This window comes from Pseudoroseicyclus sp. H15, from assembly GCF_054353345.1.
Genome location: NZ_JBTHJE010000006.1, coordinates 277,791 through 332,352 on the forward strand (window position 1 = coordinate 277,791; position 54,562 = coordinate 332,352).

Genomic DNA, 54,562 nt, shown 5'->3' on the forward strand with positions numbered 1-54,562 from the left:
GCGCGACTGGTGCCGCATCAGCGTGTCCGGCTATCGCGGCTGGGCACTGAAGACGGCGCTTTGGGGCGTGATGGAAGACGAAATCCTCGACTGACTTGCCCGCCCTGCCCCCGGTGCTAAGGGAGGCCCCATGACCAACGCCACACATCGCATGAACCTCTCCGCCGGCTTCGTCGCCGTCGGCACGGCGGGGCTGCTGGTGCTGCTCAAGCTCTGGGCTTTGTGGCAGACGGGGGCGCTCTCCATCGGCGCCTCGCTGGCCGACAGCGGGCTCGATCTGCTGATGTCGGGCGGCGGGCTGATCGCCATCGCCTATGCCGCCCGGCCCGCGGATGAAGACCACGCCTTCGGCCATTCTTCGGTGGAGGATATCGCGGGGCTGGGCCAGGCGACCTTCATCACCGTTTCGGGCCTGCTGCTGCTTGTCACCGCCATCCTGCGCCTCGCCTCGGGCGACCCGCCGAAGCTGGAGGCGGAGGGCTTCGGCCTGGTCATCATGCTCATCTCGCTGGCGCTGACCTTTGGCCTGGTGCTCTGGCAGCGGCGCGTCTCGCGGCGCACGGGCAACCGCGTGGTGGCGGCCGATGCGCTGCATTACACCGGCGACCTCATCCCCGGCCTCGGCGCGCTGGTGGCGCTCGGCGCCTCGGCGCTCTGGGGATGGACATGGGTCGACCCGCTGGTCGCCATCGGCGCGGCGCTCTTCCTGCTGCGCGGCGCCTTCGGCATCGGCCACACGGCGTTCGACGCGCTGATGGACAGGCGGGTAGACCCCGACATGATCGAGCGTCTGGGCCGCATCGCGCGAAACTTCCCCGGAGTGCTCGGCTATCACGACCTCAAGACGCGCCGCTCCGGCAGCCGTCTCTTCGTGAACATGCATATCGAGCTCGACGGCAGCCAGACGCTGGAGCAGGCCCATGATATCGGCGCCGCGCTTCGGCGCGCGATCGTGGCGGCCTATCCCGAGGCGGATGTGCTGATCCACAAGGATCCTGTCGGCGTCGCCCGGCACCCCGACGATTGGCGCAGGCCCTAGCCCTCTCTTGACTGTCGCGCCGCCCCGGCCTCCAGTGCCGGCATCGGTGCCGCGCGCCAAGACGCGGCCGGGGCAAGGAGGGCCGCATGACCATCAGCAACGAAACGCTCGAAGGGCGTATCCTGGCGCAGCGCAAGCTGCTTGTCCGCATCGTGGCGGCGCTCGACAGCCCGGAAATCGACGCATTCCTCGCCGAGCGCGACCATGTCGAGCTGCAATCGGAAGATCCGGGCGCCGATCCCGACCCGGCCTTTTCCATCGAACAATCCCTGGCGGACGAGCTAAAGCTCATCCGCCGTCTCGTCGCCGATGTGAAGGCGGCGGGCTAGCGCCGCCCCCCTACTCTGCTGTTACCAGCCCGCGGCCCTTCAGCAGCGGCTCGACGCCAGGCATCCGGCCCCGGAAGCGGGTGTAGAGCTCGGCGGGGTCTTCGCTGCCACCGCGCGAGAGGATGTTCTCCTCAAGGCTCTTGGCCAGCGCCGGGTCGAAGGCATCGCCCGCCTCCTCGAAGGCGGCGAAGGCGTCGGCGTCCATGACCTCAGACCACATGTAGCTGTAATAGCCCGCAGAATAGCCGTCGCCCGAGAAGACATGGGCGAAATGCGGCGTCGAGTGGCGCATCGAGATCGCATGCGGCATGCCGATGCTCTCCAGCACCTCGGCCTGCCGCTGCATCGGGTCCGCCGGAGCGTCGCCGTCGTGGAAGTCGAGATCGACGAGCGCCGAGGCAAGGTATTCGACCGTCGAGAAGCCCATGTCGTAGGTCGAGGCCGCCAGCACGCGGTCGCGCAGCTCGGCGGGCATCGGCTCACCCGTTTCGGCATGGGTGGCGAACTCGTCGAGCACCGCAGGCACCTCCAGCCAATGCTCGTAGAGCTGGCTCGGCAGCTCAACGAAGTCGCGGGCGACCGAGGTGCCGGAGATGCTCTCGTAGGTCACGTCGCTGAGCATCTGGTGCAGGGCGTGGCCGAACTCGTGGAACAGCGTGCCGGCATCGTCCCACGACAGAAGCGCGGGCTGACCCTTGGGCGGCTTGGCGAAGTTGCAGACGTTCATCACGATGGGGGCGACCTCACCGTCAAGCCGGTTCTGCTGGCGCATCGCCGTACACCAGGCGCCGGAGCGCTTGGAGCCGCGGGCGAAATAGTCGCCGACGAACAGCGCCACGTGCTTGCCGCCCCGGGTGACCTCCCAGAGCCGCACGTCGGGGTGATAGAGCGGGCCTTCCGCCGGGGTGAACTCCAGCCCGAAGAGGCGGTTGGCGGTGGCGAAGGCGGCCTCGATCATACGGTCGAGCTGGAAATAGGGCTTCAGCGCGCCCTCTTCGAGATCATGCTCCGCCACGCGGCGCTTCTCGGAATAAAAGTGCCAGTCCCACGGCTCCAGCGGACCCTCGTAGCCATCGGCATGGAGCATCTCCTCCAGCACCGCCGCATCGGCCAGCGCCGCCGCCCGCGCGGGCTCCCAGACCTGCATGAGCAGCTCGCGCACCGCCTCGGGCTTGCCGGCCATCTCGGGCTCCAGCTTCCAGGCCGCGAAGCTGGCGTGGCCGAGGAGCTTGGCACGCTCCTCCCGCAGCTTCAGCGTTTCCGCCGCGATGCCGCGGTTGTCGGTGTCGCCCCCATTCGCGCCGCGCGAGACGAAGGCGTTATAGGCGCGGCGGCGCAGCTCGCGGTTCTCGCAGAACTGCAGGAAGGGCGTGATGAGCGAGCGCGAGGTCGTCACGACCGGCCCCGTGCCCTTCTCCTCGCCCGCTGCCTCGGCCGCGCTCTGCACGAAGCCCGGCAGCTTGGCGAAATCCTCGGGCGGGATCTCCATCGACCAGCCGCCTTCATCCGCCAGCAGGTTCTGGGTGAACTCGGTGCCGAGCACGGAGAGGCGCGATTTGATCTCGGCCATGCGCGCCGCCTCGTCGCCGGTCAGCTCGGCGCCGGCGCGCACGAAATCCTGCCGTGTGAGGTAGAGCACACGCTCCTGCTCCGCCGTCAGGCCGAGGCTCTCCTTCCCGGCCCAGAGCCGGTCGATGCGCTCGAAGAGAGCCCGATCGGCGATCACCTCGGACGAGAAGGCCGACAGCTTGGGGGCGAAGTCGCGCTGCAGCGCCTGCCGGGCGGGGTTCGAATCCGCCCCCGCGATGCCGTAGAAGGCGCCGAGGATACGGCCCAGCTCTTCGTCGTTGCGCTCCAGCGCCTCGATGGTGTTGGCGAAGGTCGGCGCCTCGGCATTCTGCGCAATGGCGGCGATGCCGGCGCGGGCGCGGGCCAGCGCCTCGTCAACGGCGGGGGCCCAATCGTCATCGCTGATCTTGTCGAACGGCGGCAGGCCGAAGGGCGTGTCCCAGTCTTGCAGAAGCGGGTTGGTCATCGCGGCAGCTCCATGGGATTGTTCCCGCAAGACCTATGAGGCCGGTGCCGCAGCCGCAAGGGCGCTGGCCCGGGCGGCCTTGGCCCGGGCCAGCCCCCGCTCAGCGCGGCTTTTCGGCGCTCTGGTACATCGAGACGATGTTCCCGTCCGGGTCCGTCACCTCGGCAGACCAGCCGCCGGGGGCATGGCTGACCGGGGTCATCACGGCGGCGCCAGCCGAGACCAGTCCGTCAAGCATCGCGTCGATGCCGCCGTCTTCGAGATCGAAGACGATCATGGGCGAATTGCCGGGCTTCGCCTCGCCCTGCATGAAGAGCAGGTCGATCCCGCCGGCGGTGCTTGCCATGAGGAAATCGCCCGTCTCGTCATCGGGGACGCGGTTGACCTCCAGCCCGACGGCATCGCGCCAGAAGGCCTCTGTCCGGTCGATATCGCTGACCCAGTAGAAAATGGTGCCGATTTTGCAGGTGCCCAGCATTCTGGTCTCCGTTCAGGTTGTCCTGATCCCTTGTTGCCGCGCCTTCGGCATTTGTGAGCGCGAGACGAGAAAAACATGCCCGTCGGGATCGTGACTGGCGAAATGCGCCTGGGGCCGCCGGGCCAGCGCCGCGCCCATTTCGGCCCGCCGCGCCCCGCCCGCCCCGGCGATCTGCCGCGGCAGGGGATGGCCGCGCAGCTTTCGGCGCAGCGCGCTGATGCGCTGGCGCAGGGCCGTGTCACTGAGGCCGAGCAGCCAGCGGATCTCGGCCCGCGTGCAGCCCGCCTGCGCCAGCCGGGCGAGCCGGGCTAGCGCCGGCGGCAGCGGCGGCAGTGCGGCGGTGCCCTCCTCCGGCCCGGGGGCGGAGACATCCGCCCAGGCTGTCTCTCGGCGGGTGCGGCGCGCGGCCGTTCGGGCGGCCATGCTGGCCTGTCGGCGCAGGATGCCGGTGATGTAGGCGCCATCCTCCAGCCGCCCGGCACGCCAGGCGGCGAGCAGCGCCTCCTGCAGCACGTCCTCAGCCTCGTCGGGCCGGCAGCCGAGCCGCCGGGCGGTGGCGAGATGCCGGGCGCGGGTGGCCGCGTTCATCGCCGGTTCATGCCCTTCTCGACGCGCCGCAGCGCCAGCGACAGACCGATGGTCATGGTCAGGTAGAGCAACGCCACGACGTTATAGGTCTCGAAATAGCGAAAATTGCCCGCCGCCGTCACCTTGCCGAGCTGGGTGATGTCGGCGACGCCAAGCACGGAGACGAGCGACGAGTCCTTCACCATAGCCACGAAGTCATTGCCGAGCGGCGGCATCACCATGCGGAAGGCCTGAGGAAAGCTCACCAGCCGGAAGCGCTGCCAGCGGCTGAGGCCCAGAGAATCCGCCGCCTCGAGCTGGCCCTTCTCGACAGATTGCAGCCCGGCGCGAAACACCTCGGCCAGAAAGCTCGAATAGGCCAGGATCAGCGCGATCACCGCCCGCCAGAGGAGCGGAAAGTCGCGCCCCCGCATCGGCTCCAGCCCCGTCCAGCCGGTGGCCCAGTTCCAGAGCGAAACCAGCGCCGGGGCCAGCACGAAGGCGACATAGAGCAACAGCACGATGATCGGCACGCCGCGCATGACCTCGACATAAAGCCGCGAGGCCTGGCGCAGCACTCGGCTGCGACTGAGCTGCATGGTGGCAAGGGCAAGCCCGATCAGACAGGCGCCGGCGTAGGAGATGGTGGTGACGAGAAGCGTGATCCAGACACCGCGGCGCAGCGTGCGCAGAACCTGCGCATAATGCTCCTCCGTCAGCACCTGCCAGAAAAGGTAGACCCCGGTGGCGGCAAGGATCGCCAGCCACCAGGGAAACTCCCGCTCCTCTCGGGGCGGAGGTAGCAAGCCTTACTCGCCCATCTTGTAATCGAGGAACCACTTGGTGTTCAGCTCATCGAGCGTGCCGTCTTCGCGCATGGCAGCGATGGCGGCGTTGATCGGCTCGACGAGGTCGGAGCCCTGCGGAAAGATGAAGCCGAAATCTTCGGTGCCCATCGGCTCGCCCACAAGCTTCAGCCCGCCATCGGAGGCATCGACATAGCCCTGAGCGGCAGTGCTGTCGGAGAGGGCAAGGTCGACATCGCCATTGCGCAGCGCCTCGACGGTGGCGCCGAAGGTCTCGAACAGCTTGATGCGCGGATTGGCCTCGTCACCGTCGAGCACGTCGTAGACGCCAACGTAGAAGGGCGTCGTGCCGGGCTGGGCGGCCATCAGCAGGTCATCGTCGGCCGCGAAGGAGGCGGCATCGTCGAAGCGGTCCTCGTCACCGCGCACGATCATGCGCATCTGGCTGGTCATGTAGCTGTCAGAGAAGTCGACGACCTCGGCCCGATCTTCGCGGATGGTGATGCCGGTCATGCCAATGTCGAACTGGCCTTCCGAGACGGCGGGGATCATCGCGTCCCACGAGATGGTCTCGTAGGTGACGGTGGCGTTCAGCCGCTCGGCGATCTCGGCCATGGCGTCGTATTCCCAGCCGATGGGCGTGCCCTCGGCATCGAGGAATTGCAGCGGCGGATAGGCGTTTTCGGTGGCGACGACGATCTCCTGCCCGCCGAGATCCGGCAGATCTTGGGCGGTGGCTTGGGTGGAGAGGGCCGCGAGGGCGGTGGCGGCAGCAAGAATGAAACGCATGAACGGAGGCTCCCTGTTGAGGTCAGGCATTCGGGCGCGAGTATGGCGCCGGGGCCTGGGGAAGCAAGGGGCGGGCGTTGGGAGATCGAGGGAAATGGCGTTGCGGCGAGGAGACTTGCATCGCTGGCGACCGAGTTGCAGGCCGGCTCGTAGGGTGGCGCCCCTACCTCCCCGCTTTGGCGCTTTATGGCAGCCAGACCCTTCACAGCGGAGAGCTATGCGCTGCCTTCACCAGAGTGCCAGCCCGCGGGGACGGGCCGGCGCTCTCGCGGCGGCCTGACAGCCTTGATTCCGCGCTGGGTGAGAAGCGGCGGCGGCTGAGTATCGAGCACCTGTAGGCACCCGTGCGGCGCCAAGCTCCCTAGGCGTCCTGCGCCTCTCCGGTCCCGCACACCGGGCAGTCGGCCCGCCGCTGCACCCTGATCGTCCGCGTCTCGGCATAGAGCCCGTCGTAGATCATCAGCCGCCCGCGCAGCGTCTCGCCGGCCCCGGTGATGACCTTCACCGCCTCCATCGCCATCATCGCTCCCAGCACGCCCGGCAGCGGCGCCGCCACACCGGCCACTGCGCAGCTCGGCACCAAGTCAGGCGCAGGTGCCTCCGGGAAGACGCATTGGTAGCACGGCCCGCCCTCCGCCGGATGCCAGAGGCTGATCTGCCCCTCCCAGGGTGTCAGCGCTGCGCCGATCAGCGGCACCCCGGCAGCGACGCAGGCGGCGTTCACCGCATAACGCGTCTCGAAATTGTCCGTGCCCTCCAGCACCAGGTCGTGCCCCGCGATCAGCTCCGCCGCATTGGCTGCCGTCATGGCCTCCACAACCGGCACCACCTCGACATGCCGGTTGAGCGCGCGCAGCGCGGCGGCAGCGCTCTCCACCTTCGAACGGCCGACCATCGCCTCGGTATGGATCACCTGGCGCTGAAGGTTGCTCTCTTCCACCACGTCCGCATCAGCGATCGTGATCCGCCCCACGCCGGAGGCGGCGAGATATTGCAGCGCCGGCGCCCCGAGGCCACCGGCGCCCACAACCAGCACCCGCGCCTCCTTCAGCCGCCGCTGCCCCGGCCCGCCGATCTCTTTCAGGATCATGTGCCGGGCGTAGCGGCCCAGCTCGGCATCGCTGAACGCGCCGGGCCGCTCGGCCCCCGGCTCAGGCACTGGTTCGGCCACCGCCGCACCGCCCGGCGCCGGCCTTGCCCGCGCCCGCAGAAAGCGCAGCCCCTCGCGATACACGAAGACCAGCACCAGCGCGCCCACGACCAGCGCCCAGAGGCGGATGTCGCCCCCCGTCGCCTGCCGCAGCGGATGCGCCGGCGGCAGCAGCAGCTGCACGCCGAAGACGAGCGCGAAGAGCACGCCCACCGTCACCAGCCGCGCGCCCCGGCTGGCGCCCATCACAAGGCCCAGCCCCCAAAGCACCGCGGCAAGGATGAGAACCAGCAGCATCCCTCAGCTCGTCCCGGTCGAGCCGAAGCCGCCACTGCCGCGCGCCGTCTGTCCCAGCGCGCCCACGACGCGGAAGTCTCCCCGCGTCACCGGGGCCAGCACCGCCTGCGCCACCCGCATCCCGTGCGTCACGCGGATCGGCTCCGCCCCGGCGTTCAGCAGGATCACCCCGAGCGGACCGCGATAATCGCAATCGACCGTGCCCGGGGCATTGGCGACGACCACCCCGTGCTTCAGCGCCAGCCCCGACCTCGCCCGCACCTGCAGCTCATGGCCTTCCGGCACGGCGATGCGCAGGCCGGTGGGGATCAGCGCCCGCCCTCCCGGCGCGATCTCCACCCCCTCCGCTCTTTGCTCGGGCGGCAGGTTGGCACGCAGATCGGCCCCCGCCGCCCCCGCCGTCTCGTAGGCCGGCAGTGGTAGGGCGGTGTCGGCGCCCTCATCCCAGATGATCTCAACGGTGATATCCATCATGCCCCCATGGCGGGCCCGGCGCCCCGCCTGCCCCGCGCCAACCCTGTATCTCGCTTTCTTTCAAATACTCCCGCCGGAGGCATCCGCCCCCTCCGCCAGCGCCTCGGCCAGCAGCCCGGCGAGCTTCCTCGCCACCTCGGCTTTCGTCATCCGCGGCCAATCCTCCGCCCCATCGGCGGTGATCCGCGTCACCTTGTTCTCCGCCCCGCCCATGATGCCGGTGCCGGGCGAGACGTCATTTGCCAGGATCCAGTCGCAGCCCTTCCGCTCGCGCTTGGCCGTGGCGTGCTCGGCCACTTTCTCCGTCTCTGCCGCGAAGCCGACGACCAGCCTCGGGCGCACCGGGCCGGGCTGCGACAGGCGAGCGAGGATATCGGGGTTCTCCGCCAGCTTCAGCTCCGGCAGCGCGCCGGCGACCTTCTTCATCTTCTGCGCCCCGGCACTCTCCACTCTCCAGTCGGCCACGGCGGCGGCGCAGATGGCTGCGTCGGCCGGCAGAGCGGCCTCGCAGGCGGCGAGCATCTCGGCGGCAGTGTCCACCTTCACAACGCGCACGCCGAGTGGCGGCGGCACTTCGGCGGGGCCGGTGACGAACGTGACCTCCGCCCCGAGGCCCGCCAACGCCGCCGCAATCGCGGCGCCCTGCGCGCCGGAGGAGCGGTTGGCGATGTAGCGCACCGGGTCGATGGGCTCATGGGTAGGGCCGGAGGTGACCAGTATATGCCGGCCTTTCAGCGGGCCGTCCGCCAGCGCCGCGTCGATGGCCGCCAGGATCGCTGCCGGTTCCGCCATCCGCCCGGGCCCGAACTCGCCGCAGGCCATGGCGCCGTCGTCGGGGCCCACGAAGAGCACGCCGTCTCCGCGGAGGGTCGCCTCATTGCGCTGGGTCGCCGGATGCTCCCACATCCGCACATTCATGGCCGGCGCGATCAGCACCCGCTTGTCGGTCGCCATGAGCAGGGTCGAGGCCATGTCATCGGCATGCCCGCCCGCCATCTTGGCCATCAGATCTGCCGTCGCCGGCACGACGACAACCAGATCGGCGGCCCGCGACAGCTCGATATGGCCCATCTTCGCTTCCTGGGAGAGGTCGAAGAGCTCGCTGATCACCTCGCGCCCGGCCAGCGCGCCCACGGAGAGGGGCGTCACAAATTCCGCCGCGGCGCGGGTCATCACCGGCGTTACCACGGCCTCGGCATCGCGCAGGCGCCGGATCAGCTCCAGCGCCTTGTAGGCGGCTATCCCGCCGCCAATGATCAGAAGGATATGTCTGCCTGCGAGCACTGGGGCGCCTCCGGGGGAACGGCGGTGAGCCTAGGCGCTCCGCCCGCCCGGGGCAATCCAGCCCGCGCGGGGCGCGGAAACCATATGGTTTCCGCCTCCGATTTCCATATGGAAATCGGCGCCCATCACAGCGGTCAGTGCAGCAACTCGCGCAGCCCAGGCTGTTTCGTCTCCAGATCGCGGCGCATCTTGCCAAAGGCTCCGGCCTCGAGCTGGCGCACCCGCTCCTTCGAGAGGCCCAGCTCCTCGCCCAAGCTCTCCAGAGTCCGCGGATCTTCCGAAAGCCGCCGCTCGCGCAGGATGAACTGCTCGCGCTCGCTGAGGTCGCTCATCGCGCCATTGAGCCAGCGCTGGAGGGCTTGCAGGCCCTGGCGGCCACCGACCTCCGTCTCCGGGTCTTCGCCCTCTGACGGGATCGTCTCGATCCAGTCGCGCCCGCCATCCTCGTCGCCGCCCTGCGCGACGTTGAGCGAGAAGTCGGAACCGGCAAGGCGGCCCATCATCATCTCGGCGTCGCGCTTCGGCACGCCCAGCGCCGTCGCAATCGCATCCGCCCGCTCGTTGGGAGAGACCTGACGCCCCTCCGAGGCCGCATCGGCGTCGATCTCCGCCGAGACGCGGCGCAGGTTGAAGAACAGCGACTTCTGGCTGGCGGTCGAGCCGGTCCGCACCAGCGACCAGTTGCGCATCACGTAATCCTGCACCGAAGCGCGGATCCACCAGATCGCATAGGTCGAGAAGCGCAGGCCGCGCTCGGGGTCGAACTTCTCCGCCGCCTTCATCAGGCCCAGCGAGGCCTCCTGCACCAGATCGGACATCGGCGCGCCGTAGCGGCGGTAGCGACTTGCCACCGAGATCGCGAGCCTTAGATAGGCCGTTGTCAGCCGGTGAAGCGCAGCCTCGTCGCGGTGGTCGCGCCAGCGGCGGGCAAGGTCGAATTCGGTCTCGGCCTCCAGCCATTCGGCGCGGAGAGCTTCATCTTTGAGATCGTGATCGGGGTCTTTCACTGCCATGTCCTCTCGCCAGCCAAGGGGGCTGGCCCTTCCTGTCGTGGGAAACCACTCTGAGGGCGAAACGCACGACAGGCCGAAGGGTTCGGAAGAAAATGGCGGCAGCATTCACTTTGGTCATCGGCGGCGCGGCCTCCGGCAAGTCCGTCTTCGCCGAAAGGCTGGTGGCGGCTGGGGGCGGCGAGCCCGTCTACATCGCCACGGCCGAGGCATATGACGCTGAAATGGAATATAAAATCTCCAAGCACCGGGCCCGGCGGGGCGCCGGCTGGCGCGAGGTGGAGGCGCCAAGAGACCTCGCAGCGGCGATCCGCTCATGCCAACAACACGAGATAGTGCTGATTGATTGTGCGACAATGTGGCTCACAAACGCACTGCTCGCCGGCGACGATCTGGCCGCTAGGTCGAACGAGCTTCTGGCTGCCATCGCGGCCTCTCCCGCCCGGCTAGTGATGGTGACCAACGAGATCGGCCTTTCCCCGGTGCCGGACAATGCGCTGGCCCGTCAGTTCCGCGAGGCACAGGGCGCGCTCAACCAGCAGCTCGCGGCGGCTGCGACGCGAGTGGTCGCCATCTGGGCCGGCCTGCCGCTGGAGCTGAAGTGACATGAGCACCTGGCACTGGGTCCGCCACGGACCGACACATCAAAAGGCCTTCACCGGCTGGCGCGACGTGCCCGCCGACCTCTCCGACAAAGCCGCCCTCGCCCGGCTCGATGCGGCCCTGCCCGAGGGCGCCCTCCTCGTCTCCTCAGATCTCACGCGCGCCCGCACAACGGCAGACGCGCTGGCCACCCCGCGCCCCCGCCTGCCCCACCAGCCGGGCCTGCGCGAGTTCCACTTCGGCCTCTGGGACGGCGCGGTCTTCTCCACCATCGCCGAGCGCTGGCCTGACCTCTCCCGCGCCTATTGGGAGGACCCAGGCCCCCACGCCCCGCCCGAAGGCGAAAGCTGGAACGACGCCGCCACCCGCGTCGAAGCGGCGGTGCAGGCACTGGAGGCTGCGCATCCGGGCGCGGCGTTCGTCGCCGTCGCCCATATCGGCGTAATCCTCACCCAATATGCCCGCGCCGCCGGCCTCTCTCCAAAGGAGGCCATCGCGCAGAACATCGCGCCCCTCTCCGTCACCACGCTGCGGCGGGTCCCGGGCGAGGTGCTGCGGATCAATCACTGCCCGTGATCGAACCCACCACAATAGATCGCTTCCCGTGATGCCGCCCCGCCGCTAGCTTCTCCGCAACAACCGGGGATGATCCATGACCTACGAGCTTTTCATCGGCGACCGCTCCTTCTCCAGCTGGTCGCTGCGCGGCTGGCTGATGTTCGAAGCCTTCGGCCTGCCTTATCGCGTCACCGAAGTCGGCCTCTACATTGGCACGATGGCCGAGGATCTCGCCCCCGCCGGCCCAGCCCGGCTGGTGCCTGCGATGAAGACGCCCGAGGGCGATGTCGTCTTCGACACGCTCGCGATGGCGGAGACCCTTGCCGAGCGCCACCCCGAGGCGGGCCTCTGGCCAGGGGCCCCCGCCGCCCGCGCCCTCGCACGCTCCATCGTCGCCGAGATGCATTCCGGCTATGGCGCCCTTCGCGCCGATTGCCCCATGTATCTGCGCCACGCCTGGGCGGGCTTCACGCCCTCCGAGGCCGTTCTGGCCGATCTCACCCGCATCGAGACGCTCTGGTCGCTCGCCCGCAGCCGCCATGGGCAGAGCGGCCCCTGGCTCTTCGGCGCCTACAGCCTGGCGGATGCCTTCCACGCCCCCGTCGCCGCCCGCATCGCCGCCTATGGCCTGCCCGTCAGCGATGACGCAGCCGCCTATGTCGCCCGGCATCTCGCCCACCCCGCCTTCCTCAAATGGCGCGCCGCGGGCGAAGCCATCGCCTACCCCGATCTCCCCTACCAGCTCGACCTCCCCACAGCCCCCTGGCCGGCCCCTCCACCTGAGCCCCCCTCGTCTTTGCTCCAATAGAATCCCGGGGGGAGTCGCCAAGGGCGACGGGGGGCTGGCCCCCCTCCCCGCTCTTCCCCGTGGCATTTACCTTTCCTAAACCAACCCGGCCGCAGGCTGCCCCCGTCAACAGCGGGGACATATCCGATGAGTGCTCTGGCCTACGGCGTCGCCTTTGAAGGGGTCGAGGCGCGGCTCGTCGAGGTGCAATGCGCCATGGCGCCCGGCCTGCCCGCCTTCTCGATCGTCGGCCTGCCCGACAAGGCGGTCAGCGAGGCGAAAGAGCGGGTGCGCGCCGCTCTGGGGGCGCTCGCCATCGCCCTGCCCTCGCGTCGCATCGTCATCAACCTCTCGCCCGCCGACTTGCCGAAGGAGGGCGCGCATTTCGACCTGCCCATCGCGCTGGCGCTGCTGGCAGCGCTGGATGTGGTGCCGCGCGAGGCGGTCTCCTCCCGCGTGGCAATCGGTGAGCTCTCCCTCAACGGGGCGCTGGTGCCGGTGGCCGGGGCGCTGCCCGCGGCAATGACGGCGGCGAGCGAGGGGCTGGGCCTGATCTGCCCGCGCCAGACGGGGCCGGAGGCCGCCTGGGTCGGCGCTGCGGAGGTCAGCGCCGCCGCCAGCCTCGGCGAGATCATCGCCCATCTCACCGGCGAGCGGCCCCTCGCGCCCTCGGTGCCCGGCGAGGTCACCGCCGGCCGGCCGGGGCGGGACATGGCCGAGGTGAAGGGCCAGGAGCGCGCCAAGCGGGCGATGGAGATCGCCGCCGCCGGGCGCCACCATATGCTGCTGGTCGGCCCGCCGGGCTCGGGCAAATCCATGCTGGCGGCGCGTCTGCCCTCGATGCTGCCGGAGCTGACGCCGGAAGAGGCGCTGGAGACCTCCACCATCCACTCGCTCGCCGGGCTGCTGACGGAGGGCGGCATCTCGCGCAGCCGTCCGTTTCGCGAGCCGCATCACACCGCCTCGATGGCCGCCATCGCCGGCGGCGGGCGCAAGGCGCAGCCCGGCGAGATCAGCCTGGCGCATAACGGCGTGCTGTTTCTCGACGAGCTGCCCGAGTTCTCCCGCGTCGTGCTGGAGACTTTGCGCCAGCCCATCGAGACCGGCGAGGTGGTGATCGCCCGGGCCAACGCGCATATGCGCTACCCCTGCCGCTTCCTGCTGGTCGCCGCCGCCAACCCCTGCAAATGCGGGCATCTGGCCGACGCGAACCGGGCCTGCAACCGCGCGCCGCTCTGCGGCGCCGACTACCTGGGCCGCATCTCGGGCCCGCTGATGGACCGCTTCGATCTGCGCGTGGATGTGCCGCCCGTCGCCTTCCGCGACCTCGATCTGCCAGCGAACGGAGAGACCTCCCCGGTCATCGCCGCCCGCGTTTCCGCCGCCCGCGCCTGCCAGGCGAAGCGCTTCGCCGGCGGGGCAGCGCGCCAGAATGCCGATGCCGAGGGGCGGCTGCTGGAGGAGATCGCGGCGCCCGACGCAGAGGGCCGCGAATTGCTGGTGCGGGCAGCCGAGCGCTTCGGCCTCACCGCGCGCGGCTATCACCGGGTGCTTCGCGTGGCCCGCACCATCGCCGATCTCGCCGGCTCGGCCAATGTGCGCCGGCCGCATGTGGCCGAGGCGATCAGCTTTCGGCTGCAGATCGATCCGCCGGGCCCGGCGCGGCCAGAAAGGCCCGCATCTCGGCCAGTGTTGCCTCCGCCTCCGGCAGAAGGCCGGCAAACCACGCCCAGTCATGCGGAAGACCCGGGCTGAGCCGCAGCGTCACCTCGCCGCCCGCTGCGCTCAGCGTCTCGGCCATGCGCACTGCATCGTCCCGGATCAGCTCGTCGGCCGAGGCCCAGAGCGCCACCGGCGGCAGCGGGGCTTTGTAGCGCGCAAAGAGCGGCGAGACGCGCGGGTCGTCTGCCGCCAGCGCATTGGGGCCGTGGCCCAGGATCTCGCCGGCCAGCTCCGCCATGCGGCCTGCGGGGAACATCGGGTCACGCCCGGCATTCTCGCGCCCCGAGGCGCCGGAGAAGGTGAGATCGGTCAGGGGCGAGAGGGCCGCCACGCCGGCAGGCGGCGTACCCGCCGCGCAGAGCTGCGCCATCAGGGCCAGTGCCATGCCACCGCCCGCCGAATCGCCGGCGAGGCGGATATCGCGCGGCGCATGACCTGCCTCGACCAAATGGGCGAAGGCGGCCGCGGCATCCTCCAGCGCAGCGGGAGCGCGATGTTCGGGCGCGCGGCGGTAGGCGGGCAGGAAGAGCGGGATCTCTCTCGCCAGCCAGGCCGCCATCTTCCAATGCGTGCCCGGCCCGCCCACGATATAGCCGCCGCCGTAGAGATAGAGCGTCACTGGCCCGCCCTGCCGGGCCGCCCGCTCCGGCCCGAGCCAAAGCGCCCTCTGGCGCTCCGCCGCGCCCCGATACCAGACAGGCCGGGGCGCGGCCCCTTCCGGCGGGCGGGGCAGCAGGCGGGAGCCCATGGCGAACGGTGGGCGAAGGGCCCAGGGCGAGCTCGGCAGCGAGAGGAACGGGCGAACGGTCAGTTTCAGCCCCTGGCGGAGGAGCTGGAGCTGCCACGAGTCGCTCACGCCCGCCGCGCCTCGATCGCCTCCCAGATCTTCGCGGCGCCGTTGGTGCCGTCGAACCGCTCCAGCTCCTGCAGGCCGGTCGGGGAGGTCACGTTGATCTCGGTCAGCCAGTCGCCGATCACGTCGATGCCGACGAAGATCTGCCCCTTCTCTTTCAGGAGCGGGCCGATCGTCGCGCAGATCTCGCGGTCGCGCTCCGTCAGCTCCACCTTCTCGGCCCGACCGCCGACATGCATGTTCGAGCGGGTCTCGCCCTTCTGCGGCACCCGGTTGATTGCGCCGATCGGCTCGCCATCGACGAGGATCACCCGCTTGTCGCCCTTGGTCACCGCCGGCAGGAATTTCTGCGCGATCAGCGGCTCGCGGCTGATCTGGCTGAACATCTCGTGCAGCGAGGCGAGGTTGCCGTCATCTTGGTGCAGCTTGAACACGCCGGCGCCGCCATTGCCGTAGAGCGGCTTGACGATGATGTCGCCATGCCGGGTACGGAACTCGCGCAAGGTGGCGAGGTCACGGGCGATGGCGGTGGGGGGCGTCAGCTCGGGGAAGGTGAGGACGAGCAGCTTCTCGGGGTAATTGCGCACCCAGAAGGGGTCGTTCACCACCAGCGTCTCCGGGTGGATCATGTCGAGCAGATGCGTCGAGGTGATGTAGGCCATGTCGAAAGGCGGGTCCTGCCGGAGCCAGACGACATCGAACTCCTTCAGATCGACCTCGGCCTCGTCGCCGAAGGTTACATGGTCACCCTTCACCCGACGCAGCTCGGCCGGGCGGCCCCTCGCGGTCACGCGGCCCTCCTGGAAGGCCAGCTTGTCCGGCCCGTAGACGAAGATCTCGTGCCCGCGCTCCTGCGCCTCTAACGCGATGCGGAACGTCGAATCGGCGTCGATATCGACGCTCTCAATCGGGTCCATCTGAAAGGCGACCTTGAGGCCCATGGCGCAACTCCGGATATGGCGGAGCCGAGCCTCGCCCAATCCGTGGCCAAGGGCAATGGGCGGTGGCCGCCCCCTCGCGTCACCTGTCAGGCGGCGATGGCATTGTGCAGGCAGGCGACCCGGCCGGTGCCATCGACCAGCGCAACATCCACCCGCATGGGCGTCAGCAATCCGCGCGGCAGCCGGGCGATGTATTCGCAGGCCGCCTGCATGATGCGCTGCTGCTGGCGCGGGGTCACCCGCAGCGCGGCCGCCTCATGGCTGGCGGCGGCCTTCACCTCGATGAACACCAGCTCTTCGCCGTCTTCGGCGACCAGATCGATCTCACCACCCTGGCCGCGCCAGCGGCAGGCGTGAATCTCATGGCCATCGGCCTGGTAATGGCGCGCGACAATCTCTTCTGCCGCCATCCCCGCCAGGTGGTTGCGCGCCCCGCGCCGGGCGCGGGCATGGGCAGTCTGCAGACCTTGCATCATCGCTTCTTCTCCAGATCGAGCGCCGCCTGATAGACCTGCCGGCGCGGCAGGCCGAGCGCGCCCGCCACCGCATTGGCGGCGTCCTTCACGCGCATCGTCTGCATCGCCTCCTGCAAGGCCGTCTCCATGGCGCCCTCGTCGCTTTCGCCCTTGGGCGCCCCGCCGATCACCAGCACGATCTCACCCTTGGGCTCGTCCACCAGCCCTTCGGCGATCTCGCCCAGCGTGCCCCGGCGCACCTCTTCGAACCGTTTGGTCAGTTCGCGGCACAGCGCCGCCGGCCGCTCACTGCCCCAAACATTCAACAAATCAGCGAACATTTCTCTAACGCGCCGGGGAGATTCGTAGATCACCATGGTGAAGGGATGCGCCTTCAGCTCCGCCAGCGCCGTCCGGCGCTGCTCGGCCGAGGGTGGCAGGAAGCCGAGGAATGTGAACCGGTCCGTCGGCAGGCCCGCCACCGCCAGCGCCGCCAGCACGGCCGAGGCGCCCGGCGCGGCATGCACTGGCAGGCTGCGCTCAATCGCCGCACGCACCAGCGCATAGCCGGGGTCAGAGACCAGCGGCGTGCCGGCCTCGCTGACATAGGCAAGCGAGCCGCCCGCCTCCAGCGGGGCAAGCAGCGCATCGCGCGCCGCGGGGCCGGAATGGTCGTGATAGGCGCTGAGGCGGCGGCGGCCGAGCGGCACGCCATGGATGTCCATCAGGCGGCGCGCCGTGCGGGTATCTTCGGCGGCCAAAGCATCGGCTCGGGCCAGAAGATCCAGTGCCGTCAGCGTGATGTCGTCTGCCGAGCCGATGGGCGTGGACACCAGATGGAGGCCCGGGGGAACGGGACGCGCCGCGCCGCCGATGCGGGAATTCATGCCTAGACCCTTTCCTTTGCCGCCCTATGATGCATCTCAAAAGCCATTGCCGGCGGCGTGATCGAAGCGGATCGCATGACCGGTTCCTGTACCATGCACCGGGCGGCCGAGCCCCCGGCAGCGAGGGAGAAGACCTGATGTTCGCCCATATGATTGCCCCCGGCAAGGCCGCCGCCGCGCGCCTGTTTGCCGTTGTGTCCCTGCTCTGGCTCTCCGCCTGTGCCGGTGTCGTCACCACGACGACCGGCGGCGGCAATGCCCCCGGTCTCGGCGCCGGCGAGGCCGTGCCCGTCGCCCTGCTGGTGCCCGCCGGCTCCGGCGTCGCCACCGACGAATTCGTTGCCCGCTCGCTTGAGAACGCCGCCCGCCTTGCCATCGGCGATCTGAACGGGGCGCAGATCGACCTGCGCGTCTATCCCACCGGCGCCAGCCCCTCGGGCGCCACGGCGGCGACCAATCAGGCCATCTCGGAAGGCGCCAAGATCATCCTCGGCCCGCTCTATGCCGAGGCCGCCAATGCCGCCGGCATCGCCGCCGCCGGCTCTGGCGTCAACGTCCTCGCCTTCTCGAACAACCCCACCATCGCGGGGGGCAACGTCTTCATCCTCGGCCCGACCTTCGGCAATATCGCCAACCGTCTGGTCAGCTACGGCAACGGCCAGGGGCTCGACACCTATCTCGTCGCCCATGGCAACGATCTGCAGGGCCAGCTCGGCCGTGATGCCATCGTCACCGCCGTGAACCGGTTCGGCGGCACCGTCGCCGCCGTCGAGAGCTACGATCTGACCCAGGCCGACATTCTCGCCGCTGCACCCGGCATCGCCGCCGCCGCGCAATCGGTGAACGCGGATGCCGTCTTCCTGACTGCCGGCGTCAACGCCGACCTGCCCATCATCGCCACCGCCCTGCCCGACAACGGCCTCACCCCCGGCGTCGTGACATACCTCGGCCTGACCCGCTGGAACGCCGTGCCGCAGGCGCTGTCACTGCCGGGCCTGCAGGGTGGCTTCTTCGCCCTGCCGAACGAGGCCACGACCGCCGCCTTCGAAAGCCGCTACTCCGCCGCCTATGGCGAAGCACCGCATCCCGTGGCCGGCCTGGCCTATGACGGCATTGCCGCCATCGGCGCCCTCGCCGCCTCTGGCCGCAGTGATGCGCTCAGCCGCGCCGCGTTGACGCAATCGCAGGGCTTCTCGGGCACGCAGGGCATCTTCCGTCTGCTCAGCGACGGCACGAACGAGCGCGGCCTCGCGGTCGCCACCATCCGCAACAACCAGGTTGTCATCGTTGCCCCGGCTCCCAACAGCTTCGGCGGTTTCGGCTTCTGAGCCGGCTGCCACACAGACCGTACCCGACCCAATGACCGCACCTCCGGAGGGCCTTTGCCGCCCGCCGGAGGTGATTTTTGACGTCGAGACCGTGCGCGCCGATCTGGCGCGCGCGACCTCGGGCGTCGAGAAGCCCATGGAGATCCGCGCGGCGGCCGCCGGCGTGCTCAATGCCGCCCGCCAGAAGGGCATGGCGGAGATCGAGGCTGCCCTGGCCGAGACTCCACGCCGCGCCCGGCCGATCATCCATTCGATTGCCTGGCTCACCGACTGCCTGACGGCGCTGGTGCTCGAGATCAGCCGGGAGCATCTGCTTCCGCAGAAGACAGGCCGCGCCGAGCGCATCGCCATCGTTGCCGTCGGCGGCTACGGTCGCGCCGAGATGGCGCCGCACAGCGATGTCGATCTGCTCTTCCTCACCCCCGGCAAGATGACGGCGGGGGCCGAGGCGTTGATCGAATCGATGCTCTATCTGCTGTGGGATTTGAAGCTGAAGATCGGCCATGCCAGCCGCTCGATCAAGGAATGCCTGCGCCTCGCCCGCGACGATTTCACCATCCGCACGACGTTGCTGGAGATGCGCCATCTCGCCGGCGACCCGGCCCTGACGGAAGAGCTGACAGAGCGCCTGCGCCACGAGCTCTTCGCGGGCACCGAGAGCGAGTTCGTCGCCGCCAAACTGCTTGAGCGCTCTGAGCGCCACCGCAAGCAGGGCGGCCAGCGCTACGTCGTCGAGCCCAATGTCAAAGAGGGCAAGGGCGGCCTGCGCGATCTGCAATCGCTCTACTGGATCGGCAAATACGTCTACGACGTCCGCTCCGCCTCGGCGCTTGTGCCCAAGGGCGTGTTCCGCCCCGAGGAATATGCCGCCTTCGCCGCGGCGGAAGATTTCATCTGGGTCGTGCGCTGCCATCTGCACCTGCTGACCGGCCGCGCCATGGACCAGCTCACCTTCGACCTGCAGGTCGAGGTCGCCGAGCGCATGGGCTACCGCGACCGGGGCGGCCGCCGGGCTGTCGAGCAGTTCATGACCGAGTATTTCCGCCATGCCACGCAGGTGGGCGAGCTGACCCGCATCATGCTGACGGCGCAGGAAGCCACCCATATCAAGGCGGCGCCGAAGCTGGCCAACCTCGTGCGCCGCAAGCCGCGCGTCCGCCCGCCCTACGCCATTCGCCAGAACCGGCTGACGGTGGATGACGAAGAGCTGTTCCTCTCAGACAAGCTGAACCTGCTACGCATCTTCGAGCAGGCCCTGCGCACCGGCACGCTGGTGCACCCCGATTCGCAACGACTGCTGTCGGCCAACCTGCATCTCATCGACGATGGCATGCGCGAGGATCGCACGGCGAACCGGCTGTTCCTCGATCTGCTGCTCAAGCACGGCAACCCCGAGCGGGCGCTGCGGCGAATGAACGAGATCGGCGTGCTCGGCGCCTTCATCCCCGAATGGCAGCACATCGTCGCCATGGTGCAGTACAATATGTACCACCATTACACGGTCGACGAGCACATCATCCAATGCATCTCGACCCTCGCCGAGATCGAGCGGGGCATGCTGAAGGAAGAGCTGCCCATCGCCAGTGGCATCCTGGCCGGCGCGGTCAACCGGCGGGTGCTCTATGTCGCCGTGCTGCTACATGACATCGGCAAGGGACGCGACGAGGATCATTCCGTCGTCGGCGCCCAGATTGTCCGCCGCCTCGCGCCGCGCTTCGGGCTGAGCAAGAAGGAGGTCGCCACCGTCGAATGGCTGGTGCGCTATCACCTGCTGATGTCCGACATGGCACAAAAGCGCGACATCTCCGACCCGCGCACCATGCGCGACTTTGCCAAGCTGGTGACCAGCAAGGAGCGGCTCGATCTGCTGACGGTGCTGACGGTCTGCGACATCCGCGGCGTCGGCCCCGGCACCTGGAACAACTGGAAGGCCATGCTCATTCGCGGGCTCTACCGCGCCACCGAGCAGGCACTGGCCGGCGGGCTGGAGGCGATCAACCGCACGGCGCTGGAGGCCGAGGCCAAGCGCGACCTGCGCATTGCGCTCGAAGGTTGGGACAGCCGCGACGTGCGCATCGAGCTGGGGCGCCACTACGGCCCCTATTGGCAGGGCCTGCCGACAGAGGCGCATGCCCGCATCGCCGAGATGCTGCGCGAGCTGGGGCCGGATGAGATTCGCATCGACCTGCATCTGGATGAAGACCGCGACGCGACCCGCGTGCTGTTCTCGATGGCCGATCACCCAGGCATCTTCAGCCGCGTGACGGGGGCGCTGGCGCTGGCCGGCGCGAACGTGGTGGATGCGCGCATCTACACCACCCGCGACGGCTTCGCGAACGCCGCCTATTGGGTGCAGGATGCCGAAGGCCACCCCTACGAGGCCGAGCGCCTGCCCCGCCTGCACCAGACGATCCTGCGCACGCTGAAGGGCGAGGTGGTCACCCGCGACGCCATCCGCGGCCGCGACAAGATCAAGAAGCGCGAGGCCCGCTTCACGGTGCCCACCTCGATCACCTTCGACAACGACGCGTCGGATATCTTCACGGTGATCGAGGTCGATACGCGAGACCGGCCAGGCCTGCTCTACGACCTGACGCGGCAGCTGGCAAACATGAACGTCTACATCTCCTCGGCGGTCATCGCGACCTACGGGGAGCAGGCGGTCGACACCTTCTACGTGAAGGACATGTTCGGCCTGAAGTTCCTCTCCGAGAGCAAGCGGGCGCAGGTCGAGAAACGCCTGCGCGAGGCGATCACGGCAGGGGCAGAGCGGGCACGGGCTTAGCGGCGAGACCGTCTCTCCTGGGTGACCCGCTCGCGTGGCGGACTGACGCCCTTAGTTCCGCGCTGGGGAAACAGCGGCGACGTTTGGCCAACGCCCCTCACCGCCGCCCTCAACCCCGCTGGCGCCACCCAGCCGAACCCCCTATGCTCCCGCCCCGTGGCGCCCGCGAAGAGGCGACAGGTGGGGCAGCGATGACATCTCATTCCGCAACAGGCGCTTGGCGGGCCGCGTGCCCTTTTCAGGCAGCAGCCGCATGAAGGCTCCCACCCTCATCCGCGGCTTCGTGACCGTCGGCGGCTGGACGCTGCTCTCCCGCGTGCTCGGCTTCGCCCGTGACATCGCCATCGCCGCCGCACTCGGCGCCGGGCCGGTGGCCGAGGCCTTCCTCGTCGCCTTCTCGCTGCCCAACATGTTCCGCCGTTTCTTCGCCGAGGGCGCGTTCAACATGGCCTTCGTGCCGCTCTTCTCGAAAAAGCTCGAGGGCGACGCGACCGAGGCGGAGGTCTTCGCGCAGGATGCCTTCGCCGGCATGGCCTTCATCCTGACGCTGTTTTCCGTGGCGGGCGTGCTGCTGATGCCCGTCCTCGTCCTCGCCATGGCCTCGGGCTTTCTGGAGGACCAGCGCTACCCGCTCGCCGTGCTCTACGGGCGCATCGCCTTTCCCTACATCCTGTTCATCTCGCTGGCTGCGCTGCTCTCCGGCATGCTGAACGCTGCCGGGCGGTTCCTCGCGGCCGCCGCCGCCCCGGCCCTGCTGAACATGATCTTCCTCGCCGCGCTCGCGCTCGGCTGGCTGTTCTTCGGCGACGAGGTCGGCGCGACCAGCGTCGAGCAATTCGGCCTCGCCCTCGCCTGGGGCGTGCCGGTGGGCGGCGTCGCCCAGCTTGCGCTCGTCTGGTTCGCCGCGCGCCGTGCCGGCTTCCGCCTCGCCTTCCGGCGGCCTCGGATGACGCCCGACCTCAAGCGCCTCTTCCGCATCGCGGTGCCCGCCGCCCTCGCCGGCGGTGTCGTGCAGGTGAACCTGCTCGTTGGGCGGCAGGTGGCCAGCTTCTTCGACGGCGCCGTCGCCTGGCTCAACTATGCCGACCGGCTCTACCAGCTGCCGCTCGGCACTGTCGGCATCGCTATCGGCATCGTGCTGCTGCCCGATCTCTCCCGCCGCCTCGCCGCCGGGGATGAGGCTGGCGGCCGCGACGCCTTCTCGCGCGCCGTCGAGCTGTCACTGGCGCTGACGATCCCCGCCGCCGCCGCGCTGATCGCCATCCCGCATGCGCTGATCTCGGTGCTCTTCGAACGGGGCGCCTTCGACGCGGCCGACACGGCCTCCACTGCCACGGCGCTCGCCATCTACGGCGCCGGCCTGCCGGCCTTCGTGCTGCAGAAGGCGCTGCAGCCGCTCTATTACGCCCGCGAAGACACGCGCAGCCCCTTCCGCTACGCGCTCGTCGCGATGGCGGTGAACGCCGCCGTCGCCGTCGGCCTCGCCCCGGTCATCGGCTTCTCCGCCGCCGCCTGGGCGACAACGCTCGCCGCCTGGGCCATGGTGCTTCTGCTCTGGCGCGGTGCTGCCTCCATGGGCCTGGCCGCGCAGCTCGACGATCGCGCCCGCCGCCGCCTGCCGCGCATCACGGCGGCTTCCGCGGTGATGGGGCTGGCGCTGGCCGCGCTGGCCTGGGCCGGGCAGCCGCTGCTCGTCTCGCCAGCCTGGCGCTATGCGGCCCTGGCCGCTCTCGTGGTGATCGGGATGGCCGCGTATTTCGGCATCGGGCACCTCTTCGGCGCCTTCAAGCTTTCCGAATTCCGCCGCAACTTCCGCCGGAACCGCTGAGGCCTAGCGCTCGCGGATCCGCTCCAGCAGGCGCTGCCAGCCGCCGGGCGCCAGCGGGATGCTGAGCGCGAAGCCGGCCACGAAGCCGCCCAGCTCGGCCACCCAGGTCGGGTTGTTGCCGAAGAGCAGCGAGAAGACGAGCTGAAGCATCAGCAGCACGCCGACCAGGCGGAAGGCCATCAGCTGGTTGCCGCCCGTCTCTCGCAGGCGCAGCCAGGTCAGATAGGTGAAGGCCCCGATCAGCCCGTAGTCGACGGGGTACATGCCGTAGAGCGGCGGGCGCCCCGGCACGAACAGCCCGAAGGCCACGGCGCCGGCGAGCCCAGTCACCACGATCAGCACCAGAAGCCGCCCCGCCCCCAGCACATCGCCCACGAACTTGCCCAGCGCCAGCAGGATCGCCCCGCCGAACAGCGCCTGCACGGCAGAGCCATGCACGAAGAGATAGGTGAGGAAGCGCCACAGCAGCTCCGGCGCGTAATTGCCGCGCTGCACCACCTGCTCGAAAACCGCGGGCGAGAAGCCGAACAGGCTGATTGCCTGTATGCGCCAGCCGATGCCCGCCGGCCCGCCGACCAGGCCGAACTGGGCCAGGCTCAACACCGCCTCCATGGCGACAAGCACGACCGTGATGGCAAGCACCGGCCAGGGCAGGCTATTGATGGCGCTCTCACGTTCCATGGGGCAGCTCCGGTTGACCTTATTTCCGGGCCGCTGCTAAACGGTCCGGCAGCCTTTTTCCAGCGAGCGACATCAGATGACCGCCCCCACCTTCACCCCGCGCGTCTTTTCCGGGATCAAGCCGTCCGGCGGCCTGACCCTCGGCAATTATCTCGGCGCCATCAAACGCTGGGTGGATATGCAGGGGCCGAACTACGAGACGATCTATTGCGTCGTCGATCTGCATGCGATCACCGTCTGGCAGGACCCGGCCGAGCTGACCCGCGCCACCCGCGAAGTGGCCGCCGGCATGCTGGCCTCGGGCATCGACCCCGAGCATTCGATCCTCTTCAACCAGGCCGCCGTGCCCGAGCACACGCAGCTGGCGTGGATCTTCAACTGCGTCGCCCGCGTCGGCTGGATGAACCGCATGACCCAGTTCAAGGACAAGGCCGGCGAGAATGCCGAGGCCGTGTCGCTGGGCCTTTACGCCTATCCCAGCCTCATGGCCGCCGACATCCTGCTCTACCATGCGACGCATGTGCCCGTGGGCGAAGATCAGAAGCAGCATGTCGAGCTGACGCGCGATATCGCCGCCAAGTTCAACCATGACTACGGGCAGGAGTTCTTCCCGATGACCGAGCCGGTCATCGAAGGCCCCGGCATGCGCATCATGAACCTGCGCGACGGCTCCAAGAAGATGAGCAAGTCGGGCGAGAGCGACATGGAACGCATCAACATGACCGATGATGCCGACACGATCGCCAAGAAGTTCAAGAAGGCCAAGACCGACCCGGAAGGTCTGCCGACCGACGCCGCCGGTCTCGCCGGCCGGCCCGAGGCGAAAAACCTCGTCGACATCTACGCCGCTCTGTCCGAGCAGAGCTCCGACGCCGTGCTGGCCGAATTCGGCGGCGCCGGCTGGGGCAAGTTCAAGCCGGCCCTGGCCGATCTCGCGGTCGACAAGCTCGCCCCCATCTCCACCGAGATGCAGCGCCTGATGGACGACCCCGCCGAGATCGACCGCCTGCTGGGTCGCGGCGCCGAGCGCGCGCGCGGCATCGCCGCGCCGATCCTGAAGCGCACCTACGAGATCGTGGGCCTGCTCTCCTGACGCAGGTGCCGGCCAACGCCTCGCCCTGGCAGCGCCTGCGCAGCTGGGCGCGGGGCGTGAAGCGCGACGTGGTGGCGCTCTGGCTGGCGGCGCGTGACGCAAGGGTGCCGTGGTATGCCAAGGCCGTGGCGGGGCTCGTCGCCGCCTATGCGCTCAGCCCGATCGACCTCATCCCAGATGTTATCCCCCTGCTGGGCTATCTCGACGACGCCATCCTGGTGCCGCTCGGCATCCTGCTCGCCGTCCGCCTCACGCCCGCCGAGGTGATGGCGGATCTTCGGCGGCAGGCCGACAATCTGCTCACCCGGCCAGTCAGCCGGGCGAGCGCGGTTGCGGTGCTGGCGATCTGGGTGCTGGTGCTGGCGCTCCTCGCAGGCTGGGGCCTGCGGTATCTGCGCGGCTAGGTCCGGCCGCAGGGCGGTAACCTCCAGGTGACGTCTTGCACGGGCGCCCGGCCCTGCCGACATATCGGGAAGACAACAATTCGGAGCTGTCCCATGACACCTCTTCTGATCCTGCTCGGCACCCTCGCGGCCGGGCTTGCCGCCGCCGCCCCCCGCCCCGCGGCCATACCCCTGCGCCACCGGGAGGACGCACGATGACCACCCCCACCAAGGCCCCGCCAGAGACGCGGATCGGCCATGTGCATCTCAAGGTCTCAGACCTCGAACGCGCCATCACCTTTTACCGTGACGTGCTCGGCTTCGATGAGGTCATGCGCTACGGCCCCTCCGCCGCCTTCCTCTCGGCCGGCGGCTACCATCACCATATCGGCCTCAACACCTGGGATTCGCTCGGCGGCCCGCCCGCGCCCCGCCACCATGCCGGGCTTTACCACACTGCCTTTCTCTATCCCGACCGCAAGTCACTGGCCGAGGCGCTGAAGCGCGTGCTGGAGGCGGGGGTGAAGCTGGCCGGCGCCGCCGACCACGGCGTGTCCGAAGCGATCTATTTCGACGATCCCGATGGCAACGGGGTAGAAATCTACCGCGACCGCCCGTCCGAGGATTGGCCGCGCGATCCCGACGGCGCGCTGCAGATGACCAACACTCCGCTCGACCTCAAGGCGCTGCTGGCAGAGGCGGGCTGACACCGCCGCTGTCACATGCCTGATTCCTGCCTGCCCTAGGGTCGCTCCCATCGGGGCCCGCCCCGATGTCCCCCCGGCGTCGGCTCGTCCTGCCGATGCTATCTTGCGCCCGGGCCCTGCACCCCGGGCGCGCCCTTTCCCTTCAAGACTTCTGCGCCGATACGCCGCGGCGGAGCGCTTGTCCCTTCCGCCGGCCCCGCCTACCCTCGCGCAGCAAGGGGCAGGAGAGCGACAGATGGCAACGGGCACCAACATCCGCACATGGTTCGAGGGGAGTTGGCACGAAGGCGACGCCTATGTCATGCGCGCCGCCGATCACGGCACCTGGCTCGGCTCCGGCGTGTTCGACGGCGCCCGCCTGGCATATGGCCTGGTCCCCGATCTGGCCGCACATTGCGCCCGCCTCAACCGCTCGGCCGAAGCGATGCTTCTGCAGCCCAGCCACAGCGCCGAAGAGATCGAGGCGATTACCCGCGAAGGCCTGAAGCATTACGCCCCCGGCAGCGCCGTCTACATTCGCCCGATGTACTGGGCCGTCGAGGGCGGCCTCTCGGCCATCCTGCCCGCCAAGGCACCGCCCGGCTTCGCGATCTGCCTCGAAGAGATCCCGATGCCCGCGGAAGATGCCAGCGTCTCGCTCTGCCAAAGCAGTTTCCGCCGCCCGGTGCTGGAAAGCTCGGTGGTCAACGCCAAGGCCGGCGCCCTCTACCCCAACAACGCCCGGATGCTGGCCGAGGCGCAGCGCCGCGGCTGCCACAATGCCCTCGTGGCCGATGCCCTCGGCAATCTCGCCGAAAGCGCCACGGCCAACGTCTTCCTCGTCAAGGACGGCGAGGTCTTCACGCCCATCCCCAACGGCACCTTCCTCGCCGGCATCACCCGCGCCCGCCACATCGCGAACCTGCGCGCCGATGGCGTCAAGGTGCATGAGACGGTTCTGCGCTTCGAAGATGTCCACGCGGCCGACGAGGTCTTCCTCACCGGCAACATGGCCAAGGTCACCGCCGTCTCCTCCTTCGAGGGCACGAGTTTCACCCCCGGCGCGATGACCGCCCGCGCCCGCCAGCTCTACTGGGACTGGGCCGCCAGCTCCCCCCTTTGACCCAGGCGCAACACCCTCTACCCCCTCGCTTTTCTCGAAATATCCTCGGGGGAGACGCCATTGGTGCGCCATTGGTTCAAGCACCAATGGCGGCGGGGGCAGACAGCCCCCTCATCGCAACCGAAGGAATGCGCCGCAGGCGCTCAATCTGGTCCGAGGCCCAGGCTCAGCCGCGCCGGCGCAACCGGATCACAACGTCGACCGAGGCGATCTCGGCACCGGCCGGCGGCGTGGGCAGCTTGGCGATCTCCAGCTCCGAGAGGGGCGCATCGGTGAGCGCGCCGCTTTCCTCCCAGTAGAAATGCGGGTGATCGGTATTGTTCGTGTCGAAATAGCTCTTCGTGCCATCGACGCGGATTTCGCGCAGCAAACCGCATTCGCAGAAGGCGCCGAGCGTGTTGTAAACGGTGGCGAGCGAGACGGCATCGCCCTGGGCCTGGGCCGCTTCGTGCAGGCCTTCCGCGGTGACATGCCTGTCGCGCCCGTCGCCCACGAGCAGGGCGGCGAGGGTCAGGCGCTGGCGCGTCGGGCGCAAGCTGGCTTCGCTCAGCCAATCGGCGGCGCGGGCCTCGAAGGAGGGCTGGTCATCATGCATCTCGGCCAAAAGGATATGCCCTCTGCCCCCGATCTTTCAACGGCTTTCCGTTGCGCCCGGGCGTGAGGAGCCACCGGCAAGGCCCGGCCCTTGCCCTCTTTCGCCTCGGAATGATAGTGGAGCACGACATTGCAAGCCGCATGACGCGCGGCGGGCATCAGGTGTGGAACAAGAGGCATTCATGGCGGATTTTCCGACCCGGTTCGACAAGGAGGCTCTGCTGGCCTGCGCGCGCGGCGAGCTGTTCGGGCCCGGCAACGCCCAGCTCCCCGAGCCGCCGATGCTGATGATGGACCGGATCACCGATGTCTCCGGCGATGCCGGCGCCAACGGCAAGGGCCATATCGTCGCCGAGCTCGACATCAATCCCGACCTCTGGTTCTTCCCCTGCCACTTCCCAGGCAACCCGGTGATGCCCGGCTGCCTGATGGTCGATGGGCTGTGGCAGCTGACGGGCTTCAACCTCGGCTGGCGTGGCTGGCAGGGCCAGGGTTTCGCGCTTGGCGCGGGCGAGGTGAAGCTCACCGGCATGATCCGGCCCGACCGCAAGCTGGTGCGCTATTTCGTCGACTTCACCCGTGTGATCGACCGGCGCCTGAAGATGGGCGTGGCCGATGGCCGGGTCGAGGCCGATGGCGAAGTCGTCTGCGAAGTGAAGGACATGAAGGTCGGCCTCGCAGCCGCCGAATCTTGAGAGGAGCTCCGATGCGCCGCGTCGTCGTCACCGGACTGGGGATCGTCTCGCCCATCGGCAACAGCGCCGATGAGGTCACCGAAAGCCTGAAGGCCGGCCGCTCCGGCATCGAGGCGTCGGAAGAGATGGCCGAGCACGGCTTTCGCAGCCGTGTCGCCGGCACGCTGAAGATCGACCCCAAAGACCATCTCGAAAAGCGCACCCTGCGTTTCATGGGCCCGGGCGCCGCCTATGCCTATATCGCCATGGAGCAGGCCATCGCCAATGCCGGCCTGAGCCCCGAGGATGTCTCGAACATCCGCACCGGCCTGATTGCCGGCTCCGGCGGCCCTTCGACCTCTGCCCTCTTTGCCGCGCATCAGACGGTGCTGAAATCGGGCAGCCCCAAGCGCATCGGCCCGCTGGCCGTGCCGAAGGGCATGAGCTCGACGATCAGCGCCAATCTCTCCACCGGCTTCAAGATCAAGGGTATCAACTACTCGATCACCTCCGCCTGCTCGACCTCGCTGCATTGCATCGGCGCCGCGGCCGAGCAGATCCAGATGGGCAAGCAGGACGTGATGTTCGCCGGCGGCGCGGAGGAGCTCGACTGGACGCTCTCCTGCCTCTTCGACGCGATGGGCGCGATGAGCAGCAAGTTCAACGACGCGCCCTCCAAGGCCTCCCGCGCCTTCGACGAGGCCCGTGACGGCTTCGTCATCGCCGGCGGCGGCGGCATGGTGGTGCTGGAGGAGCTGGAGCGGGCGCAGGCCCGCGGCGCCAACATCCTCGCCGAGGTGACGGGCTTCGCCGCCACCTCCGACGGGCACGACATGGTGGCCCCCTCCGGCGAGGGCGGCGAGCGCGCCATGCGCATCGCGATGCAGACGCTGCCAGAGGGCCGCAAGATCAGCTACATCAACGCGCACGGCACCTCGACGCCCGTCGGCGATGTCGGCGAGGTGGAGGCGGTGCGCCGCGTCTTCGGCGAGGGCACCACGCCGCCCATCAGCTCGACCAAGAGCATGACCGGCCATGCCCAGGGCGCCGCCGGGGCGCTGGAGGCGATCTTCTGCCTTCTGATGCTGAAGGACGACTTCATCGCCCCCTCGATCAACATCGAGACCCTCGACCCGGCGCTAAAGCCGGAAGAAATTGCGACAAATATGGTGCCAAATGCCGGGCTCGATACGGTCATGACCAATTCCTTCGGGTTCGGCGGCACCAACGGCTCTATGCTGCTCTCGCGCTTTGAAGGATGATTTGATGAACATGAGCGGCAAGCGCGGGCTGGTGATGGGCGTCGCGAATGACCATTCCATCGCCTGGGGCATCGCCAAGGCCCTGTCCGCCGCCGGGGCCGAGCTGGCCTTTTCCTACCAGGGCGAGGCCTTCGGCAAGCGCGTCGAGCCGCTGGCTGCCTCGCTCGGCTCCGACTTCCTGCTCGATGTCGATGTCACCGACGATGCCTCGCTCGATGCCGCCTTCGCCCAGATCGGCGAGCGCTGGGGCAGCCTCGACTTTGTCGTCCATGCCGTCGCCTTCTCGAACAAGGCCGAGCTGACGGGCCGGTTCATCAACACGACCCGGGAGAACTTCCGCAATTCGCTGACGATCTCCTGCTACTCGCTCATCGACGTCGCCCGCCGGGCCGAGCCCTTGATGACCGATGGCGGCAGCATCATCACGCTGACCTACCAGGGCTCTACCCGCGTCACGCCCTATTACAACGTCATGGGCGTGGCGAAGTCGGCGCTCGAAGCCGCGGTCCGCTACCTGGCGAACGATCTCGGGCCCCAGGGCATCCGCGTCAACGCCATCTCCCCCGGCCCGATGAAAACGCTGGCCGGCGCTGCCATCGGCGGGGCGCGCAAAACCTTCCGCCACACGCAGGAGAACGCCCCGATGCGGGCGAATGCCACGCTCGAAGCCATCGGCGGCACGGCTGTGTGGCTCTGTTCCGAGGGTGGTTCCTGCACGACGGGCGAGATCGTGCGCGTCGACGGCGGCTACCACGTGCTCGGCATGCCGCAGCCGGAGAACCTCTGAGCCAGGCAACGATTTCCGCGCGGAAATCGTAACGGAATTCGCGCGAATTCCGTTTGCCGCCAATGCCGGAACTTTGGAACAAAATAGCCCCCGCCGAGGGGTGCGGCGGGGGCTGAGCACACATCAGGGGAGTGCGTGCTTGGGGAGCGAGAGCCAGAGCGGTACAGGCAGATCCGCGCTGGTTGTGACGTAATTACGCACAAGCCCGCAGAATGGTTTCGCGCCCGCGCAGATTTTTTTCGATTTCCCGTAACGCACTGAAAATCCTTACAAAGAAATGGCCCGCCGGCTGAACCGGCGGGCCGTTCACCGCAGAAGCGGTGCGCTTTATGGCGATTACATCGAGGGCTGGAAGACCGCCGTCACAGGCGCATCTCCCTCCATCACCGGCGTGTCGACATCGGTCATGCCTTCGCCGAAGGAATACACGCCGTCACCATCCGTGTCGTAATGCAGCATCAGCATGTACTGATTGTCGGACGAAAAGGTCTCGTCGATCTGCACGGCGACATCGGTGTTCATGCCGGCCTCAAGGTAGGTGTGGCCGATCGAGGCGGGCACCACCGGGCTGCCGTCGACCATGTCATGCACGACGAGGAAGCCGGGCTGGTCGATCATCACCTCCGGAACGGTCACGGTCATGCCGCCAGCCGTCGCACCGCTGACCATGATCATCGGCGTATCCATCAGGTCATCGGCCAGCGACTCCGCCCCGTCGGCCACGGATTCCGCCAGGTTCTCAGCACCTTCGGCAACGGCGCCAGCGGCAGCCGCCGCGCCTTGCGCGATGTCGACAACGGCCTCGGTGGCCGCGTCACCAACGGTCATGCCGGGAGCCGTGGCGAAGACCTTCGTGACCGGCGCGCCGTCCATCATGACGGGCGTGTCGACGTCGGTCATGCCTTCGCCGAAGGAGTACTCGCCGTCACCATCGGTATCGTAGTGCAGCATCAGCATGTACTGGCTGTCGCCCATCAGGGGCTTGTCGAGATCGACCATCACGCCATCGGTGGTTCCGGCCTCGACATAGGCATGGCCGATAGAGGCGGGCACGACGGGCGCGCCGTCGACCATTTCGTGCACGACGACGAAGCCGGGCTGGTCGAGCATCACTTCGGGCACGGTGATCTCGGTGGTCGTGGCGGTCACGCCGTCCACCATGATCATCGGGGTGTCCTGCGCGGCAGCGACGCTGGCGAGGACAGAGGCGCTGATCGACAGCGCGGCGGCTTGGGTAAACTTGTTAATCATATCAAACTCCCGTTCGGGTTTAGTTCAGTTGTGGGGACAAGAGCTGAGAGCGCCCGGGCGTTGCACGGCTCTGCTCACGATGTGGTCATCCAAGGCGCCCAAGGCGCCTTCCCCTCACACCAAACCCATGCCAATCTGCGCGCGAGCGGGGGATGCCATGCCGATTTCCACAATCGTTTTCGATGCCTATGGCACTCTCTTCGATGTGGCGGCAGCCGCCCGCGAGGCCGCCGAGCAGCCCGGCGGCGACGCATTGGCCGAGACTTGGCCTGAACTGGCCCGTCTCTGGCGCGACAAGCAGCTCGACTACACCTGGCTGCGCGCCGCCGCGAACCGGCATGCCGATTTCCGCAAGGTGACGGAAGACTCGCTCGACTGGTCGATGGCCACGCTGGGGCTGGAGGGGGCGGAGCTGCGCGCCACGCTCCTCGGCCTCTATGACAGGCTGACCGCCTATCCAGAGGTGGAAGGTGTGCTCGCCGCTCTGAAGGGCCAGGGCCTCGCCACCGCGATCCTCTCCAACGGCACGCCGGATATGCTGGCCAGCGCCGTCGAGGCGGCGGGCATCGGAGATCATCTCGACGCGGTGCTCTCCGCCGAAAGCGCCGGTATCTACAAGCCGAACGACGCCGTCTACGCGCTTGTCGGCGCCCGTTTCGGCTGCGCGCCGGCCGAGGTGCTGTTCGTCTCGTCCAACGGCTGGGATGCCGCGGCGGGCGCGGGATACGGCTTCACCACCGCCTGGGTCAACCGCGCCGGCCAGCCGCACGAGCGGCTCTGGGGCGCGCCCGATCATGAGCTGGCCGACCTCACCCCCATACCGGAGCTTGCCTGATGCCCGTTTTTGCCGCCGAGGATGGCACCGAGATTTACTACCGCGACGAGGGCACCGGCCCGCCGCTCCTCTGCCTGCCGGGGCTGACGCGCAGCGGCGAGGATTTCGACCCCTTGGTGCCGCATCTGGAAGGCCTGCGGGTCATCCGCATGGATTATCGGGGGCGCGGCCGCTCCGCCTGGGCCGATCCCGCCAGCTATACGATACCGCAGGAGGCGCGCGACGTGCTGTCGCTGCTCGCCCATCTGGCCCTGCCGCAGGTCGCATTGCTCGGCACCTCGCGCGGCGGGATGATCGCCATGGTGCTCGCCGCCTCGGCCAAGGACAGGCTGCGCGCCGTGGCCTTCAACGACATCGGCCCCGAGCTGATGCCCGAGGGGCTGGAGGCCATCGCGGGCTATCTCGGCAAGCCGCCCACCGCCTCCACCCTCGACGAGGCCGCCGCCCAGCTCGCCTCCAACCCGCGCTTCACCGGCGTGCCGATGGCGCGCTGGCGCGAGGAGGCTGAGCGCCGCTTCACCGAAGGGCCGGACGGGCTGGCTTTGCGCTACGACCCCGCCCTCCGCCGCGCCGTGCTGGGCGAAGAGGAAGACGGCTCGGGCACGACCCCGGCCACCGACCTCTGGGGCCTGTTCGACGCCTGCGCCGGGCTGCCGCTCGCGCTGATTCGGGGCGCGAATTCCGACCTGCTCTCGCCCGCGACGGCCGCCGAGATGCAGGCGAGACGGCCCGACATGATCCGCGCCGACGTGCCGGGCCGGGGCCATGTGCCCTTTCTCGACGAGCCTGAAGCCCTGAACGCCCTGAACGACTGGATCGCCCAATGGACATGACCTCCTTCGCCGTCGGCATCGAGGATATCCGCGCCGCCCGCGCCCGCATCGGCGCGCAGCTCAACCTTACCCCGCTGCTCTCCTCGCCGGGGCTAGATGCCATGGCGGGACGGCGCGTGCTGGTGAAGGCCGAATGCCTGCAGGTCACCGGCTCGTTCAAGGCGCGCGGCGGCTGGTCCGCCATCTCGAAGCTGGCGGCAGAGGGCGTGACGGCTGTGATGGCCTTCTCCTCCGGAAACCACGCGCAGGGCGTGGCCTATGCGGCGCGCGAACACGGGCTGGCGGCAACGATCCTGATGCCGGCCGATGCGCCAGCCGCGAAGATCGCCGGCACCCGCGCGCTCGGCGCCGAGGTCGTCACCTATGACCGCGCGACCGAGAGCCGCGAGGAGATTGGCGCGAGGCTGGCGGAAGAGCGCGGCGCCGTGCTCGTGCGCCCCTATGACGAGCCGCTGGTCATCGCGGGCCAGGGCACGACGGGGCTGGAGATCGCCGCACAGGCTGCCGAGCGCGGGGTGAACGAAGCCGAGGTGCTCGTGCCCTGCGGCGGCGGCGGCCTCGCCTCGGGCATCGCGCTGGCCCTGGCGGCTGAGGCGCCGGGGGTGAAGATGCGCACCGCCGAGCCGGAGGAGTTCGATGACGTGGCGCGCTCGCTTGCGGCGGGCGAGAAGCGCCGCAACGCCCGGATGTCGGGCTCGATCTGCGATGCGATCATCACGCCCGAGCCGGGCGACCTGACCTTCCCCATCCTGCAGGCCCATGCGGGGCCCGGGCTGGTCGTGAGCGAGGACGAGGCCCTCCGCGCCATGGGCGCCGCCTTCCGCCACCTGCGCATCGTGGTCGAACCGGGCGGCGCCGTGGCGCTGGCGGCAGCGCTGTTCCACGGGGAGGAGCTTTCGAGCGAGACGGTGATCGCCGTCGCCTCGGGCGGCAACGTCGATCCCGCGATGTTCGCCCGGGCGATGGAGCTGGCCCCGGAGGCGTGAGAAGGCCGGGTGTGCACGCCACGCACCTTTTTAGCCCCCGCCAAGCCATCGACTTCACCCTCACCTCTCCGCACCTCGCGCGAAATCAAGGCCGTCAGGCCGCCGCGCGAGCGCCGGCCCCTCCCCGCGGGCTGGCGCTCTGGTGAAGGCAGCGCTCAGCCCGCCGCGAGGAGGCGCGTGGCGGGAATAAAGCGCAGTAGTGGAACAGGAGGAGCGCCACCCACAGGCCCGCGTGCGAGGGCGGCGCAAGCTCCGAGCCGAGCCGGCGCAATCACGCCTCCGACCAGTCTTCCGCGCTTTTCCACCCACCGCCCTTCCGCCCCTGCCCCCGCCCGCGCTAAGCCTCGCCCCATGTCCCTGCCCCGCCTGCCCATCGACGACGCCCTGCCCGCCCTCCTGACCGCCCTTCAGGAGACCGGCCACGCCGTCCTTCAGGCCCCGCCCGGCGCCGGCAAGACCACCCGCGTCCCCCCCGCCATGCTAGACGCGGGCCTCGCCGAAACCGGCCGCATCCTCATGCTCGAGCCCCGCCGCCTCGCCGCCCGTGCCGCCGCCGAACGTATGTCCGCCGAGCGCGGCGAGCGGCCTGGCGAGACCATCGGCTACCGGATGCGCGGCGAGGCCGTCACCTCGCCCGCCACCCGCATCGAGGTCATCACCGAGGGCATCCTCACCCGGATGATCCAGTCCGACCCCGAGCTGCCCGGCATCTCCGCCATCCTCTTCGACGAGTTCCACGAGCGCTCCCTCCAGGCCGATCTCGGCCTCGCCCTCGCTTTGGAGATCCGCGGCGCCCTCCGCCCCGACCTCCGCCTCGTCGTCATGTCCGCCACGCTCGACGCCGCGCCCGTCGCCGCCCTCATGGGCGATGCCCCCGTCATCACGTCGGAGGGCCGTACCTACCCCGTCGAGCGCATCTGGCTGGACAAGCCGCCGCCGCCCCGCGCCCGCCTCGAACAGGAGGTCGCCGCCCTCACCCTGCAGGCGCTCAGCGAGACGGAAGGCGGCGTCCTCGTCTTCCTCCCCGGCGAGGGCGAGATCCGCCGCACCGAGGCCGCCCTCTCCGGCCGCCTGCCGCCCGGGGCGCAAACCTTCCCGCTCTACGGCGCCCTGCCCCCCGCCGCCCAGCGTGCCGCGCTCGCGCCCTTCGACGGGCGCAAGGTCATCCTCTCCACCGCCATCGCCGAAACCTCGCTCACCATTGACGGCATCCGCGTCGTGGTCGACGCCGGCCGTGCCCGCCGCGCCCTCTTCGACCCCGGGTCCGGCATGTCCCGCCTCGTCACCGAGCGCGTCACCCGCGCCGAGGCCGAGCAGCGCGCCGGCCGGGCGGGCCGCGTGGCGCCGGGCCGCGCCTACCGGCTCTGGACGAAGGGCGAGGAGGGCGCCCTCGCCGCCCAGCCCCGGCCGGAGATCGAGGCCGGCGACCTCGCCCCCCTCGCGCTCGACCTCGCGCTCTGGGGCTCCGCCGACCTGCCGTTCCTCACGCCCCCGCCCGAGGCGGCGCTGGCCGAGGCCCGCGCTCTCCTCCACGGCCTTGGCGCTCTCGACGCCTCCGGCCTCATCACCGCCCACGGCCGCCGCCTCGCCGCCCTGCCGCTGCACCCCCGCCTCGCCCATATGCTGGCCGAGGCCGGCGCCCCCGCCGCCCCCCTCGCCGCCCTCCTCTCCGAGCGGGACCCCTTCGGCCCCTCCGCCGGGAGCGACGTCGCGCCCCGCCTCTCCGCGCTCGCCGGCCAGCCCGGCCCCTCCGCCCCGCCCCCGGCCCTCAAGCGCCTGCGCTCGGAAACCAAGCGCCTCGCCCGCGGCCTGCCAGCGACCGACGCCTCCCCCGGCATCGCCGCCGCCCTCGCCTTCCCGGACCGCATCGCGCTCCGCCGCCCCGGCGACGCGCCGCGCTACCTGCTCTCCGGCGGCAAGGGCGCGATCCTGCCGGAGGCAGACCCCCTCGCCGGGGACCGCCTCCTCGTCGCCATCGAGACGGACGGCCAGCCCCGCGAGGCCAGGATCCGCCTCGCCGCCCGCCTCACCGAGGCCGAGCTGCGCGAGACCTTCGCCTCCCGGATCACCTGGGTGCAGCTCTGCGAATGGTCCCGCCGCGAGCGCCGCGTCGTGGCCCGCGAGGAGGAGCGCCTCGGCGCCCTCACCCTCGCCTCCCGCCGGTGGGAGGCGCCGGAGGAGCTGCGGGCCCGCGCCATGCTGGAGGGCATCCGCCTCTCTGGCCTCTCCCTCTCCGGCGCCGCGCTCCGCCTCTGCCAGCGGGTGGAGCTGGCCCGCTCCGCCGGCGCCGACGTGCCGCCCTTCACCGAAGAGGCGCTGTTGGCGGAGGCGGAGGAGTGGCTCCTGCCCTACCTCGGCTCCGTCTCGTCGGAGGCGGAGTGGCGCGGCTTCAACCTCGTGCCCGCCCTAACCGCCCGCCTCGGCTGGGCGGGCGAGCAGGCCGTCAGCAGCGCCATCCCGTCGCATTTCACCACGCCGCTCGGCAACCGCGTGCCCATCTCCTACGAAGACGGCCAGCCCGCCATCGAGCTTCGGATGCAGGAGATGTTCGGCACCACGCGCCACCCCATGGCGGCCGGCCAACCGATCCGCGTCACGCTGCTCTCGCCAGCCCGACGGCCCCTGCAGGTCACGCTCGACCTGCCGGGCTTCTGGGCCGGCGAATATTCCGAAGTCCGCAAGGAGATGCGCGGCCGCTACCCCCGCCACCCCTGGCCCGAAGACCCGCGGGTCGCCGACCCAACGTTGCGCGCCAAGCCGAAGGGGCAATAGGCGCCTGTGCGTCGTGCCAATTTCAAAGTAGTTTGAGGGGGCCAGCCCCCTCGGCCTGCGGCCTCACCCCCGGGATATTTCAAGAAAAGCGAGAGCAAGAGGCTCTCTTCTTCATCTCGCTTTCTCTGAAGTACTCTCAGGGGAGTTTGAGGGGGCAGACAGCCCCCTCATCGCCACTCATGGAACGCGCCGCAGGCGCTCCGCTGGCCTGAGGTCAGACGCCGAGGCACCAGCGCATGACAGCCTTCTGTGCGTGAAGGCGGTTCTCGGCCTCGTCGAAGATGACCGAGGAGGGCCCGTCCATCACCGCGCTCGTCGCCTCGTCGTCGCGATGCGCGGGCAGGCAGTGCATGAAGAGCGCATCGTCCTTGGCATGCGCCATCAGCCGCTCGTTCACCTGATAGGGGCGCAGCTGATTGTGCCGCCGCTCGCGCGCGCTCTGCGGATCGTGCATCGAGACCCAGGTATCGGTCACGACGAGGTCGGCACCGGTCACCGCCTTCACCGGGTCGCGCTCGATCTCGATGGTCACGCCCTTGGCGCGCGCCGCGTCGATGAACCCGCGCTCCGGGTCGAGCGTCGGCGGACCGGTGAAGGTGAGGTCGAAGCAGAACTGCCCCGCCGCCTGCGCGAAGCTGGCGAAGACGTTGTTGCCGTCGCCCGACCACACCACCTTGCGCCCCGCGATCGGGCCGCGATGCTCTTCATAGGTCATGATGTCGGCCATGATCTGGCAGGGATGCGTGCGGTTCGTCAGCCCGTTGATGACCGGCACCGAGGCGTATTCCGCCATGTCGAGCAGGGTCTGCTCCTCGAAGGTGCGGATCATGATGAGATCGACATAGCGGCTCAGCACCCGGGCGGTGTCGGCGATGGTCTCGCCATGGCCAAGCTGCATCTCGCTGCCCGACAGCACCATCGTCTGCCCGCCCATCTGGCGCACGCCCACGTCGAAGCTCACCCGCGTGCGGGTGGAGGGCTTTTCGAAGATCAGCGCCACCATGCGCCCGGCCAGCGGCTGTTCGTCATCGGGCGTGCCCTTGGGGCGATCGTTCCGCGCGTCCTTCATGGCGCGCGCGCTGTCGATCATGGCCCGCAGCTCGGCGGCATCGGTCTTGTCGATATCGAGGAATGATTGCATCTCAGGCCCCCTTGGCCTCGACGGCCTGCGCCGCCGTCTCAAGCCGGGCCAGCGCCTCGGCGATCTCGTCATCACTGATGGTCAGCGCGGGCAGAAGCCGCACCACGTTGTCGGCGGCGCCGACTGTGAGCAGCTCTGCCTCGTAGCCCGCCGCGACGACATCCGTATTGGCGGCGGCGCATTTCAGGCCGAGCATCAGCCCCGTGCCGCGCACCTCCTCGAACACCGACGGGTGGTTCGCCACCAGCCCTTCCAGCCCCTGCCGGAAGAGGCCCGCTTTGCGGTTCACCTCGGCGAGGAAGGCCGGTTCGGCGATAATCTCCGTCACCGCGGCCCCGATGGCGCAGCCGAGCGGGTTGCCGCCATAGGTCGAGCCATGGGTGCCGGCGGTCATCTCCTTGGCGGCGCCTTCGGTGGCCAGCACGGCGCCGAGGGGGAAGCCCCCGCCGATGCCCTTGGCGACCATCATGATGTCGGGCGTGATGCCCGCCCATTCATGCGCGAAGAGCCTGCCTGTCCGCCCCATGCCGCATTGCACCTCGTCGAGGATGAGCAGCACCCCTGCCTCGTCGCAGGCCGCCCGCAGGCGTTTCAGCCATGCGTCGCCCGCGGCGCGGATGCCGCCCTCGCCCTGCACCGGCTCCACCATCACGGCGGCGACGTCGGGCTTGCCGATCTCGTCGAAGACCTCCTCGCCCTCGAAGGGAAACTGGCTGAAGCCCGGCAGCAGCGGCCCGAAGCCCTTCACCATCTTCTCCGACCCCGCCGCCGCGATGGCCGCCGAGGAGCGCCCGTGGAAGGCCCCGTGGAACGCCAGAATACGCACCCGCTCCGGCGCGCTCTCACTGAAATGCTTGCGCGCCATCTTCACGGCCAGCTCGCAGGCCTCGGTACCAGAGTTCGTGAAGAACACCGTGTCGGCGAAGGTGTGCTCCACCATCAGCCCCGCCAGCTTCTCCTGCTGCGGCACCCGGTAGAGGTTCGAGACATGCCACAGCTTCCCGCCCTGCTCGGTCAGCACCTCCACCAGCTTCGGATGCGCATGGCCGAGCGCGTTCACCGCGATCCCGGCGCCCAGATCGAGATATCGCTGCCCGTCCTCCGCATAGAGCCAGGAGCCCTCGCCCCGCTCGAAGGCGAGGGGCGCGCGGTTATAGGTGGGCAGGATCGCGGGGATCATGAAGATGTCCTTCCAAATCAAAAAGGAAGCCCTTTGGTGGCCGAAGCCGGGCAGATGGTCAATTGTCTTGGGGAAGATGAGCGCGCGTCACGGCGCCGCCAGGGCCTGCGGTTCAGGCGCGGATTCGGCGGCGGAGTTGGGACGCGTTGGTGCTCATGGGCCGCGTCATACGCCAAGCGCAGCGATTTGCAAAAGGAAATTGGGGGCGGTCACCTGGCCGGGGTCAGCCCCATCCCGCAATCCTCACGGTCGCCAAAGGGCGTGACCTCTGTAAGGTCGAAGCCCTCCCGCCGGTAGAGCGCCATCGCCGCATGGTTGTCACGGAATACGCTCAGCTCCAGCCGCGCCAGCCCTTCGGCCTCCGCCACCTGCCGGATCCGCTGGAGTAGCGCCCCGGCATGGCCCTGTCGCCGCGCCTCCGGGCGAACGTAGAGTGAGCTGATATGGCCCACATCGCCCACGCGCCGCAGCACGGCCAGCCCCTGCTCCGCCCCGCTGACGAAAACCCAGCGCAGCCGAAGCTCGGCTTCAAAGACAGTGCGCGGGATGGCCCGCTCTTCCTCCAGCGAGGTCACGAAGTGCTCAGGGCACCTCTCGATCGCCTCCAGCGCCAGCCTCTGCCACAGCGCCGCCTCCCCTGGTCCGAGCTGCCGAACCCTCGCGCCCGCCCCCTCATTCATCTGGCCGAAAATACCTCGGGGGTGTGGGGGCCGCGCCCCCACCGAACCAAATGGAATGCGCCGCAGGCGCTCCGCTTGGTCACTGTCAGTCGAGCCGCCGCATCAGTTGGATCTCGTCGACGAACGCGCCGTCGATCCGCAGGGCGCGCGGCACCACACCGATGCGGGCGAAGCCGTGGCGGAGGTAGAAGTCATGGGCGACCCTGTTGCCCTCGGCCACCGTCAGCTCCAGCTGCAGGATGCCGGTGGCGCGGGCCTCTTCCACCAGAGCGTCGAGCATCATCGCCGCCCCGCCCTGCCCCCGCAGCGACTCGCGCAGGTAGACCTGGGTGATCGTGGCGCGGTGCCGGGTGTTGCTGCCGCGCTCGCGGCCGAGGCACATCAGCCCCTCCAGCCCATGTGTGGTGAAAAGCCCGAAGACCGACGCCTGCTCCAGCCGTTCGGCGAAGGCGGCATGCGGTGCGTTGGCCATGTCGCCGAAGGTGGTGCCATAGGCGCCGGGATGGTTGCGCAGCGCCTCCAGCCGGACATGCCGGTAGGCAATGACGTCAGCCGGGCCGAGCCGGCGGACGCTGACGCCGTCCATCGCGTCGGACGCGGGCCCCGAATCGGGCCGCGAGTCAGGCCCCGTACCAGGCCCCCTATCAGGCATCGTCATGGCCGGGCACCTTGCGCGAGGGGGCGACATAGGGGCGGGTGACATCGCGCAGACTGATTTCCAGATCCTCCGCCTCGATGGCGATGGCAGCATCGCCGGCGAGGGTCAGCACCAGCCGGCCGGCGGCCTCGTCCTGCGGCTCCCAAGAGAGGGAGAGCAGCGAGAGCACGGTGTCGGCGGCAATCTCGGCGCGGGGCGGCAGGCCCTGGCTCTGCACGCGCAGCACGTCGGCGATGACCAGCAGCGATTGCACACGCTCCACCGGGCGGCGGCGCGCCTCGGCGCGGGGCATATCCTCCCAGCGGAAGCGGTTGAGCAGCAGCGCGAAGCGGCGCGAGGGCCTGTCCCAGCGCATCTCGCTGGCCGGCATAACGGCGTCCTGGCAGAGCGAGGAGATCACGGCGAGGTCGTCGGCGTCGCGCGCCAGCAGGCGCAGCGGCCTGTCGCCGCCATCCTCGAAGCGCGCGTCTTCGCCGTCGTCGGGCATCTGGCCCGGTGCCTTGGGGCCCGGCTCTGTCACTGGCCCGCCACGCGCTCGATATGGGCGCCGGCGCCGCGCAGCTTGCTCACCAGCTCCTCATACCCGCGGTCGAGGTGATAGACGCGGTTCACCCGCGTCTCGCCCTGCGCCGCCAGCCCCGCGAGGATCAGCGAGACCGAGGCGCGAAGATCGGTGGCCATCACCGGCGCGCCTTTCAGCCGCTCGACACCCGTCACGCTGGCAGTGCCGCCATGCACCTCGATCCGGGCGCCCATGCGGGTCAGCTCGGGGGCATGCATGAAGCGGTTCTCGAAGATGGTCTCTTCGAGGTTCGAGGTGCCCTCGGCGGTGCAGAGCATCGCCATCATCTGGGCCTGCAGGTCGGTCGGAAAGCCCGGATAGGGCGCCGTCGTCACATCCACCGCATGAACCCGGCCATTGGCGCGGCGCACCCTCACGCCGCGGTTGGTCTGCTCGATCTCGACGCCGGCATCGTGCAGCTTTTCGGCAAACGCCTCCAGCAGCTCCAGCTTGCCGCCGATGCATTCGATCTCGCCGCCGGCGATGACCGGGGCCAGCATGTAGGTGCCCAGCTCGATGCGGTCGGCGACCACCTCATGCGTGGCGCCATGCAGCCGGTCGACGCCTTCGATGGTGATGGTCTCGGTGCCCTCACCCTCAATGCGGGCGCCCATGGCCCGCAGGCATTTGGCGAGGTCGACGATCTCCGGCTCGCGGGCCGCATTCTCCAGCACCGTGGTACCGCGCGCCAGCGACGCCGCCATCAGCAGGTTCTCCGTCGCACCGACGGAGGGGAATTTCATGCGGTGCCGCGCGCCCTTCAGGCCGCCCTTGGCCACGGCATGCAGGTAGCCATCCCGCAGCTCGATCTCGGCGCCTAGCGCCTCGAGCCCGCTCACGTGGATATCCATCGGCCGGGCGCCGATGGCGCAGCCGCCGGGCAGCGAGACGGTGGCCTGATGCTCGCGCGCCAGAAGGGGCCCGAGCACGAGGTTCGAGGCCCGCATCTTGCGGACGATCTCGTAATCGGCGCGGGTCGAGCTGATGTTGTGGCTCGACATGGCGATCACTTTGCCGCCGGCGAGCAGGCTCACCTCCGAACCCAGCGATTCCAGCAGGGCCGACATCGTGGCGATGTCGCTGAGGCGCGGCGCGTTGGTCAGCGTCAGCGGCTCTTCCGAGAGCAGCGTCGCCGGCATCAGCGCCAGACAGGCGTTCTTGGCTCCGGCGATGGGGATGTCGCCCGAAAGCTCCGTCCCGCCGGTCACGATGATCGAATCCATTCAGGGGTCCTCCTGCTCTGCCTCTGAAGCGCCGGATGGGTCGTCCGAACCGGTCTCTGCCCCCGTCTCTGCCCGCGCGCGGGCCTGGGCCTTTCGGCGCGCGATATTGGCCTTCAGGGCGGCCTTCATGCGGGCGTCGCGGTCGGTCTTGCTCTTATCGGCATTCTTTTCGGCGCTCATGATCCCCGATACTGCGCTGCGGGGATGAGGTCCAGCTTCGAGGGCCTTCGCCGCGGCCCGTCAGCCGTTCATTGCCGCCTCAGCTCCGGCCAGGATCTCATCCCCCGTTGCCGAGAGGCGGCCATGCGCCCGCACGGTGCCGAGGCCCTTGGCGAAGTTCTCACGATCCTTTGCGGCGGCAGCGCTGGCGACCTCGCGCTCTGCCGGCGTGAGCAGGTCGCTGGCGGCCAGGCACTCCATCGTCCAGGCCATCCGGGCCGAGACATAGGTGGCATGGTAGATGCCATCCATCGGGCGCGGATCGCGGCGCAGTGGCGAGGTGTATAGCTCGCTCTCGGGGTTGAGCACGAGAGGCTCGTCGCGGGTCAGGCCGAAGAGCAGGGCGTGGCCCGCCTCATGCGCGAGGGCCTCGACAATCGCGAGCGGGGTCATGTGATGCCGCGGGTTCAGCAGGACGAGCCCCCAGAACTGGAAATGCGAGGCGCCGTCGAATTCCTCCACCGCCCCGGCCGGGGCCTGTGCCAGCATCACCTGCGAGAGGATGGCGGTCAGCTCGCCGTGCAGCGGCGGCACCGCGCGCTTCGCCAGATCCAGCCCTTCGGCGAACAGGGTCACGAAGTGGGCCGCGCTCTCCTCGTCTATCGGCGCGAAGCTGGCCGCTCCCTCGCCCATGCGCGCGTCGAGCACGTCATCGAGCGGCGGAGAGGCCCCGCGGCGCAGAAGGGTGATCCCGGGCGACGCTTCCGGCAGGCCGGCAAGCATGGCGGCAGTCTCTTCCGCCCGTGCACGCTCGCCGGCGAAGATCGCGGCGGCGAGCTGGTAATAGAGCCCGAAGGACACCGGCTGGAGGCGCGCGCCAAGTTCCAGGCGCTCACGCAATGGCAGCAAAGCCTCCGCGACCTCTTCCCACCCGGTCGGACCGGCAGAGATGGCCACGTCGATATGGGCAAGGCTCGCGGCGAGGTCGGCATGGATGATCCTGTCGAGCTGGCGCCCGCGCGCCCCGTAAGGCGCGAAGGCGTTCAGCCCGTCATCCCCATGCCACATGAGGCTTGGCTCAGCTTGGCGTACCGCCGCCCTTGGTGCCAACCTTGGCGCCGGCCTTCACGCCAAGGCTGCCGCCTTCGGCGAGGGTCTGCGCGAGATCGGACCTGTCCGCCTCGGTCGAAGCAAGGATGCGCAGCCCGAGGAGTTGCGTGGGGTCCAGAACGGGGCGGTCGGTTGCCAATTTGGTCGTCATGGTCAATCTCCAATGGCAGTATGTGTTTCGCCGCAGCCTTCCGCCGACCGCGGCTCAGAATTTTTATTGCCCGGCGCCGCCCGATGGGCGACATTCTAATAAGATGCTTTCACGCCTTCCCTTTTCGGTCAAGCGGCGCGGGGCCCGCCCCCGGCTTTGGTTCGTCACCACCGCAGACCATGCCTACACCTCCGGCGACTTTCCCGCCCGAACCGCTGAACTCGGGGCCGAGATGGTCGCCCTGAGCTGGGAGGAGCTCTTCGCCCGCAAATGGCTGGAGGGCGGCAGCTACCTGTTCACCGATTTCGACCGCCTCTCGCCATCGGAGCTGAAGGCGGCCGGGTTGATCGCCGGCAAGCTCAAGGGCGCGGGATCGCAGGTGACGAACGACGCGCGCCGGTTTCTGCGCCGCGAGCAGCTCATCGCCCGGCTGGCGGAGCGGCGGCTGAACACCTACCTCTGCTGGCGCCCCGCCGCCGGCGAATGGCCCACGCGCTACCCTGTCTTTCTGCGGTCGTCTTCCGGCCACATGGCGCCGAACCGGAAGCTGCTCCACGACGAGGCCGAGGCCCGCGCCCGCGTCAGCGAGCGGCTCAGGCGCGGCGATGTGCTCAGCGACCTGATTCTCGTCGAGTATCGGGGCGAGCCGATCATGGGCACAGAAGGCTTCCGCCGCTACAGCGCCTACCGCCTGCGCGACCGGATCATCCGCGCCAATTCGGTTCATCAGGATCACTGGGTGGTGAAGGGCGGCATGACCGGCCTCGCCTCGCCCGAAGATTACGCCGCCGAGCTGCGCGAGATGAGCGATTTCCCTCAGGAGGCCGAGGTGCGCCGTGTCTTCGAGGTGGCGGGGATGGAATTCGGCCGCCTCGATTTCGGCCTTGCGGGAGGCCGGGTGGAGACCTGGGAGATCAACACCAACCCCGACATGACGCTCACCGCAGAGCACGACGATCCTTCGCGCGTGCAGACGATGATTCTGCTGCGCGAGGGTCTGGCCCAGGCCCTCGCCGGCCTCGCCCTGCCCGCCTCGGGCCGGGTCGACATCGCCGATGCCTACCCCCGATCCCGCGTCAATCCGGGCCGTCCGCTGCGCATCTGAAAATCCGCTTGCGCGGGCGGGAGTGGTTGCTAAAAGGGCGCCCACCACCGGCGCTGTGGTAGCTCAGTGGTAGAGCACTCCCTTGGTAAGGGAGAGGTCGAGAGTTCAATCCTCTCTCACAGCACCATCATCCCCCTCGTCTTACTCAAGCACCTGTGTGCCGCGTGCCGGACAGCCCCGCGATTCTTGTCCCTGATAGTCACTTCTGAATCATTGACTACATATTGTGGACGTCGTCGAATGCACCACAAGGCGCGGAGGCAGGACATTGGCAGGCGAGCGGTTTCACATAGCGGAGTGGTATGGAAAGCCATTTCGGGACCTAAGCGACTGGGACAGGATAAAGCTGGCCGGGCATGAGGTGGGTGGCGCCGCCATGTCGAAGACGGAGCTGGACCGGATGGCCGCCCTTGCTGAGAAGGAAAGTCTCGGGACGCTGAAGCCCAAGGAAACCGAACGCCTTAACGTTCTCCGCGACAAACTGGCCCGGCAGCAGGCAGAGGAGCTGCCCTGTCCATTCCGAAAGGACAGCCAGCACCCGACCTGTACCAAGCCGGGAGGTGTCTGTTCTATCCGCATCTACCGTGAGGAGGCCTCGACCATCGAGCCCATAGAGGGCGAGCGGGGACGGCTGCGCGCCCTCTGCCCTTGGCGCTTCCATCAGGACGGTACAGTCTTCGAAAAGATCGGCGAGAGCATTCTGTCTGATCCGGCACCTCTCCGGGCCGGTGAGGTGGGTTTCCTCGAATCAACCGGTAACCTCGACAGCGCATCCGGCAAGGATGTTGGCCGCATCGACATGATCCTTGTCGAATCCACCGGAGCGGAGGACGCTTCGATGCGCTGGGTGGCCGTCGAGGTGCAAGCCGTTTACTTCTCTGGCAACAAAATGAGCCGTGAGTTTGACCACCTCAAGCTGACCCAAGGCAAGCTGTCGATGGCACAAAAGAAGCGCCGCCCGGACTATCGCAGCAGCGGGGTCAAGCGGCTGATGCCGCAGCTTCTGACAAAGGTGCCGACTCTCCGGCGTTGGGGAAAGAAGATGGCCGTCGTCGTCGATGCGCCTTTCTTTTACTCGATGGGCAAGATGGAGGCCGTCCAGGACCTTTCGAATGCCGACATCGCGTGGTTTCTCGTGGACTTCAAACAGGCGGCGCCCGGCACGCCGTTCCAGCTGGAGGTTGTGGAAGAAGTTTACACAACATTGGAGAGCGCCACCCTAGGGCTGACCGGTGGCCTCCCGGTGTCGCAAAGCGAGTTCGAAACGCGGATCAAAGCGAAAGCGCTGAAATAGACGTTGCCCAGTTCACGTCCTGTAAAGTACAGCGTGGGACAAAATGAGAACAAATGCGGAGGCGAGCCCGATGACATACACGGCGATTGACTTGTTCTGCGGAGCTGGCGGCCTTTCCGCCGGGCTCGAGATGGCGGGTTTCACTGTGTTGGCGGGCAACGACCTTTTCGACGCGGCGGGCCGAACGTTTGAAGCCACCCACCCACGTGCAAAGTTCATCCCCGGTCCTATCGAGGAGCTTTCCGTCGAGCGGTTGATGGAGGTGACGGGTTTGCGCAAAGGCGAGTTGTCGTTGCTTGTCGGTGGCCCGCCTTGTCAGGCTTACTCGGTTTACAACCACCAGCGCGGGATGCACGACGCCCGTGCGTCGCTGTTCAAAGAGTACTTGCGTATTGTTGACGGCCTGCGACCGGAATGGATCGTGATGGAGAACGTGACCGGCATCTACTCCATCGCCAACGGCGAAGCCGTCCGGGCTATCAAGGCGGAGTTTGCCGCTCTGGGATATGCGGTTGAGGACTCGGTGCTGCGCGCAGAGGAATACGGGGTGCCGCAGGAGCGGCGGCGCGTCGTCTTCATCGGGAACCGTGTCGGTGCGCCAATCTCGCACCCGGAGCCCACCCACGGGCCCGGTCGTGCGGATCCGTTCACCACGATCAGGGACGCCATTGGTGACCTGCCGCAGCTCAAGAACGGCGAGGATCCGGGTCGCGTACCTTACGTCGATGCCGAGCCAACGATGTATCAGCGCGAAATGCGCGGCAACGCCACCACTCTGGGCAACCACGCGGCTCCGAGGCTCGGCAAGGTCAACATGGACCGGCTGCCCTTCATCCCGCCTGGCGGAAGCTGGCGCGACATTCCGCATGACTTGCTGCCCGAAGGCATGAAGCGGGCTAAGCGGTCAGACCACACCAAGCGATATGGTCGTATGACGTGGGACGGGCTCTCCTGCACCGTTTTGACAAAGTGCGACATCCACTGGGGCGCCTATATCCACCCGGAACAGGACCGCGCCATCTCGGTGCGAGAGGCAGCGCGGCTGCAAGCCTTCCCCGACTGGTTCGAGTTCGCCGGGTCAAAGACGGAGCAGTATGTGCAGGTCGGCAACGCGGTGCCGCCTCTGTTGGGAAAGGCCATTGGCGACCACCTGATGCGGCTCATGGCTACCAAATCCGAGGCTGCCGCGTGAGGCTCTCTGCCAGGTCAAGCAGCAGAATAACGATCCTGAGGCCCAGCCCACCCTCTACCGCAACGCCTCCGCCAGGAAGTCGAAGACGAAGCGTAGGCGGCGCGATTGGTGGATCTCGCGATGCGCCACCAGCCAGACGGGAAAGGGGAACGCCTCCAGCCCATCGAAGGCCCGCGCCACCGCTGGCTCGGCATCGCCGATGCGGGCGTCGATGATGGCCAGGCCGAGGCCCTGTTTCACCATCTCCCATTGCACCAGCATGTTGTCCGCCCGGTAAGGGAAGTTCGCCGGCCCCACGCCCAGACCCATCCGGTTGAGAGCGGCAGCGATCTGCTCGGTCTCGCCGAGCGAGATGAAGTCGGCGCGGGAGAGGTCGTGAGGGGTGTGGATCGGCCCGATCCGCTCCAGATAGGTGCGGGCGCCGTAGAGATGGGCCTCGGCGTCGCGGAGCTTGCGGGCGACGAGGTCGGGCTCCTTGGGGCGGAAGTTGCGCAGCGCGATGTCGGCCTCGCGGCGAAGCAGGTCGGAGGTGCCCATCGTCGCGACCAGCTCGATCTCGATGCGGGGCTCGGCTTCGTGCAGCCGGGCGAGGATGGGGGGCAGGAGGAGCGCCGCGTAGACCTCGCTGGCGGAGATGGAGACGCGCCCCTCCATCCGCTCGTTCTGCCCGTAGGCCGCCATGGAGAGGCGCGACGCCGCCTGCCCCATCTCCCTCGCGTGGTCGATCAGCGCATGGCCGGCGGGGGTGAGGGCGAGGCCCCGCCCCACCCGCTCGAAGAGCACCACGCCCAGCTCCTCCTCCAGCGCATCCACCTGCCGCCCCAGCGTCGGCTGGGCGAGGCCCAGCGCCCGCGCGGCGGCGGAGAGGGAGCCCTCCTCGGCCGTGACGAGGAAGGCCCGCACCCGTGTCCAGTCGAAGCTGACGTTCCGCCAATCCATGCATATCCGCATAGCAGTCCGACGGGATAGGTCAATTTCCTTGAGGCGCGCCCCGCGGTACACCTCCCTCAGCGCCGGATGACACGGCGCCTTTCACAAGGACCAACCCCATTCGAAAGGGGCCGCCACCCGGATGCCATGTCCGGGCCCGGCCTCCCCTTGCCCGACGACAGGAGCCCGCAATGACTGACCTCTTCAACCGCCCCACCTCCCCCGCCTTCGGCCGCCTCACCGGGGCGCTCTACCTCTCCATCGCCGTCTTCGGCGCCTTCGCCATCGGCTACGTCCCCTCGCAGATCGTCCAGCCGGACATCGGCGCGACGCTGGAGACGATCCTCGCCCGCCGCGGGCTCTTCACCCTCGGCCTCGGCGCCGACGCGCTGGTGATGCTGATCGAGGTGATCACGACGACGATGCTCTTCGTCCTCTTCCGCCATGTCTCCCCGGTGCTGGCGGGGGCGGCGGCCATCGCCCGGCTGATGATGGTGGGCGTCATGGCCACCATGCTCTTCTTCCAGGCGGGCCTCTTGATGATCGCCGAGACGGGCGGCGCGCCAGCGACGGCGGAGGTCCTGCTGCACATGCACCGTGCCGGGGTGTGGATCTGGCAGCTCTTTTTCTGGCTGCACCTGATGATCCTCGGCCAGCTCGTCGCCCGCTCGGGGCTGCTGCCGCGCCTCCTCGGCCACGCGATGACCGTCGGCAGCTTCGGCTACCTGCTCGACAGCCTCTATTCCTTCGCCTTCCCCGACTGGGCGCTGCTCGGCCAGGTGCGCGTCGGCTTTCTCGTGATCGTCACGCTCGCCGAGGTCTCCTTCGCCCTCTGGCTGACCATCCGGGGCACCCGCCCCGCTGCCCCGGAAGCCCGCGCGGCCTTCGCCTGAGCCCTTCCGGCGGCCGGGCAGCCCGGCCGCCGCCACCCTTCATCAGGAGAACCCCCATGAAAGCTCTCACTGTCACCGCCTATGGCGGCCCCGATGTCCTCACCCTGACAGAAGCGCCCTGCCCCACCCCGAAACCCGGCGAGATCCTTGTCCGCCTCGTCGCCTCCCCCGTCTCGCAGGCCGATGTCATGATGCGCGCCGGCACCCCGAAGGCGGCGCGCCTGATGCTCGGTCTCCGCCGCCCCAAGGCTGCCATCCCAGGCACCGGGTTTGCAGGCGTGGTGGAGGAGACGGGCCCCGGCGTCACCGCCTTCGCCCCCGGTGACGCAGTCTTCGGCGAGACGGCGCTCGGCTTTGCAACTCATGCCGAATACGTGGCCGTGCCTGCCAATGGGCTGGTGATGGCTCTGCCGGAGGGGCTGAGCTTCGAGGCCGCCGCGCCGCTTTGCGACGGCGCGCTGACGGCCTGGAACTTCCTCTACCGGCTTGGCGGCCTCGCCGCCGGCCAGAGGGTGCTGATCAACGGCGCCTCCGGCAGCCTCGGCACGATGGCGGTGCAGATCGCCCGCGCCGCCGGGGCGCAGGTGACGGCCGTCTGTTCTGCAAAGAATGCCGGGCTGTTGCGGCGGCTCGGGGCCGACGAGGTGATCGACTACCGTGCCGCCGATTTCTGGCGCGAGGGCGCCCGCTACGACATTGTTTTCGATACCGTCGGCAAGGTGCCCTTCCGCCGGGCGAAACGGGCGCTGAAGCTGCGGGGGCGCTACCTCTCGCCGGTTCTGGGTGCGGGCCTCATGCTCACCACCCTCACCTCGCGGCTCGGCCGCCGCCGCGCGCTGTTTCAGGCGACCGGGCTGCAGGCGCATGAGGTGCTGCACCCGATGCTGGCCGAGATCGCCGCGATGGCGGGCCGGGGCGAGCTGATCACGGTGATCGACCGGGCCTATCCGCTGGAGGAGGCTGCCGCTGCGCATGCCCATGTCGAGACCGGGCACAAGGTGGGCAATGTGGTGCTGCGGATCGGGGAAGCGCCCGCCGTCTCCGCCGCTGCCTGAAGCCCAAACGAAGGGCGCCGCCCCGGTCGGGACGGCGCCTCTTTCCTCTCAAGCCCTGAAGCTCAGTCAGCCACGCATTCCTGGCGCTGCGTGCCGAGGCCCTCGACGCCCAGGTCCATGACGTCGCCGGCTTTCAGGAAGCGCGGCGGCTTCATGCCCATGCCGACGCCAGGCGGGGTGCCGGTGGAGATGATGTCGCCCGGGTGCAGCGTCATGAACTGGCTGAGGTAGCTCACCAGGTACTTCACGCCGTAGACCATCGTGCCTGTCGTGCCGTCCTGCATGGCGTCGCCGTTCACCTTCAGCCACAGGGGCAGCGCCTGCGGGTCGTCCACCTCGTCAGCCGTCACCAGCCAGGGGCCGAGCGGGCCGAAGGTGTCGCAGCTCTTGCCCTTGGTCCACTGGCCCGAGCGCTCGGTCTGGTAGGCGCGTTCGGAGACGTCATTGGCCACGCAATAGCCGGCGACATGATCCATCGCCTCGTCTTCGCTGACGTATTTGGCGGCCTTGCCGATCACGACGGCCAGCTCGACCTCCCAGTCGGTCTTCTCGGAGCCGCGCGGGATGCGAACGGCATCGTTGGGCCCGCAGACCGCGGAATTGGCCTTCATGAAGATGATCGGCTCGGGCGGTACCGACGCACCGGTCTCGGCGGCATGGTCGGAGTAGTTGAGGCCGATGCAGATGAACTTGCCGATGCCGGCCACGGGCGGGCCGAGGCGGGGGTTGCCCTCCACCACGGGCAGCGCCGAGATGTCGGCGTCGGCGATGCGGGCGAGGCCCTCGGGCGTCAGCGCGGCGCCGGAGAGATCGGGGGTGATCGACGAGAGGTCGCGGATGGCGCCGTCGCCATCGAGGATGCCGGGCATCTCGGCCCCGGGTTCGCCATAGCGCAGAAGTTTCATCTCTGGGGTCCCTCTCACAAATCGCGTTGGCCCGAGGGATAGCCCAGCCGCGGCATCGGCGCCAGCTTGGCCACCGGTGGCGCGATTTCCATATGGAAATCGCAGGCGGAAACCATATGGTTTCCGCCCCTCGCCGCTCAGGCGCTGGTCTTGGCCCGCGTCTCTTCCTGCCCCTCGGCCCAATCCCAGGGCCGGGTGAAGCCACCGAGGGCGCGGTCGACATCCTCGTGGCTGGCGGTGCCCGTGCGCCGGAGCTGGGCGACAAGGCCGCGGCGACGATCCTCCGTCACCGCCACCACCTCGGCTGCAACATCGGCGCTGGCCAGCGCCTCGTTATAGACGCGGGTGATGGCGCGCTTGCGCAGATCGGGTTTGAAGATCTTGCCCACCGCCGTCTTCGGCAGCTCGGGCAGGATCTCGATATATTTCGGATGTGCCGCCCGCTCGTGCACGCGGGCGTTGGTGTGGCTCATAAGGTCGTCGACGCTGGCCTCGCCGCCCTCGATCAGCTCGACATAGGCGCAGGGCACCTCGCCCGAATGCGCGTCGGGCTGGCCGATGGCGCCGGCGAGCGCCACGGCGGGATGGCTGGCGAGCGCCTCTTCGATATCGGCGGGGTCGATATTGTGGCCGCCGCGGATGATCAGATCCTTGGCGCGGCCCGTGATCCAGATGTAGCCGTCCTCATCGACCCGGCCGAGATCGCCGGTGCGCAGGTATTGCACGTTCGACTCCGGCCCCGGGCGGTAGAGCTCGTCATTCTTGGCGGTCTCCATATAGGTCTCGCCGCGCCAGACGCCGGGATTGTCGACGCAGAGCTCGCCGACATCGCCCAGGGGCAGTTCTTCGCCGGAATCGACGTCGAAGACCTTCACGTCGGTATAGGGGAAGGGCACGCCGATGGAGCCGATCTTCTTCTCGCCATCGGGCGGGTTGATGGCGACGAGACAGGTCGCCTCGGTCAGGCCGTAGCCTTCGCAGATGGTCACGCCCGCCGCAGCCTCGAAGCGCTTGTAAAGCTCCACCGGCAGGGGCGCCGAGCCGGAGAAGGCCAGCTTCAGCGAGGAGATGTCGGCATTTACCGGCACCTGCATCAGCCGCGAGAAGGCCGTGGGCACACCGATGACGAAGGTCACCTTGTAGCGCTCCACCAGCTTCCAGAAATTCTCGTACACCCCGTCGCCGCGGAACCCGGCTGGCGTGGGGAAGACGATCTGGGCGCCCGAGCCCATGGCCGAGCCCATCGCCACGATGGCGGCGAAGACGTGGAACATCGGCAGCGGGCAGATCATCACATCCGTCTCCTGGAAGAGCAGACGGTCGCCGAGATAGGCGTTGTAGATGATGCCGGAATAGCGGTGACGGGCGATCTTGGGCATGCCCGTGGTGCCCCCGGTGTGGAAGTAGACGGCCACGCGGTCGCCCTTCGCATCGGGGAAGGTGAGAGAGGTGCTCTCGCGCTGCATCTCCTTGTGGAAGTCGAGCACGCGGGCGGAATGGTGAATCTCCACCTTCGGGCGGATCAGCGGCACGATCAGCTTCTTCACGCCGGTGATGTAGCGCAGCAGATCGACCTCTAGCACGGTCTTAACATTCGGCGCGTGGCGCAAAGCCTCTGCAGCTTTCTGGGCGACATCGGATTTGGGGAAGGATTTCAGCGTGACCAGCACCGTGGCGCCGGTCTCGCGCAGCAGGGCGGCGATTTGGGCGGGGTCGAGCAGCGGGTTAATCGGGTTGACGATGCCGGCGATCTGGCCGCCGAGATAGGTGGTGACCACCTCGGTGCAGTTCGGCATCAGATAGGCGACGACATCCTCCTCGCCGATGCCGAGCCGGCGGAACATGTTCGCCACCTGCGCCGTGCGCCCGCGCAGCTGCGCCCAGGTGAGCGTGTCATCCTTGGCGCCGGGCTCGGCAAACATCTGGAAGGTGGTGGCCGGCCGGCTGGGGGAGCGATCCGCCACGCGGTTCAGCATGCCCCAGGTCGTCTTGGGCAGATCGAGCTCGTCGAAGGGCGTGTCCCGGGCGATGGCCCGCGAGTCGGCAATGGATGCAAACGTCATAAGTCCTCCCTGGGGGCACTCTGGCGGCGCCCTTCCCCTCTCAACATCGGTGCAGAGCGCCTTTGGGGCAAGGAGAATGCCCGCCGCATCGCAGCAGCGGCCGCAGCGTCAGAATGGCTGCGGCGTCAGCCCAGCACGCGCAGCTTGTCGCCCAGCTCCACCTCGCCGGATTTGGTGACGCAGGCGTAGAGCCCGCGCAGCCGCAGCTCGCGGCCCCGGCCGATATTCACCCAGACGCAGGCCTCGTGGCCGTAGCGCTGCATGAAGAAATTGCAGCCGACATGCGGCTCGGTGGAGATCTCCAGCTCGGCCGTGCCAACGGCGAGGCGGGTGCCGGGGGGCATCACCTCAGGCGACATGTCGATATCGGCGATGATGTTGTCACCGGCCAAAGCCCAGTTGTCGCGCGGTCCGGCCAGCGCGGCGAGGCCACGCATCGGCATGATGGCCACCTGCATGGCGCGGTTGGGTTCGACGCGCACGCCGTCGACCTCGTAGCCCTTCGCCCAGTAATCGCCGATCACACCGTCCTCGACAGTCAGGCTCAGCCGGTCCACCACCTCGCGCTGAGCCGGCTCGGGGCGCAGAACGAGCATCTCGACAGCGCCCTCGTCGCGCGGCGCCGCCTCGATTACGGGAAGGGCGGCGTTGAGTTCACCGCGCATGCGGAAGCGCGTCTCGCTCATTCAGCGGCCATCCCTTCGGTGAATTGCAGGCGGGCGAGGCGGGCATAGAGGCCGCCTTCGGCCACCAGCGCGTCATGCGTGCCCTGAGCCACGATATGCCCATCTTCGAAGACGAGAATGCGGTCGGCTTTCTTCACCGTGGCAAGGCGGTGGGCGACGATCAACGTGGTACGCCCCTCGGCCAGCTCTTCCACAGCGCGCTGCACCAGCTGCTCGCTTTCGGCATCGAGCGCGCTGGTCGCCTCGTCGAGCAGCATCACCGGCGCATCGCGCAGGATGGCCCGGGCGATGGCCACGCGTTGCTTCTGCCCGCCAGAGAGCATGAGGCCCCGCTCGCCGACATAGGTGTCGTAGCCGTCGGGCAAAGTGCGCAGGAAGCTGTCGGCCGCGGCGGCATGGGCGGCAGCCTCGACCTCGGCATCGGTGGCATCGGGGCGGCCGAAGCGGATGTTCTCCCGCGCCGTATCGCCGAAGATTACCGGGTCTTGCGGCACAAGGGCGATGCGGCGGCGGAAGGCGTCACGCTCCATCTCGCGCAGATCGACGCCGTCGAGCAGGATGCGGCCCTGCTGCGGGTCATAGAAGCGCAGAAGCAGCTGGATGACGGTGG

55 protein-coding genes, 1 tRNA gene and 1 pseudogene (2 of these 57 only partly in view) are annotated in these 54,562 nt (G+C 68.8%); 27 read left to right on the forward strand and 30 right to left on the reverse strand.

Annotated features, from left to right (window positions below; genetic code table 11):
• From ACXN5S_RS15250 to ACXN5S_RS15260, 3 genes are all read left to right on the forward strand, one after another.
• Nucleotides 1–94, forward strand: partial view of an SH3 domain-containing protein gene (locus ACXN5S_RS15250; RefSeq protein WP_458606321.1) — the end only. It extends 575 nt beyond the left edge of the window; only the last 94 of its 669 coding nucleotides appear in the window; its start codon lies off the left edge, out of view; the stop codon is at nt 92–94.
• A gap of 36 nt (nt 95–130) precedes the next feature.
• Nucleotides 131–1,039: a cation diffusion facilitator family transporter gene (locus ACXN5S_RS15255; protein WP_458606322.1), complete on the forward strand. Its 909-nt coding sequence runs from the start codon at nt 131–133 to the stop codon at nt 1,037–1,039.
• An 86-nt stretch (nt 1,040–1,125) separates the two neighbouring features.
• Complete coding sequence (locus tag ACXN5S_RS15260; RefSeq protein ID WP_458606323.1) at nt 1,126–1,368, forward strand: hypothetical protein; 243 nt, start codon at nt 1,126–1,128, stop codon at nt 1,366–1,368.
• Between the two features lie 10 nt (nt 1,369–1,378).
• Here ACXN5S_RS15260 and ACXN5S_RS15265 read toward each other — a convergent pair whose 3' ends face one another.
• The 9 genes from ACXN5S_RS15265 to ACXN5S_RS15305 form a co-directional block, all read right to left on the reverse strand.
• Entirely contained in the window at nt 1,379–3,403 is a 2,025-nt protein-coding gene (locus ACXN5S_RS15265; protein ID WP_458606324.1) for a M3 family metallopeptidase, read from the reverse strand.
• Nucleotides 3,404–3,503: 100 nt separating this feature from the next.
• Entirely contained in the window at nt 3,504–3,881 is a 378-nt protein-coding gene (locus ACXN5S_RS15270; protein WP_458606325.1) for a VOC family protein, read from the reverse strand.
• Between the two features lie 12 nt (nt 3,882–3,893).
• Complete coding sequence (locus ACXN5S_RS15275) at nt 3,894–4,469, reverse strand: sigma factor (protein WP_458606326.1); 576 nt, start codon at nt 4,467–4,469, stop codon at nt 3,894–3,896.
• Nucleotides 4,466–5,254, reverse strand: coding sequence for an amino acid ABC transporter permease (locus ACXN5S_RS15280; RefSeq protein WP_458606327.1), 789 nt, complete (start codon nt 5,252–5,254; stop codon nt 4,466–4,468). Before ACXN5S_RS15280 ends, ACXN5S_RS15275 begins: the two co-directional genes overlap by 4 nt.
• A gap of 3 nt (nt 5,255–5,257) precedes the next feature.
• The gene (locus ACXN5S_RS15285) at nt 5,258–6,043 is read right to left on the reverse strand and encodes a transporter substrate-binding domain-containing protein (protein WP_458606328.1); all 786 of its coding nucleotides are present in this window, start codon (nt 6,041–6,043) and stop codon (nt 5,258–5,260) included.
• A gap of 361 nt (nt 6,044–6,404) precedes the next feature.
• A complete protein-coding gene (locus ACXN5S_RS15290; RefSeq protein ID WP_458606329.1) occupies nt 6,405–7,490 on the reverse strand; it encodes a HesA/MoeB/ThiF family protein in 1,086 nt (361 codons plus the stop codon).
• A gap of 3 nt (nt 7,491–7,493) precedes the next feature.
• The gene (dut, locus tag ACXN5S_RS15295; RefSeq protein ID WP_458606330.1) at nt 7,494–7,961 is read right to left on the reverse strand and encodes a dUTP diphosphatase; all 468 of its coding nucleotides are present in this window, start codon (nt 7,959–7,961) and stop codon (nt 7,494–7,496) included.
• A 63-nt stretch (nt 7,962–8,024) separates the two neighbouring features.
• A complete protein-coding gene (coaBC, locus tag ACXN5S_RS15300; RefSeq protein ID WP_458606331.1) occupies nt 8,025–9,248 on the reverse strand; it encodes a bifunctional phosphopantothenoylcysteine decarboxylase/phosphopantothenate--cysteine ligase CoaBC in 1,224 nt (407 codons plus the stop codon).
• 134 nt (nt 9,249–9,382) lie between these two features.
• On the reverse strand, nt 9,383–10,261 hold the full coding sequence (locus ACXN5S_RS15305; protein ID WP_458606332.1) for an RNA polymerase factor sigma-32: 879 nt from the start codon (nt 10,259–10,261) through the stop codon (nt 9,383–9,385).
• A 92-nt stretch (nt 10,262–10,353) separates the two neighbouring features.
• On the opposite strand from ACXN5S_RS15305, the gene cobU reads away from it, so the two are divergent.
• From cobU to ACXN5S_RS15325, 4 genes are all read left to right on the forward strand, one after another.
• Nucleotides 10,354–10,863 carry a bifunctional adenosylcobinamide kinase/adenosylcobinamide-phosphate guanylyltransferase gene (gene cobU, locus ACXN5S_RS15310; protein ID WP_458606333.1) on the forward strand — a complete coding sequence of 170 codons (510 nt, stop codon included), beginning with the start codon at nt 10,354–10,356 and terminating at the stop codon, nt 10,861–10,863.
• Nucleotide 10,864: 1 nt separating this feature from the next.
• Complete coding sequence (locus ACXN5S_RS15315) at nt 10,865–11,437, forward strand: histidine phosphatase family protein (RefSeq protein ID WP_458606334.1); 573 nt, start codon at nt 10,865–10,867, stop codon at nt 11,435–11,437.
• Nucleotides 11,438–11,513: 76 nt separating this feature from the next.
• A complete protein-coding gene (locus ACXN5S_RS15320) occupies nt 11,514–12,227 on the forward strand; it encodes a glutathione S-transferase (RefSeq protein WP_458606335.1) in 714 nt (237 codons plus the stop codon).
• A gap of 126 nt (nt 12,228–12,353) precedes the next feature.
• On the forward strand, nt 12,354–13,961 hold the full coding sequence (locus ACXN5S_RS15325) for a YifB family Mg chelatase-like AAA ATPase (protein ID WP_458606336.1): 1,608 nt from the start codon (nt 12,354–12,356) through the stop codon (nt 13,959–13,961).
• A gap of 34 nt (nt 13,962–13,995) precedes the next feature.
• Here the strand turns inward: ACXN5S_RS15325 and ACXN5S_RS15330 are convergent.
• The 4 genes and pseudogenes from ACXN5S_RS15330 to rsmI all read right to left on the reverse strand — a co-directional run.
• Nucleotides 13,996–14,676 (reverse strand): annotated as a pseudogene (locus tag ACXN5S_RS15330) (alpha/beta hydrolase fold domain-containing protein); the annotation flags it as partial.
• A gap of 104 nt (nt 14,677–14,780) precedes the next feature.
• Nucleotides 14,781–15,722 carry a glutathione synthase gene (gshB, locus tag ACXN5S_RS15335; RefSeq protein ID WP_458606337.1) on the reverse strand — a complete coding sequence of 314 codons (942 nt, stop codon included), beginning with the start codon at nt 15,720–15,722 and terminating at the stop codon, nt 14,781–14,783.
• 86 nt (nt 15,723–15,808) lie between these two features.
• On the reverse strand, nt 15,809–16,198 hold the full coding sequence (locus ACXN5S_RS15340) for a YraN family protein (protein WP_458606338.1): 390 nt from the start codon (nt 16,196–16,198) through the stop codon (nt 15,809–15,811).
• Nucleotides 16,195–17,064 carry a 16S rRNA (cytidine(1402)-2'-O)-methyltransferase gene (rsmI, locus tag ACXN5S_RS15345; protein ID WP_458606339.1) on the reverse strand — a complete coding sequence of 290 codons (870 nt, stop codon included), beginning with the start codon at nt 17,062–17,064 and terminating at the stop codon, nt 16,195–16,197. Before rsmI ends, ACXN5S_RS15340 begins: the two co-directional genes overlap by 4 nt.
• Nucleotides 17,065–17,201: 137 nt before the next feature.
• Here rsmI and ACXN5S_RS15350 point away from each other — a divergent pair, with 137 nt between their 5' ends.
• The 3 genes from ACXN5S_RS15350 to murJ all read left to right on the forward strand — a co-directional run bounded on the left by ACXN5S_RS15350 (nt 17,202) and on the right by murJ (nt 23,005).
• Nucleotides 17,202–18,392, forward strand: coding sequence for a penicillin-binding protein activator (locus tag ACXN5S_RS15350; RefSeq protein ID WP_458606340.1), 1,191 nt, complete (start codon nt 17,202–17,204; stop codon nt 18,390–18,392).
• Between the two features lie 31 nt (nt 18,393–18,423).
• Entirely contained in the window at nt 18,424–21,177 is a 2,754-nt protein-coding gene (locus tag ACXN5S_RS15355) for a [protein-PII] uridylyltransferase (RefSeq protein WP_458606341.1), read from the forward strand.
• Between the two features lie 253 nt (nt 21,178–21,430).
• A complete protein-coding gene (gene murJ, locus ACXN5S_RS15360) occupies nt 21,431–23,005 on the forward strand; it encodes a murein biosynthesis integral membrane protein MurJ (protein WP_458606342.1) in 1,575 nt (524 codons plus the stop codon).
• A 3-nt stretch (nt 23,006–23,008) separates the two neighbouring features.
• Here murJ and ACXN5S_RS15365 read toward each other — a convergent pair whose 3' ends face one another.
• Complete coding sequence (locus ACXN5S_RS15365; RefSeq protein ID WP_458606343.1) at nt 23,009–23,686, reverse strand: rhomboid family intramembrane serine protease; 678 nt, start codon at nt 23,684–23,686, stop codon at nt 23,009–23,011.
• Nucleotides 23,687–23,762: 76 nt separating this feature from the next.
• Between ACXN5S_RS15365 and trpS the strand changes: the two genes are divergently transcribed.
• From trpS to ACXN5S_RS15385, 4 genes are all read left to right on the forward strand, one after another.
• Complete coding sequence (gene trpS, locus ACXN5S_RS15370) at nt 23,763–24,779, forward strand: tryptophan--tRNA ligase (RefSeq protein WP_458606344.1); 1,017 nt, start codon at nt 23,763–23,765, stop codon at nt 24,777–24,779.
• 5 nt (nt 24,780–24,784) lie between these two features.
• On the forward strand, nt 24,785–25,183 hold the full coding sequence (locus tag ACXN5S_RS15375; protein WP_458606345.1) for a YkvA family protein: 399 nt from the start codon (nt 24,785–24,787) through the stop codon (nt 25,181–25,183).
• 194 nt (nt 25,184–25,377) lie between these two features.
• Nucleotides 25,378–25,869 (forward strand): VOC family protein, encoded by a 492-nt coding sequence (locus ACXN5S_RS15380; RefSeq protein WP_458606346.1) that lies wholly within the window; start codon nt 25,378–25,380, stop codon nt 25,867–25,869.
• A gap of 235 nt (nt 25,870–26,104) precedes the next feature.
• Complete coding sequence (locus ACXN5S_RS15385) at nt 26,105–26,971, forward strand: branched-chain amino acid aminotransferase (protein WP_458606347.1); 867 nt, start codon at nt 26,105–26,107, stop codon at nt 26,969–26,971.
• Nucleotides 26,972–27,137: 166 nt separating this feature from the next.
• Here the strand turns inward: ACXN5S_RS15385 and irrA are convergent, their stop codons facing one another.
• The gene (irrA, locus tag ACXN5S_RS15390; RefSeq protein ID WP_458606348.1) at nt 27,138–27,566 is read right to left on the reverse strand and encodes an iron response transcriptional regulator IrrA; all 429 of its coding nucleotides are present in this window, start codon (nt 27,564–27,566) and stop codon (nt 27,138–27,140) included.
• A 181-nt stretch (nt 27,567–27,747) separates the two neighbouring features.
• Here irrA and fabA point away from each other — a divergent pair, with 181 nt between their 5' ends.
• Genes fabA through ACXN5S_RS15405 form a run of 3 tightly spaced genes read left to right on the forward strand, consistent with a single transcriptional unit; the run spans nt 27,748 to nt 30,288 of the window.
• Nucleotides 27,748–28,260, forward strand: coding sequence for a bifunctional 3-hydroxydecanoyl-ACP dehydratase/trans-2-decenoyl-ACP isomerase (gene fabA, locus ACXN5S_RS15395; protein WP_458606349.1), 513 nt, complete (start codon nt 27,748–27,750; stop codon nt 28,258–28,260).
• An 11-nt stretch (nt 28,261–28,271) separates the two neighbouring features.
• Nucleotides 28,272–29,501, forward strand: a complete 1,230-nt coding sequence (locus tag ACXN5S_RS15400; protein ID WP_458606350.1) for a beta-ketoacyl-ACP synthase II — start codon at nt 28,272–28,274, stop codon at nt 29,499–29,501.
• A gap of 4 nt (nt 29,502–29,505) precedes the next feature.
• The gene (locus ACXN5S_RS15405; RefSeq protein ID WP_458606351.1) at nt 29,506–30,288 is read left to right on the forward strand and encodes an enoyl-ACP reductase FabI; all 783 of its coding nucleotides are present in this window, start codon (nt 29,506–29,508) and stop codon (nt 30,286–30,288) included.
• Between the two features lie 336 nt (nt 30,289–30,624).
• On the opposite strand, the gene ACXN5S_RS15410 is transcribed toward ACXN5S_RS15405, so the two are convergent.
• Nucleotides 30,625–31,539 (reverse strand): DUF7282 domain-containing protein, encoded by a 915-nt coding sequence (locus ACXN5S_RS15410; RefSeq protein WP_458606352.1) that lies wholly within the window; start codon nt 31,537–31,539, stop codon nt 30,625–30,627.
• A gap of 157 nt (nt 31,540–31,696) precedes the next feature.
• On the opposite strand from ACXN5S_RS15410, the gene ACXN5S_RS15415 reads away from it, so the two are divergent.
• From ACXN5S_RS15415 to hrpB, 4 genes are all read left to right on the forward strand, one after another.
• The gene (locus tag ACXN5S_RS15415) at nt 31,697–32,374 is read left to right on the forward strand and encodes a haloacid dehalogenase type II (RefSeq protein ID WP_458606353.1); all 678 of its coding nucleotides are present in this window, start codon (nt 31,697–31,699) and stop codon (nt 32,372–32,374) included.
• The gene (locus ACXN5S_RS15420) at nt 32,374–33,207 is read left to right on the forward strand and encodes an alpha/beta fold hydrolase (protein WP_458606354.1); all 834 of its coding nucleotides are present in this window, start codon (nt 32,374–32,376) and stop codon (nt 33,205–33,207) included. The genes ACXN5S_RS15415 and ACXN5S_RS15420 overlap by 1 nt, the downstream gene beginning before the upstream one ends.
• A complete protein-coding gene (locus ACXN5S_RS15425; RefSeq protein WP_458606355.1) occupies nt 33,198–34,193 on the forward strand; it encodes a threonine ammonia-lyase in 996 nt (331 codons plus the stop codon). The genes ACXN5S_RS15420 and ACXN5S_RS15425 overlap by 10 nt, the downstream gene beginning before the upstream one ends.
• Before the next feature lie 351 nt (nt 34,194–34,544).
• Entirely contained in the window at nt 34,545–36,965 is a 2,421-nt protein-coding gene (hrpB, locus tag ACXN5S_RS15430) for an ATP-dependent helicase HrpB (protein WP_458606356.1), read from the forward strand.
• Between the two features lie 214 nt (nt 36,966–37,179).
• On the opposite strand, the gene argF is transcribed toward hrpB, so the two are convergent.
• The 9 genes from argF to ACXN5S_RS15475 form a co-directional block, all read right to left on the reverse strand.
• Nucleotides 37,180–38,106, reverse strand: a complete 927-nt coding sequence (gene argF / locus ACXN5S_RS15435; RefSeq protein WP_458606357.1) for an ornithine carbamoyltransferase — start codon at nt 38,104–38,106, stop codon at nt 37,180–37,182.
• Between the two features lies 1 nt (nt 38,107).
• On the reverse strand, nt 38,108–39,286 hold the full coding sequence (locus tag ACXN5S_RS15440) for an acetylornithine transaminase (protein ID WP_458606358.1): 1,179 nt from the start codon (nt 39,284–39,286) through the stop codon (nt 38,108–38,110).
• A gap of 209 nt (nt 39,287–39,495) precedes the next feature.
• Complete coding sequence (locus ACXN5S_RS15445; protein WP_458606359.1) at nt 39,496–39,861, reverse strand: GNAT family N-acetyltransferase; 366 nt, start codon at nt 39,859–39,861, stop codon at nt 39,496–39,498.
• 190 nt (nt 39,862–40,051) lie between these two features.
• The gene (locus ACXN5S_RS15450) at nt 40,052–40,552 is read right to left on the reverse strand and encodes an N-acetyltransferase family protein (protein ID WP_458606360.1); all 501 of its coding nucleotides are present in this window, start codon (nt 40,550–40,552) and stop codon (nt 40,052–40,054) included.
• Between the two features lie 58 nt (nt 40,553–40,610).
• Nucleotides 40,611–41,111 (reverse strand): DUF2948 family protein, encoded by a 501-nt coding sequence (locus ACXN5S_RS15455; RefSeq protein ID WP_458606361.1) that lies wholly within the window; start codon nt 41,109–41,111, stop codon nt 40,611–40,613.
• Between the two features lie 29 nt (nt 41,112–41,140).
• Nucleotides 41,141–42,409, reverse strand: a complete 1,269-nt coding sequence (gene murA, locus ACXN5S_RS15460; RefSeq protein WP_458606362.1) for a UDP-N-acetylglucosamine 1-carboxyvinyltransferase — start codon at nt 42,407–42,409, stop codon at nt 41,141–41,143.
• Entirely contained in the window at nt 42,410–42,589 is a 180-nt protein-coding gene (locus tag ACXN5S_RS15465; RefSeq protein WP_458606363.1) for a hypothetical protein, read from the reverse strand.
• A 60-nt stretch (nt 42,590–42,649) separates the two neighbouring features.
• Nucleotides 42,650–43,636 carry an aKG-HExxH-type peptide beta-hydroxylase gene (locus ACXN5S_RS15470; protein WP_458606364.1) on the reverse strand — a complete coding sequence of 329 codons (987 nt, stop codon included), beginning with the start codon at nt 43,634–43,636 and terminating at the stop codon, nt 42,650–42,652.
• A 10-nt stretch (nt 43,637–43,646) separates the two neighbouring features.
• On the reverse strand, nt 43,647–43,829 hold the full coding sequence (locus tag ACXN5S_RS15475) for a hypothetical protein (RefSeq protein ID WP_458606365.1): 183 nt from the start codon (nt 43,827–43,829) through the stop codon (nt 43,647–43,649).
• 103 nt (nt 43,830–43,932) lie between these two features.
• Here ACXN5S_RS15475 and ACXN5S_RS15480 point away from each other — a divergent pair, with 103 nt between their 5' ends.
• From ACXN5S_RS15480 to ACXN5S_RS15495, 4 genes are all read left to right on the forward strand, one after another.
• Nucleotides 43,933–44,934, forward strand: coding sequence for a hypothetical protein (locus ACXN5S_RS15480; protein WP_458606366.1), 1,002 nt, complete (start codon nt 43,933–43,935; stop codon nt 44,932–44,934).
• 52 nt (nt 44,935–44,986) lie between these two features.
• A tRNA-Thr gene (locus ACXN5S_RS15485) sits at nt 44,987–45,061 on the forward strand.
• 249 nt (nt 45,062–45,310) lie between these two features.
• Nucleotides 45,311–46,228, forward strand: coding sequence for a NotI family restriction endonuclease (locus tag ACXN5S_RS15490; RefSeq protein ID WP_458606367.1), 918 nt, complete (start codon nt 45,311–45,313; stop codon nt 46,226–46,228).
• 70 nt (nt 46,229–46,298) lie between these two features.
• Nucleotides 46,299–47,420: a DNA cytosine methyltransferase gene (locus ACXN5S_RS15495; protein WP_458606368.1), complete on the forward strand. Its 1,122-nt coding sequence runs from the start codon at nt 46,299–46,301 to the stop codon at nt 47,418–47,420.
• A 54-nt stretch (nt 47,421–47,474) separates the two neighbouring features.
• Here the strand turns inward: ACXN5S_RS15495 and ACXN5S_RS15500 are convergent, their stop codons facing one another.
• On the reverse strand, nt 47,475–48,359 hold the full coding sequence (locus tag ACXN5S_RS15500) for a LysR family transcriptional regulator (protein WP_458606369.1): 885 nt from the start codon (nt 48,357–48,359) through the stop codon (nt 47,475–47,477).
• 182 nt (nt 48,360–48,541) lie between these two features.
• Between ACXN5S_RS15500 and ACXN5S_RS15505 the strand changes: the two genes are divergently transcribed.
• Together ACXN5S_RS15505 and ACXN5S_RS15510 are read left to right on the forward strand one after the other, a co-directional pair.
• On the forward strand, nt 48,542–49,243 hold the full coding sequence (locus ACXN5S_RS15505; protein WP_458606370.1) for a DUF4386 domain-containing protein: 702 nt from the start codon (nt 48,542–48,544) through the stop codon (nt 49,241–49,243).
• Nucleotides 49,244–49,299: 56 nt separating this feature from the next.
• Entirely contained in the window at nt 49,300–50,298 is a 999-nt protein-coding gene (locus tag ACXN5S_RS15510; protein ID WP_458606371.1) for an NAD(P)-dependent alcohol dehydrogenase, read from the forward strand.
• A 62-nt stretch (nt 50,299–50,360) separates the two neighbouring features.
• Here ACXN5S_RS15510 and ACXN5S_RS15515 read toward each other — a convergent pair whose 3' ends face one another.
• The 4 genes from ACXN5S_RS15515 to ACXN5S_RS15530 form a co-directional block, all read right to left on the reverse strand.
• Complete coding sequence (locus ACXN5S_RS15515; protein WP_458606372.1) at nt 50,361–51,203, reverse strand: fumarylacetoacetate hydrolase family protein; 843 nt, start codon at nt 51,201–51,203, stop codon at nt 50,361–50,363.
• A gap of 137 nt (nt 51,204–51,340) precedes the next feature.
• Nucleotides 51,341–53,266: an acyl-CoA synthetase gene (locus ACXN5S_RS15520; protein ID WP_458606373.1), complete on the reverse strand. Its 1,926-nt coding sequence runs from the start codon at nt 53,264–53,266 to the stop codon at nt 51,341–51,343.
• Nucleotides 53,267–53,391: 125 nt separating this feature from the next.
• On the reverse strand, nt 53,392–53,952 hold the full coding sequence (locus ACXN5S_RS15525; RefSeq protein ID WP_458606374.1) for a hypothetical protein: 561 nt from the start codon (nt 53,950–53,952) through the stop codon (nt 53,392–53,394).
• Nucleotides 53,949–54,562 carry the 3' portion of an ABC transporter transmembrane domain-containing protein gene (locus tag ACXN5S_RS15530; RefSeq protein WP_458606375.1) on the reverse strand. 1,177 nt of this gene lie beyond the right edge of the window, so the window shows 614 of its 1,791 coding nt (coding positions 1,178–1,791); its start codon lies off the right edge, out of view; it ends in the stop codon at nt 53,949–53,951. The genes ACXN5S_RS15525 and ACXN5S_RS15530 overlap by 4 nt, the downstream gene beginning before the upstream one ends.

What these genes read in the sequence shown, in the direction of transcription:
- irrA (WP_458606348.1), bottom strand. Translation starts at nt 27,566, where the DNA reads ATGCATGATGACCAGCCCTCCTTCGAGGCCCGCGCCGCCGATTGGCTG.
- ACXN5S_RS15315 (WP_458606334.1), top strand. Translation starts at nt 10,865, where the DNA reads ATGAGCACCTGGCACTGGGTCCGCCACGGACCGACACATCAAAAGGCC.
- murA (WP_458606362.1), bottom strand. Translation starts at nt 42,409, where the DNA reads ATGGATTCGATCATCGTGACCGGCGGGACGGAGCTTTCGGGCGACATC.
- trpS (WP_458606344.1), top strand. Translation starts at nt 23,763, where the DNA reads ATGACCGCCCCCACCTTCACCCCGCGCGTCTTTTCCGGGATCAAGCCG.
- ACXN5S_RS15305 (WP_458606332.1), bottom strand. Translation starts at nt 10,261, where the DNA reads ATGGCAGTGAAAGACCCCGATCACGATCTCAAAGATGAAGCTCTCCGC.
- ACXN5S_RS15420 (WP_458606354.1), top strand. Translation starts at nt 32,374, where the DNA reads ATGCCCGTTTTTGCCGCCGAGGATGGCACCGAGATTTACTACCGCGAC.
- ACXN5S_RS15285 (WP_458606328.1), bottom strand. Translation starts at nt 6,043, where the DNA reads ATGCGTTTCATTCTTGCTGCCGCCACCGCCCTCGCGGCCCTCTCCACC.
- ACXN5S_RS15480 (WP_458606366.1), top strand. Translation starts at nt 43,933, where the DNA reads ATGCTTTCACGCCTTCCCTTTTCGGTCAAGCGGCGCGGGGCCCGCCCC.
- ACXN5S_RS15475 (WP_458606365.1), bottom strand. Translation starts at nt 43,829, where the DNA reads ATGACGACCAAATTGGCAACCGACCGCCCCGTTCTGGACCCCACGCAA.
- ACXN5S_RS15290 (WP_458606329.1), bottom strand. Translation starts at nt 7,490, where the DNA reads ATGCTGCTGGTTCTCATCCTTGCCGCGGTGCTTTGGGGGCTGGGCCTT.
- ACXN5S_RS15385 (WP_458606347.1), top strand. Translation starts at nt 26,105, where the DNA reads ATGGCAACGGGCACCAACATCCGCACATGGTTCGAGGGGAGTTGGCAC.
- cobU (WP_458606333.1), top strand. Translation starts at nt 10,354, where the DNA reads ATGGCGGCAGCATTCACTTTGGTCATCGGCGGCGCGGCCTCCGGCAAG.
- ACXN5S_RS15470 (WP_458606364.1), bottom strand. Translation starts at nt 43,636, where the DNA reads ATGTGGCATGGGGATGACGGGCTGAACGCCTTCGCGCCTTACGGGGCG.
- ACXN5S_RS15520 (WP_458606373.1), bottom strand. Translation starts at nt 53,266, where the DNA reads ATGACGTTTGCATCCATTGCCGACTCGCGGGCCATCGCCCGGGACACG.
- ACXN5S_RS15510 (WP_458606371.1), top strand. Translation starts at nt 49,300, where the DNA reads ATGAAAGCTCTCACTGTCACCGCCTATGGCGGCCCCGATGTCCTCACC.
- ACXN5S_RS15320 (WP_458606335.1), top strand. Translation starts at nt 11,514, where the DNA reads ATGACCTACGAGCTTTTCATCGGCGACCGCTCCTTCTCCAGCTGGTCG.
- ACXN5S_RS15380 (WP_458606346.1), top strand. Translation starts at nt 25,378, where the DNA reads ATGACCACCCCCACCAAGGCCCCGCCAGAGACGCGGATCGGCCATGTG.
- ACXN5S_RS15355 (WP_458606341.1), top strand. Translation starts at nt 18,424, where the DNA reads ATGACCGCACCTCCGGAGGGCCTTTGCCGCCCGCCGGAGGTGATTTTT.
- ACXN5S_RS15325 (WP_458606336.1), top strand. Translation starts at nt 12,354, where the DNA reads ATGAGTGCTCTGGCCTACGGCGTCGCCTTTGAAGGGGTCGAGGCGCGG.
- fabA (WP_458606349.1), top strand. Translation starts at nt 27,748, where the DNA reads ATGGCGGATTTTCCGACCCGGTTCGACAAGGAGGCTCTGCTGGCCTGC.
- murJ (WP_458606342.1), top strand. Translation starts at nt 21,431, where the DNA reads ATGAAGGCTCCCACCCTCATCCGCGGCTTCGTGACCGTCGGCGGCTGG.
- ACXN5S_RS15440 (WP_458606358.1), bottom strand. Translation starts at nt 39,286, where the DNA reads ATGATCCCCGCGATCCTGCCCACCTATAACCGCGCGCCCCTCGCCTTC.
- ACXN5S_RS15515 (WP_458606372.1), bottom strand. Translation starts at nt 51,203, where the DNA reads ATGAAACTTCTGCGCTATGGCGAACCCGGGGCCGAGATGCCCGGCATC.
- ACXN5S_RS15275 (WP_458606326.1), bottom strand. Translation starts at nt 4,469, where the DNA reads ATGAACGCGGCCACCCGCGCCCGGCATCTCGCCACCGCCCGGCGGCTC.
- ACXN5S_RS15405 (WP_458606351.1), top strand. Translation starts at nt 29,506, where the DNA reads ATGAACATGAGCGGCAAGCGCGGGCTGGTGATGGGCGTCGCGAATGAC.
- ACXN5S_RS15425 (WP_458606355.1), top strand. Translation starts at nt 33,198, where the DNA reads ATGGACATGACCTCCTTCGCCGTCGGCATCGAGGATATCCGCGCCGCC.
- ACXN5S_RS15365 (WP_458606343.1), bottom strand. Translation starts at nt 23,686, where the DNA reads ATGGAACGTGAGAGCGCCATCAATAGCCTGCCCTGGCCGGTGCTTGCC.
- ACXN5S_RS15350 (WP_458606340.1), top strand. Translation starts at nt 17,202, where the DNA reads ATGTTCGCCCATATGATTGCCCCCGGCAAGGCCGCCGCCGCGCGCCTG.
- ACXN5S_RS15270 (WP_458606325.1), bottom strand. Translation starts at nt 3,881, where the DNA reads ATGCTGGGCACCTGCAAAATCGGCACCATTTTCTACTGGGTCAGCGAT.
- ACXN5S_RS15415 (WP_458606353.1), top strand. Translation starts at nt 31,697, where the DNA reads ATGCCGATTTCCACAATCGTTTTCGATGCCTATGGCACTCTCTTCGAT.
- ACXN5S_RS15265 (WP_458606324.1), bottom strand. Translation starts at nt 3,403, where the DNA reads ATGACCAACCCGCTTCTGCAAGACTGGGACACGCCCTTCGGCCTGCCG.
- ACXN5S_RS15525 (WP_458606374.1), bottom strand. Translation starts at nt 53,952, where the DNA reads ATGAGCGAGACGCGCTTCCGCATGCGCGGTGAACTCAACGCCGCCCTT.
- dut (WP_458606330.1), bottom strand. Translation starts at nt 7,961, where the DNA reads ATGGATATCACCGTTGAGATCATCTGGGATGAGGGCGCCGACACCGCC.
- ACXN5S_RS15495 (WP_458606368.1), top strand. Translation starts at nt 46,299, where the DNA reads ATGACATACACGGCGATTGACTTGTTCTGCGGAGCTGGCGGCCTTTCC.
- ACXN5S_RS15340 (WP_458606338.1), bottom strand. Translation starts at nt 16,198, where the DNA reads ATGATGCAAGGTCTGCAGACTGCCCATGCCCGCGCCCGGCGCGGGGCG.
- hrpB (WP_458606356.1), top strand. Translation starts at nt 34,545, where the DNA reads ATGTCCCTGCCCCGCCTGCCCATCGACGACGCCCTGCCCGCCCTCCTG.
- ACXN5S_RS15255 (WP_458606322.1), top strand. Translation starts at nt 131, where the DNA reads ATGACCAACGCCACACATCGCATGAACCTCTCCGCCGGCTTCGTCGCC.
- ACXN5S_RS15260 (WP_458606323.1), top strand. Translation starts at nt 1,126, where the DNA reads ATGACCATCAGCAACGAAACGCTCGAAGGGCGTATCCTGGCGCAGCGC.
- ACXN5S_RS15505 (WP_458606370.1), top strand. Translation starts at nt 48,542, where the DNA reads ATGACTGACCTCTTCAACCGCCCCACCTCCCCCGCCTTCGGCCGCCTC.
- ACXN5S_RS15500 (WP_458606369.1), bottom strand. Translation starts at nt 48,359, where the DNA reads ATGGATTGGCGGAACGTCAGCTTCGACTGGACACGGGTGCGGGCCTTC.
- argF (WP_458606357.1), bottom strand. Translation starts at nt 38,106, where the DNA reads ATGCAATCATTCCTCGATATCGACAAGACCGATGCCGCCGAGCTGCGG.
- ACXN5S_RS15465 (WP_458606363.1), bottom strand. Translation starts at nt 42,589, where the DNA reads ATGAGCGCCGAAAAGAATGCCGATAAGAGCAAGACCGACCGCGACGCC.
- ACXN5S_RS15490 (WP_458606367.1), top strand. Translation starts at nt 45,311, where the DNA reads ATGTCGAAGACGGAGCTGGACCGGATGGCCGCCCTTGCTGAGAAGGAA.
- ACXN5S_RS15450 (WP_458606360.1), bottom strand. Translation starts at nt 40,552, where the DNA reads ATGGACGGCGTCAGCGTCCGCCGGCTCGGCCCGGCTGACGTCATTGCC.
- ACXN5S_RS15400 (WP_458606350.1), top strand. Translation starts at nt 28,272, where the DNA reads ATGCGCCGCGTCGTCGTCACCGGACTGGGGATCGTCTCGCCCATCGGC.
- rsmI (WP_458606339.1), bottom strand. Translation starts at nt 17,064, where the DNA reads ATGAATTCCCGCATCGGCGGCGCGGCGCGTCCCGTTCCCCCGGGCCTC.
- ACXN5S_RS15410 (WP_458606352.1), bottom strand. Translation starts at nt 31,539, where the DNA reads ATGATTAACAAGTTTACCCAAGCCGCCGCGCTGTCGATCAGCGCCTCT.
- gshB (WP_458606337.1), bottom strand. Translation starts at nt 15,722, where the DNA reads ATGGGCCTCAAGGTCGCCTTTCAGATGGACCCGATTGAGAGCGTCGAT.
- ACXN5S_RS15455 (WP_458606361.1), bottom strand. Translation starts at nt 41,111, where the DNA reads ATGCCCGACGACGGCGAAGACGCGCGCTTCGAGGATGGCGGCGACAGG.